The organism is Microcoleus sp. K5-D4 (genome assembly GCF_036704575.1).
Classification (GTDB): domain Bacteria; phylum Cyanobacteriota; class Cyanobacteriia; order Cyanobacteriales; family Microcoleaceae; genus Microcoleus.
This window is the reverse complement of sequence record NZ_JAUBSD010000048.1, coordinates 1-49,750: the sequence shown is the minus strand read 5'-3', so window position 1 is coordinate 49,750 and position 49,750 is coordinate 1. Positions and strand designations below refer to the sequence as shown.

General features: G+C 46.0%; 45 protein-coding genes, 2 pseudogenes and 1 riboswitch. Of the genes and pseudogenes, 25 read left to right on the top strand and 22 right to left on the bottom strand.

Annotation, left to right across the window (positions count from 1 at the left end; translation table 11 throughout):
- Positions 1-276 precede the first annotated feature (276 nt).
- The gene (gene leuB, locus QUA77_RS16480) at positions 277-1,362 is read right to left on the bottom strand and encodes a 3-isopropylmalate dehydrogenase (RefSeq protein WP_333451238.1); all 1,086 of its coding nucleotides are present in this window, start codon (positions 1,360-1,362) and stop codon (positions 277-279) included.
- 119 nt (positions 1,363-1,481) lie between these two features.
- On the opposite strand from leuB, the gene QUA77_RS16475 reads away from it, so the two are divergent.
- Together QUA77_RS16475 and QUA77_RS16470 are read left to right on the top strand one after the other, a co-directional pair.
- Complete coding sequence (locus QUA77_RS16475; RefSeq protein ID WP_333451236.1) at positions 1,482-2,303, top strand: Uma2 family endonuclease; 822 nt, start codon at positions 1,482-1,484, stop codon at positions 2,301-2,303.
- A gap of 717 nt (positions 2,304-3,020) precedes the next feature.
- The gene (locus tag QUA77_RS16470; protein WP_333451234.1) at positions 3,021-4,226 is read left to right on the top strand and encodes a DUF4336 domain-containing protein; all 1,206 of its coding nucleotides are present in this window, start codon (positions 3,021-3,023) and stop codon (positions 4,224-4,226) included.
- Positions 4,227-4,383: 157 nt separating this feature from the next.
- Here the strand turns inward: QUA77_RS16470 and QUA77_RS16465 are convergent, their stop codons facing one another.
- The 3 genes from QUA77_RS16465 to QUA77_RS16455 all read right to left on the bottom strand — a co-directional run bounded on the left by QUA77_RS16465 (position 4,384) and on the right by QUA77_RS16455 (position 8,226).
- Entirely contained in the window at positions 4,384-5,025 is a 642-nt protein-coding gene (locus QUA77_RS16465; protein ID WP_333451233.1) for a HEPN domain-containing protein, read from the bottom strand.
- A 13-nt stretch (positions 5,026-5,038) separates the two neighbouring features.
- On the bottom strand, positions 5,039-6,286 hold the full coding sequence (locus QUA77_RS16460) for a DUF262 domain-containing protein (protein WP_333451230.1): 1,248 nt from the start codon (positions 6,284-6,286) through the stop codon (positions 5,039-5,041).
- A 116-nt stretch (positions 6,287-6,402) separates the two neighbouring features.
- Positions 6,403-8,226: a metallophosphoesterase gene (locus QUA77_RS16455; protein ID WP_333451228.1), complete on the bottom strand. Its 1,824-nt coding sequence runs from the start codon at positions 8,224-8,226 to the stop codon at positions 6,403-6,405.
- A gap of 322 nt (positions 8,227-8,548) precedes the next feature.
- Between QUA77_RS16455 and QUA77_RS16450 the strand changes: the two genes are divergently transcribed.
- Both QUA77_RS16450 and QUA77_RS16445 read left to right on the top strand, forming a co-directional pair.
- Complete coding sequence (locus tag QUA77_RS16450) at positions 8,549-9,526, top strand: acetamidase/formamidase family protein (protein ID WP_333451226.1); 978 nt, start codon at positions 8,549-8,551, stop codon at positions 9,524-9,526.
- 156 nt (positions 9,527-9,682) lie between these two features.
- On the top strand, positions 9,683-9,967 hold the full coding sequence (locus tag QUA77_RS16445) for a hypothetical protein (protein WP_333451225.1): 285 nt from the start codon (positions 9,683-9,685) through the stop codon (positions 9,965-9,967).
- Between the two features lie 254 nt (positions 9,968-10,221).
- Here the strand turns inward: QUA77_RS16445 and galT are convergent, their stop codons facing one another.
- Complete coding sequence (gene galT / locus QUA77_RS16440) at positions 10,222-11,244, bottom strand: galactose-1-phosphate uridylyltransferase (RefSeq protein WP_333451223.1); 1,023 nt, start codon at positions 11,242-11,244, stop codon at positions 10,222-10,224.
- A gap of 243 nt (positions 11,245-11,487) precedes the next feature.
- Positions 11,488-12,147, bottom strand: coding sequence for a restriction endonuclease subunit R (locus QUA77_RS16435; RefSeq protein ID WP_333451221.1), 660 nt, complete (start codon positions 12,145-12,147; stop codon positions 11,488-11,490).
- Positions 12,148-12,432: 285 nt separating this feature from the next.
- Here QUA77_RS16435 and acs point away from each other — a divergent pair, with 285 nt between their 5' ends.
- The 3 genes from acs (at position 12,433) to QUA77_RS16420 (ending at position 16,070) form a co-directional block, all read left to right on the top strand.
- Entirely contained in the window at positions 12,433-14,403 is a 1,971-nt protein-coding gene (gene acs / locus QUA77_RS16430) for an acetate--CoA ligase (RefSeq protein WP_333451219.1), read from the top strand.
- A gap of 50 nt (positions 14,404-14,453) precedes the next feature.
- A complete protein-coding gene (locus QUA77_RS16425; protein WP_333451217.1) occupies positions 14,454-15,083 on the top strand; it encodes an ACP phosphodiesterase in 630 nt (209 codons plus the stop codon).
- A gap of 96 nt (positions 15,084-15,179) precedes the next feature.
- Positions 15,180-16,070: a thermonuclease family protein gene (locus QUA77_RS16420; RefSeq protein WP_333451215.1), complete on the top strand. Its 891-nt coding sequence runs from the start codon at positions 15,180-15,182 to the stop codon at positions 16,068-16,070.
- 147 nt (positions 16,071-16,217) lie between these two features.
- On the opposite strand, the gene QUA77_RS16415 is transcribed toward QUA77_RS16420, so the two are convergent.
- The 3 genes from QUA77_RS16415 to QUA77_RS16405 all read right to left on the bottom strand — a co-directional run bounded on the left by QUA77_RS16415 (position 16,218) and on the right by QUA77_RS16405 (position 19,567).
- On the bottom strand, positions 16,218-16,547 hold the full coding sequence (locus tag QUA77_RS16415) for a hypothetical protein (protein WP_333451213.1): 330 nt from the start codon (positions 16,545-16,547) through the stop codon (positions 16,218-16,220).
- A gap of 391 nt (positions 16,548-16,938) precedes the next feature.
- Positions 16,939-18,858: an iron uptake porin gene (locus QUA77_RS16410; RefSeq protein ID WP_333041370.1), complete on the bottom strand. Its 1,920-nt coding sequence runs from the start codon at positions 18,856-18,858 to the stop codon at positions 16,939-16,941.
- 433 nt (positions 18,859-19,291) lie between these two features.
- Positions 19,292-19,567: a hypothetical protein gene (locus QUA77_RS16405; RefSeq protein ID WP_333041368.1), complete on the bottom strand. Its 276-nt coding sequence runs from the start codon at positions 19,565-19,567 to the stop codon at positions 19,292-19,294.
- A gap of 101 nt (positions 19,568-19,668) precedes the next feature.
- Between QUA77_RS16405 and QUA77_RS16400 the strand changes: the two genes are divergently transcribed.
- Positions 19,669-20,457, top strand: coding sequence for a class II glutamine amidotransferase (locus QUA77_RS16400; protein ID WP_333041367.1), 789 nt, complete (start codon positions 19,669-19,671; stop codon positions 20,455-20,457).
- Between the two features lie 44 nt (positions 20,458-20,501).
- Here QUA77_RS16400 and QUA77_RS29335 read toward each other — a convergent pair.
- The 8 genes and pseudogenes from QUA77_RS29335 to QUA77_RS16365 all read right to left on the bottom strand — a co-directional run.
- Positions 20,502-20,603: pseudogene (locus tag QUA77_RS29335) on the bottom strand (WG repeat-containing protein); the annotation flags it as partial.
- A gap of 366 nt (positions 20,604-20,969) precedes the next feature.
- Positions 20,970-24,587 carry an urea carboxylase gene (gene uca / locus QUA77_RS16395; RefSeq protein ID WP_333451211.1) on the bottom strand — a complete coding sequence of 1,206 codons (3,618 nt, stop codon included), beginning with the start codon at positions 24,585-24,587 and terminating at the stop codon, positions 20,970-20,972.
- A gap of 200 nt (positions 24,588-24,787) precedes the next feature.
- A complete protein-coding gene (locus tag QUA77_RS16390; protein ID WP_333451209.1) occupies positions 24,788-25,429 on the bottom strand; it encodes an urea amidolyase associated protein UAAP2 in 642 nt (213 codons plus the stop codon).
- 193 nt (positions 25,430-25,622) lie between these two features.
- Positions 25,623-26,354, bottom strand: coding sequence for an urea amidolyase associated protein UAAP1 (locus tag QUA77_RS16385; RefSeq protein WP_333451208.1), 732 nt, complete (start codon positions 26,352-26,354; stop codon positions 25,623-25,625).
- Positions 26,355-26,648: 294 nt separating this feature from the next.
- Positions 26,649-27,425 carry an ABC transporter ATP-binding protein gene (locus tag QUA77_RS16380; RefSeq protein ID WP_333451206.1) on the bottom strand — a complete coding sequence of 259 codons (777 nt, stop codon included), beginning with the start codon at positions 27,423-27,425 and terminating at the stop codon, positions 26,649-26,651.
- Positions 27,426-27,464: 39 nt separating this feature from the next.
- Entirely contained in the window at positions 27,465-27,614 is a 150-nt protein-coding gene (locus QUA77_RS16375) for a hypothetical protein (protein ID WP_333451204.1), read from the bottom strand.
- A 4-nt stretch (positions 27,615-27,618) separates the two neighbouring features.
- Positions 27,619-28,470 carry an ABC transporter permease gene (locus QUA77_RS16370; protein WP_333451202.1) on the bottom strand — a complete coding sequence of 284 codons (852 nt, stop codon included), beginning with the start codon at positions 28,468-28,470 and terminating at the stop codon, positions 27,619-27,621.
- A gap of 106 nt (positions 28,471-28,576) precedes the next feature.
- Complete coding sequence (locus QUA77_RS16365) at positions 28,577-29,644, bottom strand: ABC transporter substrate-binding protein (RefSeq protein ID WP_333451200.1); 1,068 nt, start codon at positions 29,642-29,644, stop codon at positions 28,577-28,579.
- A gap of 144 nt (positions 29,645-29,788) precedes the next feature.
- A riboswitch (guanidine-I (ykkC/yxkD leader) is annotated at positions 29,789-29,943 on the bottom strand.
- Between the two features lie 543 nt (positions 29,944-30,486).
- On the opposite strand from QUA77_RS16365, the gene atzF reads away from it, so the two are divergent.
- The 7 genes from atzF to QUA77_RS16330 all read left to right on the top strand — a co-directional run bounded on the left by atzF (position 30,487) and on the right by QUA77_RS16330 (position 37,430).
- Positions 30,487-32,301 (top strand): allophanate hydrolase, encoded by a 1,815-nt coding sequence (gene atzF, locus QUA77_RS16360; RefSeq protein WP_333451198.1) that lies wholly within the window; start codon positions 30,487-30,489, stop codon positions 32,299-32,301.
- Between the two features lie 40 nt (positions 32,302-32,341).
- Positions 32,342-33,088: a calcium-binding protein gene (locus QUA77_RS16355; protein WP_333041359.1), complete on the top strand. Its 747-nt coding sequence runs from the start codon at positions 32,342-32,344 to the stop codon at positions 33,086-33,088.
- 234 nt (positions 33,089-33,322) lie between these two features.
- Positions 33,323-34,264, top strand: a complete 942-nt coding sequence (truB, locus tag QUA77_RS16350) for a tRNA pseudouridine(55) synthase TruB (protein WP_333451196.1) — start codon at positions 33,323-33,325, stop codon at positions 34,262-34,264.
- Positions 34,265-34,279: 15 nt separating this feature from the next.
- The gene (locus QUA77_RS16345; protein ID WP_333041357.1) at positions 34,280-34,408 is read left to right on the top strand and encodes a hypothetical protein; all 129 of its coding nucleotides are present in this window, start codon (positions 34,280-34,282) and stop codon (positions 34,406-34,408) included.
- Positions 34,409-34,413: 5 nt separating this feature from the next.
- Positions 34,414-34,644, top strand: coding sequence for a membrane protein insertion efficiency factor YidD (yidD, locus tag QUA77_RS16340; RefSeq protein ID WP_190655801.1), 231 nt, complete (start codon positions 34,414-34,416; stop codon positions 34,642-34,644).
- A gap of 216 nt (positions 34,645-34,860) precedes the next feature.
- The gene (locus QUA77_RS16335; RefSeq protein WP_333041355.1) at positions 34,861-36,075 is read left to right on the top strand and encodes a response regulator; all 1,215 of its coding nucleotides are present in this window, start codon (positions 34,861-34,863) and stop codon (positions 36,073-36,075) included.
- A 368-nt stretch (positions 36,076-36,443) separates the two neighbouring features.
- A complete protein-coding gene (locus QUA77_RS16330; protein ID WP_333451193.1) occupies positions 36,444-37,430 on the top strand; it encodes a glycosyltransferase in 987 nt (328 codons plus the stop codon).
- A 133-nt stretch (positions 37,431-37,563) separates the two neighbouring features.
- Here the strand turns inward: QUA77_RS16330 and QUA77_RS16325 are convergent, their stop codons facing one another.
- The 4 genes from QUA77_RS16325 to QUA77_RS16310 form a co-directional block, all read right to left on the bottom strand.
- Positions 37,564-38,136, bottom strand: coding sequence for a Uma2 family endonuclease (locus QUA77_RS16325; protein WP_333451240.1), 573 nt, complete (start codon positions 38,134-38,136; stop codon positions 37,564-37,566).
- A gap of 8 nt (positions 38,137-38,144) precedes the next feature.
- A complete protein-coding gene (locus QUA77_RS16320) occupies positions 38,145-38,474 on the bottom strand; it encodes an iron-sulfur cluster assembly accessory protein (protein ID WP_333041353.1) in 330 nt (109 codons plus the stop codon).
- A gap of 139 nt (positions 38,475-38,613) precedes the next feature.
- Positions 38,614-39,033 carry a phosphomannose isomerase type II C-terminal cupin domain gene (locus QUA77_RS16315; RefSeq protein WP_190693399.1) on the bottom strand — a complete coding sequence of 140 codons (420 nt, stop codon included), beginning with the start codon at positions 39,031-39,033 and terminating at the stop codon, positions 38,614-38,616.
- Between the two features lie 324 nt (positions 39,034-39,357).
- Positions 39,358-39,618, bottom strand: a complete 261-nt coding sequence (locus QUA77_RS16310; protein ID WP_333451191.1) for a hypothetical protein — start codon at positions 39,616-39,618, stop codon at positions 39,358-39,360.
- Positions 39,619-40,036: 418 nt separating this feature from the next.
- Here QUA77_RS16310 and gltB point away from each other — a divergent pair, with 418 nt between their 5' ends.
- The 10 genes from gltB to QUA77_RS16265 all read left to right on the top strand — a co-directional run bounded on the left by gltB (position 40,037) and on the right by QUA77_RS16265 (position 49,279).
- Complete coding sequence (gene gltB, locus QUA77_RS16305) at positions 40,037-44,623, top strand: glutamate synthase large subunit (RefSeq protein WP_333451189.1); 4,587 nt, start codon at positions 40,037-40,039, stop codon at positions 44,621-44,623.
- A gap of 95 nt (positions 44,624-44,718) precedes the next feature.
- Complete coding sequence (locus QUA77_RS16300) at positions 44,719-46,104, top strand: GTPase (RefSeq protein WP_333451187.1); 1,386 nt, start codon at positions 44,719-44,721, stop codon at positions 46,102-46,104.
- An 11-nt stretch (positions 46,105-46,115) separates the two neighbouring features.
- Positions 46,116-46,433 carry a DUF433 domain-containing protein gene (locus QUA77_RS16295; protein WP_333451185.1) on the top strand — a complete coding sequence of 106 codons (318 nt, stop codon included), beginning with the start codon at positions 46,116-46,118 and terminating at the stop codon, positions 46,431-46,433.
- 2 nt (positions 46,434-46,435) lie between these two features.
- Positions 46,436-46,768: a DUF6883 domain-containing protein gene (locus QUA77_RS16290; protein WP_333451183.1), complete on the top strand. Its 333-nt coding sequence runs from the start codon at positions 46,436-46,438 to the stop codon at positions 46,766-46,768.
- A gap of 19 nt (positions 46,769-46,787) precedes the next feature.
- Positions 46,788-47,036 carry a DUF4926 domain-containing protein gene (locus QUA77_RS16285; protein ID WP_333451181.1) on the top strand — a complete coding sequence of 83 codons (249 nt, stop codon included), beginning with the start codon at positions 46,788-46,790 and terminating at the stop codon, positions 47,034-47,036.
- A gap of 144 nt (positions 47,037-47,180) precedes the next feature.
- Positions 47,181-47,435 (top strand): hypothetical protein, encoded by a 255-nt coding sequence (locus tag QUA77_RS16280; RefSeq protein WP_333451179.1) that lies wholly within the window; start codon positions 47,181-47,183, stop codon positions 47,433-47,435.
- Complete coding sequence (locus tag QUA77_RS16275) at positions 47,432-47,731, top strand: type II toxin-antitoxin system RelE/ParE family toxin (RefSeq protein WP_333451177.1); 300 nt, start codon at positions 47,432-47,434, stop codon at positions 47,729-47,731. The genes QUA77_RS16280 and QUA77_RS16275 overlap by 4 nt, the downstream gene beginning before the upstream one ends.
- Before the next feature lie 64 nt (positions 47,732-47,795).
- Positions 47,796-47,984 (top strand): type II toxin-antitoxin system RelN family antitoxin, encoded by a 189-nt coding sequence (locus tag QUA77_RS29330; protein ID WP_445302083.1) that lies wholly within the window; start codon positions 47,796-47,798, stop codon positions 47,982-47,984.
- A gap of 28 nt (positions 47,985-48,012) precedes the next feature.
- On the top strand, positions 48,013-48,870 hold the full coding sequence (locus tag QUA77_RS16270) for a hypothetical protein (protein ID WP_333451175.1): 858 nt from the start codon (positions 48,013-48,015) through the stop codon (positions 48,868-48,870).
- Between the two features lie 64 nt (positions 48,871-48,934).
- Positions 48,935-49,279 (top strand): XisI protein, encoded by a 345-nt coding sequence (locus QUA77_RS16265; protein ID WP_333451173.1) that lies wholly within the window; start codon positions 48,935-48,937, stop codon positions 49,277-49,279.
- A gap of 336 nt (positions 49,280-49,615) precedes the next feature.
- Here QUA77_RS16265 and QUA77_RS16260 read toward each other — a convergent pair.
- A pseudogene (locus QUA77_RS16260) lies at positions 49,616-49,750 on the bottom strand (photosystem II q(b) protein); the annotation flags it as partial.

The following is a 49,750-nucleotide window of genomic DNA, read 5'->3' as shown; positions in this document are numbered from 1 at the left end:
CGCCTGCTTGGTGTAACGATCAACTGACTGACGTAGCGATCTATCGCCTGACTCTTTTAAGATACAAGGGGCGGGTTTTACAACCATAATCGCCAAAAATTAATAATCTTATAAACCCGCCCCCTCTCAACTCAACGGTAAGCCTCAATGTACATTTTTTCCCTTGGATCAAAGTCAAGGTTGATATAGGTTATTAGTTGTGTGGGGGCGGGTTTATGAGATTGTACGTGTGCGTCGAATATTATTGGTAAAACCCGCCCCTAGAAGGTCAATAAATCAACCTTGCAAAACTTCAATTAAAGCATCGCCCATTGCCCGACAGCCGACGAGTTTCATGCCTTCTGACATGATATCACCAGTACGATAACCCCGATCCAAAACTTCTACAACTGCTTGCTCGATTTTATTAGCAGCTTCCGGCTGATTTAAGGCGTAGCGCAGCATCATTGCCGCGCTTAAAACTTGAGCGATGGGATTTGCTTTATCTTGTCCGGCGATGTCTGGTGCGGAACCGTGCACGGGTTCAAAAACTCCCGGCCCGCTTGCTCCCAAACTCGCAGAAGGCAGCATCCCAATACTACCAGTTAGCATCGCCGCCGCATCGGAAAGAATGTCGCCGAATAAATTGCCCGTGACAATTGTATCGAACTGTTTCGGCCAGCGAATTAACTGCATTGCTGCGTTGTCAACGTAGAGGTGAGAAAGTTCGACATCAGGGTATTCTGAAGAAAGGACAATAATACGATCGCGCCACAGTTGCGAAACGTCCAAAACATTTGCTTTATCCACGGAACACAGCCTTTTCCCGCGCTTCCTAGCCGTCTCAAAAGCGACTCGCCCGATTCGGTCAATTTCTGACTCGGTGTAAGCCATCGTATTAACACCGCGTTTTTCGCCTGTTTCCGTCTCAAAAATGCCTTTCGGTTTGCCAAAATAAATGCCGCCTGTGAGTTCGCGGATGACCATAATATCCACGCCTTCGACAACTTCCCGTTTCAAACTAGAAGCATCAACCAACTGCGGTAAAATAGTCGCCGGACGCAAATTTGCAAACAATCCCAATCCGGCGCGCAGTCCTAATAATCCCGTTTCCGGGCGCTGTTCGCGAGGCAAATTATCCCACTTGTAACCGCCAATTGCTGCTAACAATACGGCATCGCAGTTGCGGCATTTTTCCAGTGTTTCTTCGGGCAGCGGATTGCCTGTTGCGTCAATAGCAGCACCGCCCATTAAAGCTTCTTGAAATTCAAAGCCGATGTCCAATTGTTGACCGACAAGTTTCAGGACATCTACCGCCACAGCGATAATTTCAGGGCCGATGCCGTCTCCTGGTAAAAGAGTGATGCGGTAGTTTTGAGTCATATCGATTTTGGAGTTTTGATTTGAGATTTGAGATTGAGAGTTAATGGAAATTCTTTGAAAATGCCAGACATTCTCACAAGGTTATAATCATATCAGGATAAGCAACCTCAGAATTCATTATGACATTCCCGACTTACCCGCCTGCTCAAGCTGAACCGCCTCTAGACCCCCGACAGAGTTTGCCAACAATGTATGATTTACCTAGCGAAGACCCAAAGGAGCCCGGTTTGCCAGATACATTTCATTTAGATCAGCCGCAACTCTTGGAATTCACGTTTTTGCCGCCGGGATGGGATGCGGAACAAGTCTTTACAGCCAGTGACCTAAATTTGTATTACGATGCAACACAGCCGCGCTGGCATAAACGCCCGGATTGGTTTGCTGCGGTGGGTGTGCCAAGGCTTTATCAAGGGCGCGATATGCGTTTGAGTTATGTAGTTTGGCAAGAACGGGTAAATCCGTTTGTGGTGGTGGAATTGCTATCGCCGGGAACTGAAGATGAAGATTTAGGGCGGACTGTTCAGCAAGCTGGGGAACCGCCGACTAAGTGGCAAGTTTATGAACAAATTTTGCGGATTCCTTACTATTTTGTGTTCAGTCGCTACACGGATGAATTGCGAGCTTTTCATCTTGTAGGAGGCCACTATGAACCTGCAGAATTAATTGATGGGCGGTTATTTATTCCTGAGTTGCAGTTGAGTTTAGGTTGGTGGCAAGGCACTTATAAGAGTATGAATCGGTTGTGGTTGCGGTGGTTTACGGCCCAAGGAGGGTTGATTTTGAGTCCGGGTGAAAGAGCAACGGCGGCGGAACGGCAACTGATAGAATCTCAACAGCAAGTAATTGAAGCTCAACAGCAACTCATAGAATCTCAACAGCGAGAGGAAAGACTAGCGGCGCGGTTGCGGGAACTAGGCATCGATCCTGAACAGTTGGTGTGAAATACCCAAACTAAACGGAGTACCGTTATAGTTCGGGCTTCGTGTCTCATCTGCCATTGCTCTGTTGGGAATACCCGTTACCGAGTATTCGTCACTGAAGACGATCCGAGTCTTACACAGCATCTCTGGCTTTGCAGCCTTTATCCCTTCGTAGGGAACCCACGCAGAAGCCCTGTTTCCCAAGGCAAAATTTTTCTTCGTGCAACAAACATGGCTTATTTTTTACAGCAGGGCGTTACCTTACCAACCAGCGGTCTGTTCTTTCCCCCTTTCTCTCGCAGTTATCCTTGGTAAGCATATTACTGCTACTGTGACCTATTGTTTGCAGTCGAGTGGGTGGGTCGCAACCACTTATATCTTACACGTTTCTGTTAGAAAATCCGGGAATTGTCGATCTTTTTCACAGACCTTGCTCGGCTTATATCCCCGCGCTAAACGGAGTACCGTTATAGCGTGGGACTTACGCCGATTGAGTTAATAGTTCTCGCACCCAGGCCTGGTGAAACCCGGTTTCTTCCTTCTATTTCTCGTGACTCGTCCCAAAACTCGTAGAAACCGGGTTTCTAGCCCCCATGCGTAATTCTTGCTTGAGTATTCCAAAAGCCCGATAGCCCATAACCCCTTTTCAACTCATCGAATCCGCGCAACACGAGTGAAATAAGATAAAAACAGTTCGATCGCACGCACGTACAAAAAAATCGGCAAGGAGTCGCACCAGTGGCAGAGGGCGAAGGCATACCAACATCAGCACAGATTGATAATCGGGACTATTCTTGGGCCTTTTGGCCGGTCGTCCCCCTCTATCCCTACAGCAAGAGGCGCACCATCCGCAAGGAAATAGTCAAGGACACAATCTGGACTTTTGACCAACTACAAGGCATTTTTTACGTTGTCGTCCCGATTCGGATGACAGTAATTAAATTAGAACCCGAAGGCCTTCTCGTCTACGCCCCCGTTGCACCGACTCCTGAGTGCATCCGCTTGGTAAAAGAGTTAGTAGCAGAGCACGGCGAGGTGAAGTACATCATGCTGACAACGGTTTCGGGCATCGAGCACAAAGTTTTTGTCGGCCCCTTTGCGAGGAGTTTTCCCGAAGCGCAGGTGTTTGTCGCCCCGCAGCAGTGGAGTTTCCCGGTGAATTTGCCCCTGAGTTGGCTGGGTTTGCCGGCGAAACGCACCTCTGTACTGCCCTTTGACAGCAGCAACACGCCGTTAGCCGATCAATTTGATTGGGCAATTCTCGGCCCCCTCGACCTCGGTTTGGGCAGATTTGCGGAAGTTGCGTTATTTCACAGACGATCGCGCACGCTGATGTTAACAGATTCCATAGTTTCGATTCCCGAAAACCCGCCCGCGATCGTCCAACTCGACTCGTACCCGCTGCTGTTTCACGCCAAAGACAGCGCCTCGGACATTGTGACAGACACCCACGAAAATCGGCGCAAAGGGTGGCAGAGAATCGCCTTATTTGCCATGTATTTTAGCCCCAGCGTGCTGGAAGTGCCGCCGTGGTCCCAGGTATTTGCCAGCGCACGCAAAGCGCCAGAACGCTCTAGGAAAGCTTATTTCGGGTTGTATCCGTTCAAGTGGAAAACACATTGGGAGCGATCGTTTGAGGCTTTGCGGGGAGGGGGGCGGTTGTTTGTCGCGCCGATTTTGCAGACATTGATTCTCAACCGCGCGCCGAGGGAAACTCTCGATTGGGTGGATAAAGTGGCGAGTTGGGACTTTCAAAGGATTGTACCTTGTCACTTCGATGGTGCGATCGACTCCCGGCCGCGTGAATTTCGCCAAGCATTCTCATTTCTGGAAAAACACTCGCCTGTTAATTCTTTACCCGAAGATGATTTTAAATTGCTCAGGCAGATTGATGCCGGTTTGAATAAAACAGGTTTGGTTCCCCCTGCGAAAGACAAGGTTTAATCTGAAATTTTGCACCATTCTGAATAAGCTGTTTGAGCACAGGCATCTTGCCTGTGCCACAAAAAAATAAAGTATTGTGGAACGGGCAAGATGCCCGTTCCGGCTAGAAGCCTACCAAAAAGATTAAACTCTTGACAATTGGTGTCGGTTTATTCATTTATCTCATTAAATTATCAATCAGCTCATCCACCCTCAAAAGTTCTTGAATAATTTGCTCTACCCTCCGCAGTTCATTTATAGGATTTAGACTTCTAATAGTTTTCGGGGATGTAGCTGAAGTATGTGCCGCAACACCTCTTTCTTCCCCAAACGTATTCATGGTAGCCAGCCAAGCAGGATCTAAATCATCGGTATCTATTCCTATTGGCAAAAGCAACGCCAGAAGATTAGCTTCTTTGATTCCATGATTCGAGTCAATGCTTCGCTTAAAACTATTAATAGCTAAATCTATTTTTTTGTTGATTTTTATTTTTTCCGGTGGCAAAACTTTACTTCCCTTAGTTGGACTCAGTGTATCTGGTGGTGCTTCCATCATTTGACCAGAAAAGCCAAGCAAGCAGATTAAAGTACGGCAAGTCTTACCCTGACTATCCCAATTCTTTTTAGCATTAAGGGCTACTTCCCAAACTCTGTCCTCAAAATAAGCCTCAATTTCGGCATGAACTAAAACTCTGTAGGCAAGAGTTAAGGCTAGCTGCCGATCGGAATATAAACCTAGAGGATGAATCTTAGGAATAAATTGTTTTTTTAACCTATTTAACTGCTGGGTTAGAGTACGAAATCTAACTGATTTTGGCATACCTCTCAATAACTTACCTCAAACCGTTAAAGATAATATGGTTATCTACGAGTTCAGGTACATTAAACTCTACATCCAAAACCTTTAACAAAGCTTTGCCCCACAGTGAGAGACGAGTATGAGTTTGGCGAATGCTAGTTGTGCTTTTCTCAACAGCTTCTCTGAATTCGCTATTAGATGATGAACATAACTCTTTAAAAGCTTCTTCCACACCCGCCGGATTCTTCTCAGCAGCTTCACTAATAACTGGATCTGAAAAATAAAAAACCATTACATCTAAAATAGCTCGATTAAACTTGCCTCGGTAAGTATTATCACTACTCAACCACACGCGAAATATATTTTCTTCTCCAAATATTGTAGTGGTTGTTTGCACTGCCTTTTCAAATTGGCTAACTGTATATCTGACCTCAGTTTCTTTTTCTTTCCAATGCTTGTTGAGCTTTTTGCAAGTCATATCCAGGAACATTTTAAGATTACCGCGATAATCGGATAAAAAATGATGGAATCCTACATATCGCAGTAATAATTCGACATCGCGCATCCGAGGATCGGGATTTTGGGATTTAAGTATTTTTCTTAAAGCCTGATTTTTAATTGATTCGTCATCTAAAAAATTGATGAAATCACCTGGATGCAATGCTTGCCTGAGTTCTTGGGGAGATAGCGGAGTATTTTCTAAATTCAGACGGAGAAAAATTTTGTAGAGTAAACTTTCTGTATGCCAATTCCGAATCAAGGTAGTACGAAGAGTTTGATTATCCAGTGCATCAAGTACAGAACTATGGAGAAGATCGTTTTTTAGAGCCTCATGCGTACAACCATTGAGTTCAGGTCTAAACTCTAAGTTTTTCAAAGCAAAACTATTGTTGGGAGTTTCGCTCCTTCCATAAAATTGCAGAATCGTAAGCAAGCGTTGCTTGCCGTCAAGAACTACAAATTTTCCGCGTTTTTTATCTTGAGAAGCCAAAACTATATCTGGAATGGGAAATCCTAGAAAAATAGATTCAATAAACCTGCTTTTGCGAGTTATATCCCAAGCATCTCGTCTTTGAAATCTTGGATTAAGCTGAATATTGTCACGAACAAGTTGATCGAGTATGGTGGCTGTAGTCCAGTCATTTCCAGCTACAATTATTTCGGAAATTTCGTCTAAGACTGATTTGGAATTACCATTAGATTCAAGCTCATAATCTAGAGCTTCATCTTCCTCATCGAAGCTTACTTCTTCTTGTTTTTCTAAGAGGTTTAGTTCAGGCATGACCGCGCTCTACTGGGTAAGTTTAATTTGGATACAGATACCTAAGTATAGCAGAAGTCAGAAGCCTTAAGTTATCATAGCAGTAACTAATTTATCGATTATGAAAACGAGCGCTTTTAATTTTTACGTATTTTTAAGCTAGATGGCGAATTTCTTAACTTAAACTCATCAAACTTCACCACTTGCGACTCCGGTTTCCGCGTATCAAAATAGTAGCTACTCACAACACCACTACCCGTATCAAAAATAGTAAAAGCCGTAATATCATTGCTATCAATATAAGGCAGCGGCCGCCCGTCTTCTCCCAACAAAGGCGCCACAGTCGGCACCACAGGTTCCAATCCGTTCGGGTCTCCAATAGCGCTGTAATCTTCCCGATATGCCGGCGGCACAAATCGGCGCTTTTTCCCCACAAAAGCACCGTAACTGTTGCCAACATTAGAACTCTCCAAAAAGTGCATTCCGCTGGAACTTACAAACCGATTCCACAAGTGCGAATGTCCGTAAAATACCAACTGCACCCCCGCTGTTTCTAGTAGTGGCACTACATCCCGAATCAGATAATCTTGCTGTTTCGGATACTCGTAACGCACCATTTTAATCTCGCCATCGAGAGCGCGATCGACTATTTGCACTGGATCAGTATAAGCAGGTACAATATTGTCACCCAGAGAATGTGGCGGGTAGTGAAACATCACAATTTTATATTTTGCCTGCTGAAATTCCGCACTCTTTAACTCTTTTTGCAGCCAAGTATATTGAGCGCTACCCTTGACAATCGGCTCAAAAATATGCTGTCCGTATCCCCATTTTTCGGGATTATTAAAATCTGCGTCCCGTTCCCGATACCTGCCTCTCGCACCCGGATCTAAATTCGGAGTCCGCCAGATATTCGCAACGTATAAAGTCACTAACCGCACGTCCCCAAAAGTCACAGCATAGTAATTTTTCCCTCCCGGTAAATTGAAAATTTCGTCATAGGTATCGCTATTAAAACTATTGTTTTTTAGCCATATTTCCCGCACGGAAGAGTCATTATTAGGATTCAAAGAGGCAGCACGTTGAGCGTATATTTTCTCGGCAGCAGCGCGGGGAAAAGGATCATTAAATTGGGCATCGAGTTTGCTTTTGGTTGCAAAGCGACCCATGATTTCATGATTGCCAATGGCCGGGAATAAAGGCGCGTGTTGGATCAGTTCGCCGCCGCTGTAAACTGTTTTGATGCCGTTTTTGTCCAGTTCGGAAAATGCGCGCCCTTGCATAGCGGGAAAGAAGGCGCGGCCTCGGTAGTCGTCAAACCATTCGGAAGCGCGATCGGGTATATTAATTAAATCCCCAGCCATGAAAACCGCGTCAACTCTCCCAATTGTTTCGGCTACTTTCTGGAGATTTGCTGCTGTCATAGGCATCAATTGATGGTCGGAAGTGAGGAGAATTTTGAGCGCAATTCCTGCTGCTGGTGTCGGAGAAAGAGTGAATATTTTGCTGCTGACAGATGCACCGTCTTTCCTTTCGCTGGTGACTCGATAAGGAATGGGAACACCGGGCATTAAATTGGGGACTTCTGCTTCGTGGCGCCAGATGTCGCGGACAATTGGATTACTGTCAATTATGCTTTGTTTCATTTCATCGGAAATGTGAGAGTCTTTGTCTTCGCGAGTGCGGCTTAGCTTGGTAGTATTTGCAGCCGCAAATTGACTCAAATTTTCGCCATAAGCAACAGTGTTGCGAGTACCTGGAAACTCGGTAAACCAGACAACTCGCACCGAGTTTACTGTTGGAAGTTGCAAAAACGGATCGCTTAAAAGCTGAGGTTTGTTAAGGTAAGATTGCATCATGAAACCTAGCAATAGGACAATCAAAATCAAAACACCAAAAAACCAGGGATTGCGAGAATAACCTTGAGAAATTTCTACTTTATTGGGCAAAGGCGTTAACATAATTCATTAGTCATTAGTTTGTAAGGGCGGGTTGCACCAGCCAAACAGAACTCCCCACCCCAATATATAAACCCGCGCCACCCACTTTAAATTTTAAACTACCCACGTTATCAAAAAGTTAAGAAATTAGTAAAATATTTCCCATCTAACAAACCTCAACGATTTTTTGACCTCTTCTGAACTCTCCATTCTCTTTCTCTGTGCCCTCTGCGCCCTCTGTGGTTAATTAAAAAAAATTCTCAAAAATGCTTGAGACTTGCGATATAACATTCTTAACACCCTTCCTTCAATCTAAAATCTAAAATCTAAAATCTAAAATCCCATGACTCGCCACCTTCTCAAAGCCAACTGCAAAACCGTACACTTAGGCGGTTTTTCTCCGAAGATCGAACCTGCTTTAACTGTCGATTCGGGCGATCGCATCGATATCGAAACCTATTCAGGATATTATGTTGCTGACAAAGCGCCGCCGGAATTTCTCACCCCCGAATTTTTAGATATTTGTCAGAATTTGCCTCCCAACCGCAAAGTTGGGCCGGGGCCACACTTGCTGACAGGCCCGATTTATGTTAACCATGCCGAACCGGGAGACGTTTTAGAAATTCACATTGAGGATGTTTACCCAAGTTTACCAGTAGGATTTAATGCAATTCGCGCCGGATGGGGAGCTTTACCTGACTATTTTCCCGAACCTAAATTGCGGTTTATTCCGCTAGATTTAGAGCAAAAAACTGCTGAATTTCCCCCAGGTAGCCGCCTTGGGATTCCTCTGCATCCTTTTTTTGGAATTATCGGCGTCGCCAATGCCGAAATCAACCGTTCTTCTATTCCTCCAGAGCGCTACGGCGGCAATATGGACAATCAGGAACTGCAAGCAGGAACGCGGTTATTTTTACCTGTTTTTCTGCGCGGCGGTTTACTGTCCATCGGCGACGGACATTCGGCACAAGGAGACGGTGAAGTTGACGGTACTGCTATAGAAACTTCGATGAACGGGACTATTAAAATCATCTTACGCAAGGATTTTATTTTGATGTTTCCGTTTGCAGAAACGCCCACTCATATTGTAATTATGGGATTCGGTAGAACATTAGATGAAGCGTTTGAGGTGGCGGTCAAACAGACGGTTTATTGGTTGCAAAAGTTTGCAGGTTTCAAAGAAGAAGAGGCTTATGTTTTGTGTTCCATCGCGGTAAATTTTCGGATTACGCAGGCTGTCAACAATCCTCAAAAAGGAGTTCACGGAATGATTCCCAAGTGTATTCTGCTCGATGTGAACATTATTGACCACCGAGTTTGAGGTAAAATGATAACACGCGATCGACAAAAAACTTAAGATCGCGATCGCACAAACGACACAAATTTGTCACTGCTGTGGTCGATCGGGATCGCCCTGCTGTTGACAATTAAGCTTAAAATGGGATAAGTTACCAGTTCTACCTAAATCGAACTCAACATGAAAAACCAGACTGACGATGTTGCCAAAAAAGATTTAGTCGATCGAGCTTTTGGCAGTGCAGCAATACCAGATCCGACAGCGTGGGTGCACGAACATTATTTTCTGGCTAATTTCGCCGATACTCTGGCGCACATCCAAGAACATATGTCTGATGAGAATTGCGAAAGCGCCGAGAATGGTGACTCTGGCGAGGGGATATTATCGATCGATGCCAAAATTAGAGATATGTTGAGAGCTACTTTTAGCGACGACGGCTGGCAGTATGTCGAAAGTTTATTGTGACTTTGGTAAAATCCATAAGTATTTGTACGTTCATAACTTTAGAGCGTAAGTTATACCAGTTTAAAAAAAGAATCCAACTTTAGGCCGGTGATCTAAACCCTTAGCTCATCCGTTATTCCCAATTCTTTAACCTCAAATATCAAATCTCAAATAATATCAGTTTCCTCCTCCAACACAGACTCGCGACTCAGAGTAGCTGCGTGCATTTCCACCCCCATTTAAAGTAAATTTGACGTATTGTGATGTAGGATACTTTAGATGGGGGGGAAATTACTGTCGCTAGGAATTTCGATCGATCGCAAAAACGCGGCACTTTCTTCGGGCAAAGCAGTATTGATAAACATCCCGCTGCCCAACTCAAACCCAGCTTGCTTCGTCACTCTGGGAATAATTGCGATATACCAGTGAAAGTATTTTGTTGCCCGTTGGGCGATCGGCACCGATCGAATATTATAATTGTAATCGGGATTGTTCAATCCGTAATAAAACTTAGCCAGTACAGTTTTCAAAGTATAAGCAAGATCGGTAAGTTCCGCATCAGTAATTTCATCAAACGAAGAGGAATGCCGGCGCGGAAAAATCCAAGTGTGAAACGGTGAAAGTGCAGCGTAAGGGATAAAAGCCACAAAATGTTCACTCTCACAAATCACTCTTTCCTTCGCGGCTAATTCGTCTTCCAAAGTGCGGCAAAACAGACATTCTCCCGTGTCGTCAAAATATCTAATAGCTTCGTCGATGCGGCTGCGAAATTGGCTGGGTACTACGGGTGTCGCTGCTATCTGCGAGTGGGGGTGTTCGAGAGAAGTTCCGGCAGTTTCCCCATGATTCTTGAAGATAATAATTGTTTCAATGTAAGGATTTTTTCTAATTTCTACATAGCGCTGGCGGTATACTAAAAGTATGTTTTCAACTTCTTCAACGCTCAACAAAGCTGTCGTCAAATCGTGTCGCGGGTGTTCGACAATTACTTCGTGAACGCCGATTCCCGCCATCGTGCGGTGAATTCCCGATGATATCCTCATCCATTCTGCTGTCGGGGAGAGAGCGGGATATTTGTTATAAATTGCCCTGACTTTCCAGCCAGTGCGATCGCCCAAACGGCAAGTTTCTAAGGTTCCGTCTTCCTCATTTCCCACACAAAACGGGCAATCGGCACGGTGCGGTGGCACTAATATTTCGCACTTGTTTTTGTTAGCGAATTGATCTGGTCTTGTCGCCCGTTCGGTGGCGATGATTACCCAATCTCTGGTAATTAAATTTTGTCTAAGTTCAGACACTTTTTTACCTTCACTTGTAGGGCTTAACCGTTTATTATTGTATAGAAGAATTTGTATTTTGTCATTCCCTATTGCAAATTTTTAACAAATCTTGATTTATAATTTTTCCAGCCGTTTCCCAACAAAAGTTAACAACAGTTGGCATCGAGGAAAGAGGGCGATTAGGGACTACAGTGGTTGCTCGCGATCTTACATAATATCTGTCTAGGCAGTACAGGCAAGCACAGATTTTAATTGCAGAGATTAAGCCAACTGCAACTGCACATTCTGCAACTTGCAAATAGCTTTCAACACTTGCGCCAACAAGAGCGATCGCTCTTTGTCAATCAAGTTCAATTCCGGTAAAATCTGATAAGTGCAAGGATTTCCGCGCGTCACCCGCACAAACCGATAACTTTCGCCATTCGTTGTCAATCCCCAAACAGACGATTGCTGCTGCAAACTTTTATAAGTATAAGTCAGCAATTGCGGCAAACCGGCCCAAGGATCGATCGCACTATTTTGCGCCTCGACTACCAAAATCCCAAACTGTGCCGCCGCGAGTTCTGCATCCGGCTGATTTACGGCTAAGACATCCAACCGCCATTTAATTAAAGTATTCCCATCCTCAACCTCGATGGGGATGCTATCTTCCATTGTCAGCACGATCGGAATATCAAAAAATCCTGCTAATCTCATTAAGGGTGAAAGCACTAAAATTTTAACCAGTTCTTCTGAAACTTTTCCGGCGGATAAGTAGCGTCGAAAGTCAGTTCTAATTTTTAATATTTCCTGCTGTTCTAATTCTGACAGCGGTTCCAGAGAGAAAAAATCTGTGAAGGCGTCTCCTTCTCGCTCTTCCAGTTTGAGAAGGCGGCGAACGTCATTTAGCGAAACTTGGCTTGCTTCTAAACTTTGGGTCATGCTTTCCCCTATCATTCAGGTTGAATAATTCTTTTCAAGCAGCTTCACATCATTATATTATTAAACTAAAATTTTTACAAAATTTTATATAAAACATTGGCCCAAAACCAAGCTTGAGCGAACTTTATTTAGCCTCCAAATTCGAGGCAATTATAATTTTTAAATAAACAGCCCCAGCCCCAAAATTTACACAATAACCAAAATTCTTAACGAAACTAAAGATATTTTTGCGGTCAATTGCGTACAAAATAGTTTAAAGAAGTAGATGCAGTTACAGAAAAAGCAATGTCACAAGATACCATCGAATCAATTCTTCATGAAAAACGCCTATTTCACCCGCCCGCTGAATTCTCAGAAAAAGCACACATCAAAAGCTTAGAAGAGTACCAAGCCCTCTACGATAAAGCCAAAGCTGACCCCCAAGCATTCTGGGCAGAACTTGCCGCCCAAGAATTGCACTGGTTCCAAAACTGGGATACCGTGCTCGACTGGCAGCCGCCTTTTGCTAAATGGTTTGTCAACGGCAAAATTAACATTTCTTACAATTGTCTCGATCGCCACTTAACCACTTGGCGCAAAAATAAAGCCGCCCTGATTTGGGAAGGCGAACCCGGAGACTCTCGCACCCTCACCTACGCGCAACTCCACCGCGAAGTCTGCCAAATGGCGAACGTCATCAAAGAATTGGGAGTCCAAAAGGGCGATCGCGTCGGCATTTATATGCCCATGATTCCCGAAGCTGCGATCGCCATGCTAGCCTGCGCCAGAATCGGTGCAGTACACAGCGTTGTTTTTGGCGGATTTAGTGCAGAAGCTTTGCGCGATCGGCTTAACGACGGCCAAGCAAAACTCGTCATCACCGCAGACGGTGGCTTCCGCAAAGATGCCGCAGTTGGCCTCAAAGAACAAGTAGACAAAGCCCTCGCCAACAACGTCACACCCAGCGTTACCAACGTTCTCGTAGTTCAGCGTACCAAACAGCAAGTGCACATGGAACCCGGCCGCGATCTTTGGTGGCACGACTTGCAAAAAGACGCCTCCGCCGACTGCCCCGCCGAACCGATGGACAGCGAAGATATGCTGTTCGTACTCTACACCAGCGGAAGTACCGGAAAACCAAAAGGAGTCGTCCACACCACAGGTGGCTACAACCTTTACACCCACATGACAACCAAGTGGATCTTCGACATCCAAGATACCGATGTCTACTGGTGTACGGCAGACGTAGGCTGGATTACAGGCCACAGTTACATAGTCTACGGCCCGCTTTCCAACGGCGCTACCACAATCATGTACGAAGGTGCGCCCCGCGCGTCCAACCCTGGCTGTTTTTGGGATGTGATCGAAAAATACGGCGTCACCGTTTTTTACACTGCACCCACTGCGATCAGAACATTCATGAAAATGGGTGAACACTTGCCGAATGCGCGCAATTTGTCATCTTTACGATTGTTAGGAACCGTCGGCGAACCGATCAATCCCGAAGCTTGGATGTGGTATCAACGAGTAATTGGCAACTCGAATTGTCCGATCGTCGATACTTGGTGGCAAACAGAAACCGGGGGAATTATGATTACCGCTTTGCCCGGTGCAATTCCTACAAAACCCGGTTCTGCCACCCTACCGTTCCCCGGAATTGTGGTCGATGTTGTTGACCAAGATGGCGAACCAGTCACTAACGAAAGCGGCGGTTATTTAGTGGTGAAACATCCTTGGCCGGGAATGATGCGTACACTTTACAACGATCCCGATCGCTTCCGCCGCACCTATTGGGAATATTTGCACCCGAAAGATGGCGAATTCGTGTACTTTGCAGGGGACGGCGCGCACAAGGACAAAGACGGTTATTTCTGGGTAATGGGCCGCGTTGACGATGTAATTAATGTCGCCGGACACCGACTCGGCACAATGGAAGTCGAGTCAGCTTTGGTATCGCATCCAGCGGTGGCGGAAGCTGCGGTTGTTGGTAAACCTGATGAGATTAAAGGTGAGGACATTGTGGCTTTTGTCACGCTGGACAACTCGCAGCAACCTAGCGATGAATTGGCTAAGGAATTGAAGCAGCACGTTGTTAAGGAAATTGGGGCGATCGCCCGTCCCGGCGAAATTCGATTTACTGATGCTTTGCCGAAAACGCGAAGCGGCAAAATCATGCGCCGATTGCTGCGTTCTTTAGCTGCGGGAGAAGAGGTTTCTGGGGATACTTCGACTTTGGAAGACCGGACGGTTTTGGATAAGTTGCGCGGCGGTGCGTAGGGGTATTTTTTTCAGGGCAGGTTCTTAATAGCAGTAAGGTGTGCCCGGTCGTGCACCTTACTCTTTTTGCTTATGCTATCTTAGATATTTTTAGTGTAGTAATGAATTATTTGGCTCATCTATTCTTATCAAAAGGCACGCCAGAATCCCTGATCGGCAACCTCTTAGGAGATTTTGTCAAAGGAACGGCACTCAACCTTTATCCCGAGGAAATTAGAAAGGGCATCGATTTGCACCGCAAAGTAGATAGCTACACGGACTCTCACCCAATAGTGCGAGCGAGTAAAAGCCTTGTTTCTTCCCACAGACGAAGGTTTGCTGGAGTTTTGATTGACGTGTTTTACGACCACTTCTTAGCTAAAAATTGGCTGGAATATTCAGAAATTCCGCTCCGGGATTTTTCTCAGGATGTCTATAAAATCCTGCAAGACAACCGCGATATATTACCTGACTCTCTCCAGCGGGTGTTGCCCACAATAATTGCCCGCGACTTGCTTTCATCTTATCAGGAAATTGCCGAAATCGGCATCACTCTTACAAGAATGTCGGCGCGACTCAAACGCACAAATAACTTGGCAAGTGGCATAGAAGATTTGACAGCTAACTATCAGCGATTAGAATCAGATTTTCGAGATTTTTTCCCCGACTTGATAAAATACGCCACACTTGACAAATATTAATACAAACAACAAAAACTCCAGTTGCTAGTGATAACGAACTCGTGTATAATCCAAGCGATACCTGCATGAAATCTCAAATGCAACAGGGTTCAAAATATGGCAACCAGAATTCCGAACCTGCAAATAACTAAAGTAGTTGACGGCGACAGCATCAAAATTTTTCTCAACGGCAAAACCGAGGCTCTGCGCCTGATTTGCGTCGATACAGAAGAAAGTCATTCGGGAGGTTCCAAACCTGTAACTGCGGCGGGGAAAGCAGCTTCGGAAATGGCTAAAAAATACTTCGCCACAACAGATGGCGGACTTGCTCAAATTGACATAGAATTTGATACAGACGATTCGGTTGAAGTGGCTCTACAAAAACACCGCGACAACTACGGGCGTCTCCTCTGTTACGTACATAAAGACGGAGAAAATTACAATCTGAAACTGATTGCAGAAGGCTGGAGTCCCTACTTTGTAAAATACGGGCGATCGAGATTGTATCACCGCCAAATGACTGAGGCAGAATCGGCAGCAAAAGCTTACAATCTGATGATTTGGAATCCGATTATCAATGCCAAAATCCCCTCTCGCAACTATGCTAATTTACTGCCTTGGTGGTCGATGCGAGCCTCAATTGTTGAAGAGTTTCGGTTGTCGGAAGCAACCGCAGGAGCGCTTTCTTTGAGGTTGCACTACCCTAAAATATTAGCAGCTTCTGAGAGAGCTAAATCTATTACTATTTTCTGCGATTTGCAAGCGGGAATTACTAAATGGATCGGCGGCAGCGCTCTAATTTATGCTGGTTCGGTGTATCATAGATTAGATTTGTGGATACCAGATGCGGAAACTGATGAAATGGCTCCATTGAAGCGGCTAATCGAGAAGCGTTATGCGGGTCTGGGACGGGGATATGTGTATGTCAGTGGGAAGGTAAAACAGTACAAAGGGAAGCCTCAAATAGTTTTGAAGGATATCAAACAACTTTCAGACTTTCCCCGATAATATTTAAACTAGAGTTAATTTTATCAATCCTTTTTACTACATATAATTTTCTTAGGAAGTAAGCTCGCGCAAATAGAGGGCGATACTAAAAACCGATCGCCCTCTATTCAGCCATGATATTCTATTTATCAAGAGATGCAGGAACATTTATTGCTGCATAGAAGGAGTAGTGAAAAATCTGCATCCTAAAGGATTTGTGCGTGCAGATTGATTTTGAGGAGTTGTTATAGGAGGACTAGAGTTAGGAGATGTGCTATTCAATTCTGAGACGGTAAAAGATTTAGAAATGTTAGGATTTTTCCCGAGAGGGCTGGCAGAAGTGTTATCAAGATTTGGTGACTCGGTAATTGTAATCTCCTGTGTTGCATTTACATTTGTCTGCGATTTGACAGTGGTTTGTGCCTGAGACGGATAGGCAGTCATAGCAGAAATTACAGCGAAGCTCAGAAACCCAAGATAGCCCGTTGATTTAATCATATTTATCTAAACCTAAACTTAAAGAACTATTAGTAATGCTCCTAATAATAGATTAAGTTAGGAAAACTTATGTTTCAAGCGTGTTTATGCGTATTTTTTTAAACTTAATAATTAGGTATTTGTATGTAGAAAAAAAAGATAAAAACGGGGAAATTACTACTAAATGTAAAGTTGCAGTAAAGATAGCGGGTTTTTACTGAGAAAAAATCTTAGAAAATCCCGCTGGAGTTTTAATCACTGTCTGCAGACCGAAGAACACCTTTGTCGCTTAACACGCAGGATGCCTGTTCCACAAAATAAAATTTTCTTGTGGGCTTTTCCTCGGGGCCGAGTGCACCAAAATTGTTTGCAATTCGCGATCTACTAAACCCGGCCCCACAGGATTAAACCCTTAAAAGGAGAATGAAGTTCTCAACACACCAACTGAGATCGGGTCGCTATCGGGAGTGTGACCGGGTTGAAAAATCAAGATAACTCCAGGGGTGACGCTGATATTATCATTCACCTGCCAACGGTAAAATACCTCTACATGAGTAGTCGTTCCGGGTTGCCCGCCCGATCGCCCTAAACCCGTATCTAAAAAATCAGGAACGTTATTACCTGTAGGTAAATCGCTGCTGACAATTTTAGGCGGTTGCCCGATATAAATTCCTCCTAAATTTCCAGCTTTAAACAAATCGGGGAAATTTACAAAAACCATATAATTTGTAGTGGCTACCGTACCCGATTTACCAGGAATCCGAGAATTAGTATAACCAGCCCAACCTCCCAGAGCAACTCGCGATGAAATGCGCCAATTTAAACTTGCTCCAACTGCATTGGTTTGCAGAGAATCGGACTTATTTGTGTTAGAATTGATAGCTGTTAATTGGCTATCGCCTGCCAAAGTAATCAGATTACCGTCAGGCGAATAATCGTTAACGTAATAGATAGTAAAATCAACGGGGTCGGCTGGTGTCAGAGTTAGTTGTACACCCAAGGTATTGTGTCCTCTAGACCCGTTAGAACTGACAAAAAATCCAGAAATGTTAGTTGAATAAACTGCTTGCAAACTGGCTCTATTCGCAAATTGCCAGTCAATGCCGATGCCGCCTAAACCCAAACCAGTGTTCAAAATTGGGTTTCTTTGGGCGAAGGCAGAAATGGGGCCCGAAGCTGCACTTTCTGCCCGATTCGGCCCCCGAAAAGCGGTAATCATGTTAACTCCTGCTGTTCCTGCAAACACTGCCAATTTGTCGCCGACCAGAAAGCGGTAGTTGAGGTCGCTGACAGTTAATCCAGAAGTTTCGGCTACATTATAAGCAAGGTTTACGTCTTCGGTTAATTGTGGTGAATTGCTTCCGTTCTGGTTGTAAAAACCGATTAATAAGTTACTGCGAGGACTAAATTGAGTGGTTAAGTAGAATTGATTGAGGTTAATGGTGTTGACATTTGTACCGGGGTCTTTGGTATCTCTTTTGCCGTCTCTGGGAACCCGATCTGCACGGTTGGGCGTGCGCCCTTGTATTCCAAAAATGGTGAATCCTGATAGCTTAGTTGTTGTTGAAAATTGATTGGCTTCTAGTTCGGTAGCTCGCGCTTCTAGCACATCCACTCTGCCTCGCATTGTGGCAATTTCGGCTGCAAATTCTTCTTGCAATCTTTGTAGTTTTATTAAGTCGTCTCGCTTAGCTAGACTTTCAGTAGATTTGGCGATGGACTCGCGGATTGTATCTAAACAAGCATTGACTCCGGCTGCAAATTCATAGCGCGTTATAGCGCGGTTTCCGCGATAGGTTCCGTCGGGGTATCCAGCTATGCAGCCGTATCTTTCTACTAAGGATTGCAGTGCTTGAAAAGCCCAGTCTGTGGGCTGTACGTCGCTGAGTTGGGAAACTGATGTAACTTGTTCTAGTGAGTTGTCACCAGGGTAAACTAATGGGGGATTTTCTAATTTATTTTCTTCAACTAATGCGGGTATTGGGGCGGGCTGCGTTTCGCTGGCTTCGGATACGTGAGTTTCTATCTCACTCGCGATAGGTACGGGTGGCTCCGATGTGGGGTTTATCGGTGAAGTTTCATCTACATTGTCAGCTTTTTCGACTAATTTGCGATCGAGATTACGATCAAAATTCTCCGGTAGATTATTTGTCTGTGCGGGTAATTGATACCATTCATTAACTGGATCTTCCGAATTTGGACTATTTGCTGTTGTTTCAGGATCACTCGTTTCTGCTAAGGCTGGAATGCTGAATAATGCCTGCAATCCGAATCCTAGTATTAAGCTGCTAAGGATTTTCCAAATTGGTCGATCGCACTTATGATTTTTCATGTTAGTTATACTTTGTGAGCAAAAAGCTAAAAAAGTGAGAAAAAGCGTGATTTCTTACGGAGTAGCTACGCTTGACGCACTATTCGAGATGAAGGGCGATCGTAAATTGCATTCCTTCTCCCAAAACCGACGAACAAGTCAAACTGCCACCCTCGCTTTCTTCCACTATGTGACGGCTGATTGACAATCCGGTTCCCGTTTTTTTTAACAGATTTTGTAATGAAGGAAAAAACAAAAATCTGAGATATTATTTCCTCCGACATTTCTGTGCCATTGTCTTTAATTTTAATCAAAACATCTCGCTTTCGTTCGGATAGTTAAGTAGTAATATTAACGATGTGGGGGCGGATATAATCGAGACAAAAATACACCATTGCTTAGCTTTTTATACAGTATATCTCGTCTTTTCCAGCACCATTCATAAACACCAGATTCAGTTCCAACAGCATTTAAGCAAACTAATCTTTCCATAATTTTTGATGATGTGAATGGCCTGCTGATTGTTATAGGCCTTCAAACGGTGCTGCCAAACCATCAAAGTCCTATCAATTCCATCCCGGATATCGGCTAACATTTTATACTCGCTGTCTATAGGGGAAAAAGTATACAGCGATTTATCGCTTAACATCGTTCGCAGGGAAACACTAGCGATTTTTTTACCGATCGCCAACTGTTTAACTTCAGTATTATTAAGGTTGATTAAGCCCAATATTAAGTGTATTTAACCCGTTAATACTATAATATTATCACCGCAAATCTGTAGCTGCCAATAGCTGCGCGATCGATCCACACTCCAGAGACTTAAAAGCTATGTGCCAATTACTGGGAATGAACTGTAATGTTCCGACAGATATTTGCTTTTCTTTTGAGGGTTTTTCTGCAAGGGGGGGCAAAACGGACGTTCATCAAGACGGTTGGGGAATTGCTTTCTTTGAAGGTTTGGGATGTCGCCTTTTTATAGACTCTAAACCTGCGATTGCTTCTCCGGTGGCAGAAGTAGTGCGTCGCTATCCCATTCATTCAACTAACGTCATTGCTCACATCCGCAAAGCTACGCAAGGTGAAATTGCTCTGGAAAACTGCCACCCTTTTATTCGGGAACTTTGGGGACGTTATTGGGTATTTGCTCACAACGGAAATCTCGAAAACTTTTATCCAGAATGTGTCGGAGTTTACAAACCTGTTGGCAAAACTGACAGCGAAAAAGCATTCTGTTTGATATTAGAAAAGCTGCGCTCTAGTTTTCCTCAAAGTAAGCCTGCTTTAGCGGAAATTTACCCGGTACTGGAGGAAATTACTAAAAGTTTGGCACAACACGGAATTTTTAATTATTTACTTTCCGATGGAGAACACTTGTTTACCCACTGTTCTACTAATCTGCATTATATTGTGCGACAAGCACCTTTTGCTAGCGCGCACTCGATCGACGAAGATGTAACCGTCGATTTTCGGGAATTGACCAACGAAGACGATCGGGTGGCTGTTATTGCCACTTTTCCGCTGACAGATAACGAAGTTTGGACGCAAATTCAGCCGGGAGAATTACTGGTATTTCAGGATGGTTGGCCGGTCAATTCTGGGCTGCTGGAGTTAAGTTAACGGGACTTAAACAAATTTAAAGCCTAAACAGAGCATCGAAACTGCTAAATGACCAGCTTTCCAGCTTGATTGATAAAGCCAGATTTGCCATTGCGCTTGACAGCGGCTAAGCCTTCTGAAAAACTGGCAGCAGCCGAAAATTGGGGGGCGCTTTTCCACTAGCCTGCTTGATTAATGTATCCCCACCCTTTTGGAGGGGTAACTGCTGCTAAACCTTGATTAAATGAGCGGGAATTACACAATTAGAGGATGATTCTTGTGGCGTGTCCCGCCTTCAGTTAAAAGACATCTGGCACCATTGTCAATAAGCTTTTTATAAACAGGCTTTTCGGCCTGTTCCACAATAAAATTTATCTCTTGTGGAACAGGCAAGATGCCTGTTCTTGACAATGGTGCAACATCTCAGGTGAAAAGACATTAGCCTGACTAGGATATCCCATCCCACAAAACAATCAAAATCATCCCGCAATTATGCAACGGCTTCTACTGTCCCCGAACTGACAACAGAGGGATTAATTCGGTTGAACAGCCGCTAGAATTTGTCCGGCTGTCACCGTTTGCCCCTTTTCACAAAACAACTCGGCAACAGTGCCCGCAACATCAGCAGTAATAGCAATTTCCATTTTCATCGCTTCCAAAATTAACAGGCGATCGCCCTCAGCAACCGCATCTCCAACATTAACCAGCACCTGCCAAACATTAGCCGAAACGTGAGCGACAACTGCCTCACAACCGATCGGCAAAGTAATCTCCGCCACCGTTTCAGAACCCACATCCGCCGAGGATTCTGCTGCTGATTCAGCTTCAAATTCCCCGGATGCGGTCCAGCGATCGCGCTCTGCATTAAATGCGGCCTGCTGCTGGGCTTTAAATTCAGCCGCACTGTTAGCAATAGAATGCAAAAATTCATTGTATTCTCTCAAATTAAAAGTGATTTCCTCAACCTTTAATTTAAACTTCCCTTCGATAAATGCTTCCCGACAGCGGTGCAATTCCTCATGAGAAACCGGATAAAATCGGATTTGGTCAAAAAAGCGCAAAAGCCAAGGTTTACCAGACTGGAAATCCGCCGTTTGTTTGAACCGATTCCACATTTGCACCGTGCGGCCGACAAATTGATAACCTCCCGGCCCTTCCATCCCGTAAACGCACAAATACGCGCCGCCAATGCCAACTGCATTTTCAGGAGTCCAAGTGCGGGCGGGATTGTATTTAGTAGTAACTAAACGGTGGCGCGGATCGAGGGGAGTTGCGACGGGCGCACCTAAATAAACGTCTCCCAAACCCATTACTAAATAGCTAGCATTAAATACAATTTCTCTGACTTGTTCGATGCTGTCAAGCCCGTTTATGCGGCGAATAAACTCAATATTGCTGGGACACCAAGGTGCATCCGATCGCACAGACTGCATATATTTTTCAATGGCCAACAGCGTCGATTCATCTTCCCAAGATAAAGGCAAGTGTACAATTCGCGCCGGCACTTCCAAATCCTCGATCGCCGGAAGTTCCGCCTCAGCAGCAATCAGCGCCTGCATTAGCTGCTGTTGCGAAATCTGGTGGCCCTCAAAATGAATTTGCAGCGATCGCATTCCCGGCACTAATTCGATCACACCAGGCAATGGATTTGCTTTCAAATGTTCCATCAATGCGTGCGCCCGAAAACGCAAATTTAAATCCAGCACCAATGGGCCGTATTCAACTAGAATATATTTATCCCCAGCTTGACGGTAAGTAACAGCAACCTGTCCCAGAGATTCGGGAATTTCGTGCAAAATTGGAGAAGCGGAAACTGCGGGCAATTTCTCCGCATTTTTCCCAAAAACAGGCAAACTAAAAGTAGCAATTTGCCTATTTTGTGCTAATTCCCGCTGCAAAGCTTCAGCAAAACTCAAACAGTGAAAGCGAATGCTGTCCCCCGGTTTTAGTTGCCCGATTTTCCATAATTCTGACTGCACAATAGTAGCAGGACACACAAAACCTCCCAAACTCGGGCCGTCAAGACCGAGAATTACAGGCATATCGCCCGTAAAATCGATCGTGCCGATCGCATAAGCATTATCATGAATGTTAGACGGGTGCAAACCCGCTTCTCCTCCGTCTTGACGCGCCCAAGTGGGCTTCGGGCCGATCAGCCGAATGCCCGTCCGCGTCGAGTTGTAATGCACCTGCCATTCTGTAGAGAAAAACATTTCGATGTCTGACTCAGTAAAGAAATCCGGCGCGCCGTGAGGCCCGTACAAAACGCCGATTTCCCACTTATTACTGTAGGTGGGAATTAGTTCGGGAGGCAAAGATATTTCCGCTTCCAGAGTTGCAGTTTGGTTGACTTTTAACACATCTCCCGGACGCAGCGTGCGGCCCGCGTGCCCGCCAAATTTGCCCAGTACAAAAGTTGATTTGCTGCCCAAATAATCGGGGACATTAAAGCCGTGTTTGACTGCTAAATAAGTGCGGTAGCCGCCGCCTTGAATGGCTTTTAACTTGAGAATGCTGCCAGCTTTTACGGGAATTGCCGTCCAAAACGGCACCGATTCGCCGTTTAGCGTTCCCTTCATAGTTGCCCCAGTCAAACTAATAACTGTATCGGCATTAAAGCGCAGAGTTGGACCTGTAGCTGTGAATTCCAATCCTGCTGTCGATTCGGGATTTCCTACTAAACGATTTGCCGATCGAAATGCCAGATGATCCATCGGCCCGGAAGGCGGCACGCCAACATCCCAATAGCCAATCCGCCCCGGATAATCTTGAATGCTGCTGTAGGTTCCCCCATCCAATACATCGATCGTTAAAGGTGCGTATTCAAAAGAGTTTAAAAAGCGCGTGCTCAGTTCGCCCCGGCTGAATCGGGAATCGTCCAAAATCTGGCGGAGGTAATCTAAATTAGTTTCAATTCCTGCTATTTCACTGGCATCTAAAGCAGCTTTTAGTTTTACGATCGCCTGGGTTCGATTATCCCCGCAAACGATTACTTTGGCTAGCAGCGGATCGTAAAAAGGAGTAACCTCCGTGCCGGTTTCTATCCAACTGTCGCAGCGGACGTTTTCGGGAAACGCAACTTGATTCATCAACCCGGAACTCGGCTGAAAATTCTTGCCGGCATCTTCCGCATAAATTCGCACCTCAATTGAGTGTCCCTGCGGCCGATAGCGGTACTCTTCCAGGGGGAACAAATCTCCAGAAGCCTGTTTTACCATCCACTCAACGAGGTCTATGTTGTTGACAGCTTCAGTAACGCCGTGTTCAACTTGCAAGCGCGTGTTGACTTCTAAAAAATAAAACTGTTTCGCATCGACATCAAAGACAAATTCAACAGTACCGGCTGACTGGTAATTTACCGCTTTTCCCAACCGCACGGCTGCACTGTACAACTGATTTCGCTGTTCGTCGCTAATAGCAGGGGCGGGGGTTTCTTCAATTACTTTTTGATTGCGCCGCTGCACCGAACAATCTCGCTCGCCCAACGCTATGACATTTCCTTTGCCATCTCCAAAAATTTGGACTTCTATGTGCCTGGCTGTTTGAATGTATTTCTCTAAAAAAACGCCGCTTTGTTTAAAATTGCTTTGACTCAAACGCTGTACTTTTTCAAATGCTTCTGCCAAATCTCGATCGCCAAAACAAGCCTGCAAACCGATGCCGCCGCCGCCTGCGGTACTTTTGAGCATCACCGGATAGCCGATCGCCCTAGCCGCTTTTTGGGCATCCTCTAAACTTGCTAAAAGTTCGCTTCCGGGAGTTAGCGGCACTTGATTTGCAGCGGCTATTTCCCGCGCGGTGTGCTTCAATCCAAAGCAGCGCAACTGACTCGGAGTCGGGCCGATAAATGCAATATTTTCGCTTGCACAAGCTTCGGCAAATTCAGCATTTTCGCTCAAAAATCCGTAACCCGGATGGATAGCTTGAGCTTTTGTTTGGCGCGCAACTTCGAGAATGCGATCGAACCGCAAATAACTCTCGGCTGCGGCGGCGGCACCGATACAAACGGCTTCGCTGGCGGCGAAAACGTGTTTGGCGTGGGCATCGGCTTCCGAATATACTGCTACCGAAGCAATTCCGAGGCGATCGAGGGTGCGGATAATTCGGCAGGCAATTTCACCGCGATTTGCAATCAAAACTTTGTTAAACATTTGGGTATTTGTATGAATCTTTTATTGATAAGTCAACCGCAGATGTAAGGGAGATGAACCCAGATAAACGCAGATATTTTCTAGATAGGAAAGCTTGGGAATGCTATGCAAGTCTCTTGGGGCAATAGGGAAGAGCGCTAACAATAGTGCCAGCGTCCTCCTCGCGGCGAATTCTAATAGATGGCGGCGGGTATATTAGATTAGACGGATTCCCAAACAATCAACTGAATCGGGGTAGGATTGTAAGCATTGCAAGGATTGTTCATTTGCGGGCAATTAGAAATAGCAACCAGCGCGTTCATTTCGGCTCGTAAATCAACTGTACTTCCCGGATCGGAGATGCCGTCAACAATTTCAAGTGTGCCATCTTCGCTAACCGGAACATTCATAAAGAAGTTGATATTGCTGACTAAATCTCGCTTGCCCAAACCGTAGGGAAGAATTGCGGCGAGGAAATTTTCAACACAGGCGTGCTGGTATTTTTTATCTAGTCCAAACCGCACCGAATTGCTCTCGCAGCTACAGGCGCCGCCGGAGGTATCGTGCCGGCTGCAGGTGTCAGCAATTATGGTCATCATGGCTCGCCCTTCGTTGGAAATGAGTTGGCTATTTGTAGTGACAAAGATGTTGCCTTGATTGACGATCGTATCGGGGGCGCTGTAGCGTTCGGAAGGGTCATCGGCATTGTAAACTAAAAAATCTACTGCTTGATTTCCGCCTAAATCTACAATGCGGAGAATCTGTCCTTTTTTGATGACGCGAGCCCAGGGATGTCTGGCGGGTAAAACTTCATTATAAATTGCAGTTTTTGGATCGAGGATTTGTTGGGTGGTTGCAGTCATGGTTCACTTGGGTTGATGAATTTACAGCATTTTTTGCCGCAGGTCGGTGCGGATTAGATATAGTTTTCAAATCTGGTTTATTAGGTGTTTTGCCTCAGTTTTTTATGGCTCTTTTAACCGCAGATGTTATGCAGATAAACACTGATAAACGCAGATGATGGCAGGAATTGGAGGCGATTAAATGCAGTGCTTTCTATTGCAGGAACAAAGCATCGGTGTTGATGAACCCGCGCACGGCTTCCGGGTTGGCGGTGCGGCACAAGTCGTCTGGTGCGGGGGCGGGGGTTTTCACAATCTGAATTTGGATGGGTTTTGGATCGTAAATTGAACTCGGATGCAGGATGTGGGGGCAGTTAGAGATAATAGTCAATACGTTCATTTCTGCTCGTAAATCGATAAAACTCCCCGGTTTTTCGCAGCCTTCGCGAAACTCCATCGTGCCGTCTGGTTTGACGGCAATGCGAGTAAATAAGTTGAGGTTGGGCATGATATCTTTTTTGCTCAATCCCCAGCGAGTTAGGGCTTTGAGGAAGTTATCGCGGGAGTTTTTCCAGTCTCCTTCGCCGTATTTTTTGGCATTGCTAACGGCGTTGCTGCATCCTCCTAGCAAATCGTGACAGCCGGAGGTGTCTTGGGTGATGGAAAATAGGATGCGTCCCATGTCTGTGTAGATTACCATGCCTTTTTTGAGAAAGGCGTTGAATTGAATTTTGGCGGTGTCTGCTGCGTTGAAACGTTCGATCGCATTGTCGGCGTTGTAGCACAGCATGGAAACGCCGCGAGATCCTTCTAAATCGGTGATTCGCAGGGTGTTTCCACGCTTGATGACTCCCGACCAGTACGCGCCGCCCGGTACGGTTTCTTGCATTAATACGAGGCTTGAATCGATTTCTGAGTTTGTATCGATCGATGATAGTTGCACCATAAGTTCCTCTTGATGTATTTGGGGGGGGTCAGCGAAACAAAACAATAGTATTTTGTAGTGGCAAAACTCACCCTCTCCCAAAGTAATATTTATCTCCACTGATATCTTGCACCATTCTCAAGAACGGGCAAGATGCCCGTTCCACAATAAAATTGAGTTTTGTGGAACGGGCATCTTGCCCGTTCCTAAATAGGTAATTGACAAGGGTGCAAGATGTTAAGTTTCCACTTACTTAGGTTGGCCGTTGTACTGTTGGCGCGGGTGCAAAAAGTGCAACTACAAACCTATTTCTATTTAAGCAGCCATTGCAACTGATTCTTGTCCGTGTTTCCGCATCAAATCCATGAGTTCGTCGCGGTAATCGTGGAATTTGGCGTGGCGTTTAACGCTGGGAGTGCGCTCGGGCAAATTAATCGACATTTCCTTTCTCACTGTACCGGGACGAGCACCCAAAGCATAAATCCGATTGGAAAGAAACACCGCTTCTTCGACATCGTGGGTAATCATAAAGATTGTAATCTGAGTGCGGCGCCACAAATCGAGCATAAATTCGTGCATCGATTCTTTAGTGTGGATATCCAATGCGCCGAAAGGTTCATCCATTAATAACACTTTAGGTTCAGAAGCCAGGGCGCGGGCGATCGCCACCCGCTGTTTCATCCCGCCCGACAATTCCTTCGGTAGCGACGAAGCAAACTGCGTCAATCCTACCACACTCAAATAATAGCTCGCTTGTTCGCGCCGCTTTTTCTTGGACACGCCTTGAAGTTTGAGGCCAAACTCGGCATTTTCCTGCACGTTCATCCAAGGATAAAGAGTGTAATGCTGAAATACCATACCTCGATCCGGCCCAGGCGAAACAACTTCCTTGCCGTCAATTTTCACTTCCCCTTTTGTCGGCTTGTCCAATCCCGCAATCTGCCTCAACAGAGTAGATTTGCCCGAACCTGATGCGCCTACCGCGCAGATAAATTCGCCTTGCTTGATGCTCATATTGATGTCCTTGAGGACAACTAATTTACCCTTTTTCGTTTCAAAATTTTTGTGCAGGTTGTTGATTTGCAGAAACATGAGTTTATCCTCTGTATTGTAAGTAAAAACTGAATTTGTTTATTCCCAAAGCTTATCAAGCTTAGCAATCAAAACGATAGGTATCGAGTCTTTCAATCTTAGGTTGATAGCGCTGCGTTCTACCATCTTCCTTCCATCCGTTACATCCGTTACATAATCCGTTGCCGAACTTCCTTCTTCCTTCAACATCTGCTTACTGTTTCTGGCTTGACCATTTACAAGAAACCCGCTGCAGATATTGAAAAAGCAAGTCAAAAGTCAGTCCTATCGCCCCAATGACAATCAGCCCCACAAATATTTCATCGGTTCGGAGAAATCGACCGGCGACGCTGATCCGGCGGCCTAAGCCTTCGGTTGCTGCAATCAATTCCGACACGATTACCAATTGCCAAGCCGCAGCCAGGTTGATGCGGCTTGCATCAAGAATTCCCGGCAAAACGTGGGGAAAAATAACTTGAGTTAGGATTTCCCAGCGATTCCCACCCAACATATAAGTAGCTTCTATCAAGTCTTTGGGAACAAACTTGACCGTATCCATCACCATCAGCGAATTGAAGAAAAAGACGCCGATAAATATCAGCGTTATTTTGGGTTCTTCGCCTATTCCCAAGTAGAGAATTAATAGAGGAATGAACGCTGGTGCGGGCATATATCGCATCAAGCCGAACATGGGTTCCAGCAAGGCGCGAATACTGGGAAAACTGCCCATCAGCACGCCAATTGGTATGGAAAAAACCAAGGCGAACAGAAAGCCCACTCCCACCCGCCACAAACTCGCTACCGTGTCTTTTAAAAGTTCGCGAGTGTTCCACAGCCGACCAAATGCCTCTAAAACTTTGCCGGGGGAAGGCAAAAATTTGGGGTCTACGTTGGCGAAGGTTGTTACTAGCCACCACAGCAGCAGCGGCAGTGCGATCGATGTTACCGTTAACCCAATATTGAGGGGTTGTGGTATCTCTTCCGCAATCCGCCAGAAAACGGTGGGATTTAGGCTTTTTTGCTTGAGGTGGGATTGGATGGATCGCGGATCGGGATTTGGTGGCATGATTTAATTGCAGAACAGTTGAACGAGTAATTTTAGTAGCTTTTTGGTATAAATAAATAATAAGATTGAAACTTTGTTGTGTCTGCAAAATCGTAAATTCGGCCTCCTAGCTTTTACCTTCTGCATAAGCTTTGATAAAGCGATCGTCAAATAATGTACTGATATCTGGTTGGGTTTTGGCTAAATTTACATCGACCAGGAATTTAGTCATTTCTGCCGCCGCAAACTGCAATGAAGTCATGTCATTTCCCGGTTGAAAGGCTTTCAAATTTTCCTCAACTGTAAATATTTTAGTGCCATTTTCATATTCTTTGTATTCCTCAACGCTAACTCCGGCGCGGTTGGCGAGAATCTCGTAAGATTTTTCTTTATTTGATTTCATGTATTCCAATGTTGCAAACCATGAATTGACCAGGGCTTGCACTCGATCGGGGTGTTCGCCGATAAACTTTCGGGTGAATACCAAATGGTCGGAAATCGCCCCCGGAAAATCTTTTGAACTAAACAGTTCCTTGCTGTTCGAGCGTTTTAATGCCTGGGTTGTAAACGGCGCAAATACTGCCACCGCATCGACTTGTCCTCCCACGAAAGCCGCCGCAGCTTTGCCAGTTTCCAGCGGTACAAATTGAATATCTTGCACTGATAAACCTGCTTTTCTCAGCCCTAACAGCAATAAAAAGTGATCGACTGTACCTTCCTCTGCTGCCACTTTTTTACCTTTCAAATCGGCAACCGAATTGATCCCTTCAGCGACAATTACTTTGTCATTGCCCGTCGAGTTGTCGTTGACTAAAACAATTACTTGGTCGGCGCCGCCTGATATTGAGTTTACTGTATCGCCGAGGGTTTGGCTGTTAGCATCTATCTGTCCTGCTGTGAGGGTGCTGATCGATTCTAGGTAGCCGTCAAACCATTTTAAGTCTACAGGAACATTGTTGGCTTCAAATATTTTTTGTTCTTTGGCAATTTGCCACGGAAACCAGCCGGGCCACGCGCTGAATCCGAGGCTAACTGCATCAGCACTTACTGAAGAAGCTGCTTCGCTTTCTGTGGTGGTTTTGATATAAATTGCCGGGTTGACGCAGCCGACAGCGAAAAACAAGGTGATAAGAAATAGGGCGCAGTAGGATAAGAGCGATCGCGTTATTTTGGGGGAGCAATATCGGATATTCATAGCATATTCTGGTGGCTGGTTAGAGGTGAATATGTCGATCGAGCTTTTGCACCTTCTTTGGCTTCCTTAGCTTCCGCAAACCCCCCTGATATACAAGGATAAAGCCCGAGAGCTAACGAACCGAGTCTTGCTGACCGATCGCGTTTCTCCCGGGCTTTTATCCCGCCGTGTAACTGGCTAGTGTTTCCCTCAAATTAAGAAAATATTGGGGCAACCAGTCTGCTTCTCTCGGACCAGCACTTGAACTTTCTAAGCTGAGTTAGAAACTAATTCAAATCGGAACCCTAGAAGCGGTTAAATTTTTCGGTTTTTGTCTGTATAAGTCCTGTTTGCAACCCAAGGAGTTATTCAAGACTGTCCGTAACAGCAATGCACTTAGCTTTTTGGAAGGTAAGCATACTGTAGTTTGCAATCTTACTAGATTGCTACGTTTCAAACGGTAACAGCAAACTTGATGCGAAAATGTGTAAGATGTTACAAAAAACAGTTTTTTTGGGAGTTGTTAATTAAACTTTTTGGAAAATTAAACCGGGCGATGAGATTGGGCGATGGGAAATCGGGAAGTTTAGCTGCACACAAAGACGAAACCCGCAAGGTCAGGGTTGAATATTTCTCAAGAAATACTTCGACCCGTAGACTAGATACGAGTACGATTGCCAATACGGTAAACTAACATCCTATTTGTAATAACGATCGCCTTGCACAGCCTTTCAAGTGATTTCTTCAATCTAAAATCTAAAATCTAAAATCTAAAATCGAATGATCCCCCAGCAAAGCCTGTAAACTCAATTGTTCAATCTAAAATCTAAAATCTAAAATCTAAAATCGACTGACGGTGCACTATGGAAAAATTTAACTACAGCAACAGTCTGGACATTCATTCGCTGCTTGATCGCTACCGCACTGGCTCGATCGCGCCTGCTGATGTAATCGCCAGCGTGTACGATCGGATCGAGCGCTATGCAGATCCGGCGGTATGGATTTATTTAGCACCGCTGGCGGAAACCCTCGAACGCGCTAAAGCTTTAGAAAACCTAGATCGCGAACAATTGCCGCTTTACGGGATACCTTTTGCGATCAAAGATAATCTCGATTGGGCGGGCGTTCCCACTACGGCGGGATGTCCGCAGTTTGCTCGCACTCCAGCGCGATCGTCCGCAGTTGTAGAGCGTTTGTGCGCGGCAGGTGCGATCGCAATCGGCAAAACAAACATGGATCAGTTTGCCACAGGATTAGTGGGAACCCGCACGCCTTATGGAGTTTGCCGCAATCCCTTCGATTCGCGCTACATTCCGGGCGGATCGAGTTCCGGTTCCGCAGCAGCAGTCTCGGCCGGATTGGTGAGTTTTGCTCTGGGTACCGATACCGCAGGATCGGGGCGCGTTCCCGCTGCTTTTACCAACATTGTCGGGCTGAAGCCAAGTTGCGGCTCGATCGGCACTCGCGGCCTGCTGCCGGCAGTGCGATCGCTCGATTGCGTTTCTGTGTTCGCTCTCACCTGTGCGGATGCAGCCTCTGTGCTGCAAGCAGCCAGCGGTTTTGACGCTGAGGATGCGTTTTCTCGCCACCCTGAAACGAAAGTTTTGCCGGATTTATCCCGCTTGCGAGTGGGAGTTCCCGGAGACGGCGAACTCGAATTTTTCGGGAATGCAGAAGCCGAACAGCGCTACCGAGATGCGATCGCGCGCTTGCAATCTTTGGGCTGCACGATCGCACCTATTGACTTCAAACCCTTTGCGGATGCTGCCGAACTGCTCTACGGCGGGCCTTGGGTAGCAGAAAGGTTGGCCGCGATCGGCGATTTCCTCGACGCGCACCCAGATGCGATCGATCCGATCGTCTACGAAATTATCAGCGGTGGCAAACGCTACGATGCTGTCTCTGCCTACCGCGCGTCGTACCGGTTGGCCGAACTCCGCCAGCAAGCAGAAATTCAGTGGCAGTCAATGGATGTGTTGGCGGTGCCGACGACAGGCACTATTTATACTGTCGCAGAAGTTGCAGCCGAGCCGATCGCGCTCAACACCAATCTGGGGCGCTACACAAACTTTGCGAATTTGCTCGATTTGTGTGCGATCGCAGTTCCCAGCGGGTTTCAAAGCAGCGGATTGCCAGCAGGATTGACACTGATGGCTCCTGCGTGGCACGATTTATCGCTCTGCAGCCTGGGAGCTGCTTTCCACGATCGCTTGGGGGGAACTATGGGCGCAACCAACCTGCCGCTGCCCACCCTCCCGGAACCCGCCATCGCCGCCAAATCTTCCTCAGAAGAACGAGTCAAAATAGCCGTAGTCGGCGCTCATTTGAGCGGTGAGCCGCTGAATTATCAACTAATCGAGGGGGGAGGCATTTTGGTTCGCGCCTGCCGTACCAGCCCTAGTTACAAGCTCTACGCTTTGACGGGTACTGCTCTGGGCAAGCCGGGATTGGTGCGTCAGGTAGAGGGCGGTAGCGCGATCGAGGTGGAAGTTTGGGAGTTGTCGATCGCGGCTTTCGGCGGATTTGTCGCTAAAATTCCCCCGCCGCTGGGAATTGGTACGCTGGTGTTGGAGGACGGCTCCACGGTGCAGGGCTTTTTGTGCGAACCTTATGCTGTGGCGGATGCGATCGATATTTCTGAGCTGGGCGGTTGGCGAGCTTATAACTTCCGGTTTTAGGCTAAGTTAGAATGGCAAATTTATACCCATCTTCAGAATCATGCCATCATCAGTGCCAATTCGACCAATTCCCGTCACCACCCCAACCCCCACCGGCGGCGGTACCAGTCCCGGAGGGGCACCTGGCGGCACTCGCGGCACCAGCGGCCCCGACTCCCTCAGAGGTACTGCAGGCGGTAACTTGATATTTGGTTTGGGTGGCCCTGACAGCATTTTGGGCTTAGGCGCAGACGATTCCCTCTACGGCGGCGACGGCGATGACTCACTGCTGGGCGACGTTGGCAATGATTTGCTCTTCGGCGGTGCCGGCCGCGACAGCGTTTTGGGCGGCGCCGGCGGCGATACTTTCTACGGCGGCAAAGGTTCTGACTCAATGCTGGGCGACGAGGGTAATGATTTGCTGTTTGGCAACCAAGACACCGATACTTTGTTGGGAGGCGCGGGCGATGACTCGCTTTTTGGGGGTGCCGGCGATGACTCGCTGTTTGGTGGCATCGGCAATGACTGTTTATCGGGCGATCGCGGCCTAGATACTTTAACTGGCGGCGCCGGAAACGATACTTTTGCGATCGGGCGTTTGGCAGACGGGGATGTGATTACAGATTTTACTGATGGTACGGATCAAATTCGCTTGACTGCCGGCCTCACCTTTGGCGAACTCACCATTTCCGCTGGGACCGGAACTTCCCCGAGTACAATTATTCAGCTTACAAACACCAAGGAAACTCTCGCTACTTTATTCGGAGTTGCCCGCGCTTCTATCAGTCAGGCAGACTTTATTCTTTAATGGGTAATAGGGAATTGGGAATTGGGTTGGCGGATACTTTGTAGTTTTAAGTTTTGAATGTTGAACTTTTTAACTCAAAACCGCTTTCCCGTTGCGAATAACGTTAGCTTTCGCGATGCGAAGGGAAGCAATCTCAAAACTTTTCATTTTCTTTTTTCCTGCTTCCTTCTTCCCTCTTCCTGACATCCGTTATATCCGTTACATCCCGTACATTGCTCGTTGCCGAACTTCCTAATGACTACTGACGGTTTTCTCAATCTCAACAAACCTGCGGGCATGACATCTCACGACTGCGTGGGGCGAGTGCGCCGGCTATTGAAACTCAAGCGAGTCGGACACGGAGGAACCCTCGATCCTGCTGTGACTGGTGTTTTGCCGATCGCCCTGGGCAAAGCAACCAGACTGCTACAATATCTCCAACACAATAAAGCTTACCGAGGCACGATTCGATTTGGCTTAACTACTGCTACTGACGATTTAGAAGGAGAAATTATCCATTCTCGACCGGTGCCAGAGTTGAGTTTGGAAAAAGTGCAAGCTGCACTGCCAAAATTTATAGGAAAAATTGAGCAGTTTCCACCGAGTTTTAGTGCGGTTCAGGTGGGAGGAAAACGCCTTTATGAGTTAGCTAGAAAAGGCGAAACTGTGGAAGTTACTGCTAGGAAGGTCGAGGTTTTTCGGCTGGAAATATTGGATTGGCGACCGGGGGATTTTCCTGAATTGGATTTGTCGATCGCCTGCGGGGCGGGTACTTACATTCGGGCGATCGCGCGGGATTTGGGTGCGGTGTTGAATACAGGCGGCACTTTGGCTTGTTTGACTCGCACCGAAAGTAGCGGTTTTTCGATCGAGGAAAGTCTCAGTTTTGAACAATTGGAACTGCAATTGCAGGAGAATAAATTCTGCCCGATTTTGCCATCGGCGGTTTTGGGACATTTAGGGGCGATCGTCCTTTCCCCTGAATATACCAAACGCTGGTTTCAAGGACAGCGCCTCCCGATTCCCGAAACGCCGATCGGGCCAGAGGAGGAAAGTAGCAACCATCCCCCCCACAACCCAATACCCGAACATCCCTATCCCTTGCAGGTTTACGATCGAGACGGTAATTTTTTAGGTATCGGTCAAGTAGCGAACTCAGAGACAAGTACCATATTATCTCCTCAAATTGTGCTTTAAGTATCTAAAATAAAAATGAAAATAGGTATAATTGGTACAGGAAAAGTTGGCGGAACTCTAACCGCTGGGAATGCTCTCGATGCACCTAGCTTACAGCGGTACGGGACGAGATTGGCCTATAAATCTAATCAATCGCTGAGGTAAAAATTGTGAAGATATTGCTGATCGGATTAATCCGAGGCTACAAAATGGGGATTTCTCCTTACCTGCCTAACGCCTGTAGATTTCAGCCAACTTGTTCGCAATACGCGATCGAAGCAATAGAAAGATTTGGGCCGGCCCGTGGCAGCTCGATGGCGGTTAAGCGAATTTTGCGCTGTCATCCTTTTCATCCAGGGGGTTACGATCCAGTACCTCCTAAAGATAGCGAGGGGAATTAGTTATTAGTTAGAAGCCGGATTTTAGTTATTAGTTAATAGTGCAAATAGGCGTTGCATCCTCATGGCTAAAACTACCGAGGGGAATCACTCCCTAAGAGGGTTAAATTCGCACAAGTAGTGGTGTTTCTTAACCCAAATTCAGTAATATTACTGTTATCTTTCAAAACTCAGCAGCTATATAATGGTACAAACAGAGTACAGGGGATGCGAGTTGATATGTCTGCTACCGCAATCGGATACAAAATGTTGTCCCATACTCTGGCTGTACTCAGCCAGAAACAAGCAACAGGGAAACTGGTGTTAGAGCAAGGGGAACAACAGTGGCAACTTTACTTTTTTCAGGGTAGTTTGGTGTATGCCACGGGAGGAGCGCACAGAGCGAGACGCTGGTACAGGGCGATTGGGCAACACTGTCGAAACTTTCAAGTGGATCTCAGAGACCTCGATGCTGGAGAACTGTGGGAATATCAACTGCTTCAGCGAGGGATAGCAGCCAGCGAAATGAGCCTGGAACAAGCTAGGGCGATCGTCCACACCAGCCTTTCCGAAGTGTTATTTGCTGTGATCGGTCAATCGGGTTTGCGCCGGGAGTGGCGTCCGTCCCAGAAATATTTTTCTACAATTACCTCTTCTTTGCTGCTGTCTTTAACAGAAGTAGAGAAAATTCTGTGTTGTACAGAAGAAATTTGGCAGAAGTGGAAAGCAATGGGTTTGTGGCTGGTAGATCCAGAACAAGCACCACTTTTAAAAGCATCAGCCCAGTTGCAGCAAAATCGATTTAGCTCTAATTCTTTGATCGCTTTGGGTAACGTATTCAACGGCGAGAATACTCTTTGGGATATTGCATTTAAGAAAAAGCAGTGCGTGACAGTGGCAACTCGCGCTTTAGTTAATTACATCAAACAGGGTTTAGTAAATTTCCGAACAGTACCAGACTTACCGTCGCCTATAGAACAGTGGCGCCTTGCCGCAGCGATGGCCGGGGCGGGTCGCCCTTTGATTGCCTGTATCGATGACAGTCCGACAGTTTGCGAATTTTTAGAACAAATTTTATTGCCGGAGGGGTATCGAGTCCTAAAAATTCAAGACCCCATGCAGGGAGTGGGCCTCCTCGCCAAACAAAAGCCTGCTTTAATTTTTATGGACGTGGTGATGCCGAAGACAAGTGGCTTTGCTTTGTGCAATTTTTTGCGAAAAACACCTGCTTTTCGCGAAACTCCGATTGTGTTTTTGACCAGTCAAGACAGTATAATTGACCGCACGCGAGCGAAATTGACAGGTGCTTCCGATTTTTTGAGGAAGCCAGCCAATCCCGAACAGGTTTTGCAAATAGTTGACAAGTATTTGAAGGTAAAAGGCGATGGCCACCCTTCAGCAATTCGCCCCCAAGATATACTCCATTCACGACAACTTACCCTGGCAAATTCTTGAACCCAAATTATGCTGATCAAGCGTCACTTATCGGGCGCGTGAGCCTCCGGGGCACCCGATAAGTATTGTAAAATAAAGACGCCACCGAATTTTACCAATAAATTTTGTAGGGGCGGTTGCATGGTTTTTCTTGATTTCAAAGCCAAGATTTCCCTAAACCTGCTCAGCGGGTATTGATTCTAATATCTGTTCCAACCTGTTAACAAAAAGAATGCAACTGTAGGCAAGTTTCCAGCCAGAGGCTCATCAGTCCTTTCCAGTTTTTTAATCTAAAATCTAAAATCTAAAATCTAAAATCTAAAATCTAAAATCTAAAATCTAAAATCTAAAATCTAAAATGGTATAATCCATAAAACTTGATATTAATTATGAGCGATCGCACCCCGCAGGTGAGCGTAGTAATTCCGGCTTACAACTGTGCTGCTTACGTCGGCCAAGCCGTAGATAGCGTTCTGCACCAAACCTATACTAACTGGGAAATTATTGTCGTAGACGACGGCTCCCGAGACGATACCAAGTTAGTTTTAGAGAAATATGGCGATCGAATTCGCTACATTTACCAACAAAATCAAGGAGTTTCGATTGCCCGAAATCACGGCATCGAGCTATCGCGAGGAGAATTCATCGCCTTTCTCGATGCTGACGACTACTTTTTACCCGACAAATTAGCAGCACAAATGGCTGTATTTGCAGCGAAACCACATCTAGGAATAGTCCACAGCGGCTGGCGTCTAGTTAATAGTATAGGCGAACCGTTAAAAGATGTCAAACTCTGGCAAAATGTCCCTAAATTAGACTTAGAAATGTGGCTGCGGTGGAAACCAGTATTACCCAGCGCGATGGTATTTCGCCGTCAGTGGTTAGAGCGCGCCGGCGGATTTGATCCTCGATTTCCCCCGGCGGAAGATACAGATTTAGTGCTGCGTTTAGCCTTAATGGGATGCGAAGCAGAGTGGTTGCAGCAAGTAACTGTTTGCTACCGCCAGCACGAACAAAGCGCCATGTACAAAGGTTTACCCCAGGCTAAATCCCTCGCCGCAGTCATGGACAATTTTTTTGCCCGCCCCGAGTTGCCGGATAAAATACGTTTGTTGGAAAAGCAAATCAAGTACAGTACCTTAGTTTGGATTGCTTGGTATTTGTACCGCACCGGTCATTCTGTTGAGATGGTAGAGTTTTTGCAGCGTTCTTGGAATTATACGCCTTATTTGCCTGTAGAAACAGTAATTAATTGGGCGGAAGCTTTCGCCGAGTTTTCGCAGGATGCGGGAAATGAATTCGATGCCGATTTATTAGCTCAATCTCCCGAGTGGCAGCAGTTAATGCAGTGGACTATTCTCGGTACGCCAGCTTGATTAAAAGCTTTTCGATTGCACTCATATCGTTTACGGTTGCATAGGAATGATTTAACCGCAGAGAACGCAGAGAACGCAGAGGAAGAGAAGAGAGGCTTTTCGCATTTCTTGCCATGTAAAACCTGCATAAACTTTAGGCTTCAGTTTGAGTTTCTGCTTCAGTAAAAATTGGCGGCCACAGTTCATTAATTGGCAATTCCCAACCTGGAAAAAGTTCTGGTACTGTCAAAATCTCCTGATTTCCTAACACTACAGGTTCACCTTCCTGACGATAAACTGTTACAGTTTCTTCATCTGGATCGATCAAAATTCCTACTTGCGCTCCGAGTTCTAGGAAATTATGAATCTTTTTTTCTAGCGGTTTAATGCGATCGCTCTGTGATTTAATTTCTACTACCAAGTCTGGGACTAATTCTCCAAAATAACGGGGACTTTGCCTGAGACGTGCGGCTCGGACAAAAGAAACATCAGGTGCTGTAAGGTTAGCATCAGGTAAAATAAAGCCGCCTGCGGAGTCAAAAACTCGACCCAAACGGCGGGGATTCACCCAAACGAAGAGAAAGGCACTCAAGCGAATGCCAATTTCACTAGATACAATGTCTGACGGGCCCACAATGATAATCTTCCCGCTTTCTAGTTCAACTTGGTAGTCTTGACCGGCTTCTTTGAAGGTTTTTTGGACTTTTTCTAAGTCTTTGAGTGTCATCATATTGATTATTCCTTAGCCGAAAAGGAGTTGCCGCAGCTACAGCTTTGGGCGGCATTGGGATTGTGAAATCGGAAACCTCCGCCCATCAAGTCTTCTGAATAATCCAAGGTGAGCTCATTGAGATATTTTAAGTGCTGGGGGTCGATCGCCACTTGAACTCCCTCCGACTCGCATACAGCGTCTTCTGGGGCTGGCGCATCGTCAAATGCCATTGTATAAGACAAACCGGAGCAGCCGCTCGATTCCACGCCCAGACGAAATAAAGCATGGGGGTTCGGATGCTTCGACTTGAGGCGCGTTACTTCTGTTGCTGCTGTTTTGCTCAGATGAATCATTATGAGTAATTGGTAATTGGTAATTGGGAAGTAATGTTGAGTTTTGAAAATGTAGAATGTTCCTAGGCGTGTAACTTATCCGGAGAATGTAAAGTGCGCCGAACCGCGCACCTTACCGCTATATTTTTAGCAACTTGAGTTACTTAGCCTTTTCATTACGAGCATAATCGTCTTGAAAGCGGATAATATCATCTTCTCCGAGATATTCGCCATTCTGCACCTCAATTAAAACCAGGGGGATAACTCCCGGATTTTCCAGCCGATGAGAAGTGCACTGAGGAACGTAGGTAGACTGATTTGTAAACAGAACTTGTTCAGTTTCGCCACAAGTAACTTTTGCAGTACCAGAAACCACAATCCAGTGTTCGCTGCGGTGGTGGTGCATTTGCAGGCTGAGGCGGTGTCCCGACTTAACTTCGATCCGCTTAATTTTATATCCTGGGCCTTCTTCTAAAGTCGTAAAGGAGCCCCAAGGCCGCAATTCTGTAGCGGCTATTCCGTTGGGTGCTGCAGGTGCGTGCAGGGTAGATACTTGAGAAATTTCTTGAATCTGAACCATGATTTTCACTCCTTGAGGATTGCTTGCGGAATCCTTTGGTAAACGACGTTGTTTTTTGAGATTAACTAATCTATAGTTAAAACCGAAGCCCACCTGCGGGGACTGGTTAGCCGACTGTAGAGTTTTGCAAGAGTTGTGCTCAGCCCGATCGACTTGCCTTAACAACCATAGCAAAACCAACATAGCTGTTGTCACCTGTTATTAGCTCGATCGCCCCAATCTACATCAAATCTTCATAGAAAGGGCGCTGGTTCTTGAATATTGATTAAAGGTGAATCCTAATCCAGCTCTTGAGACTGCTGTTGCAAAACTTCTAGCATCTGGTTAGAGACCCTCTGGGATGAAACCTGGTTGAATAGTTAGACTTGAATAAGTTTGGCTAAGTTCTGTGAAGCAGTGATAAGTGAAGCGAATGTCGTAGAGTTTTTTCAATTCTGCAATCAGGGTGGGAGAAAGCAGCCGAAAGCTATCCAACCAGGCTTTGAGTTGATCGACTTTTTGCAATTTTTCAGAAATACTCATTAATGTTGAGAAGGCCAAATGCTGCTGGAGAATGTCACCCAGACGCTGAGGATACAGTCGCATTAACAATGCTATAAACTCATTTCTCAAGAACAGGCTTTCCGGCCTGTTCCACAGAGAGTAAATTTTGTGCGCTGGGCCGGAAAGCCCGCCCTTGAAAAGCTTATTAACAAGGGTGCAAGATGTGAGTTAGTATCGGAATTACTCATCTCTCTTCTCTTCTTCTGCGCTCTCTGCGGCCTCTGCGGTTTAATAATTCACATAATCGAAGAGTCTTTAAGCATAAATCTTTAACCTCCGGGTTCCCTAGTTAAGTTATCGGCTTTAACTATTTTTTTTACTCGGATCGAATAAGCTTTGATTTTTGGGTACATCTACCCAATTGAGTAGATCCACATATAATACATGATACTAGAGCGATCGGCATCCCATCCTCTACTCTAGATCAACATCTTTTCGCCACTTTGACAGGAGCATCAAAATGAACAGCAACGGACTGCCACAAAAGCAAGGTCTGTACGATCCGCAGTTCGAGCACGACGCTTGCGGAGTCGGATTCATCGTACACATGAAGGGTAACAAATCCCACGAAATTGTCGAGCAGGCACTGACAATCCTATTGAACCTCGACCACCGGGGCGCGTGCGGCTGCGAACCCAACACCGGAGACGGGGCGGGGATTTTGATGCAGGTGCCCCACAAGTTTCTCAAGAAAGTAACGGCGGCCCTAAACATCGAACTTCCCGAAGCCGGCGAGTACGGCGTTGGCGCGATTTACTCGTCGCCCAATCAAACTGAACGCGAAAACGGCAAACGCATTTTTGAGGAAATCGCCGCAGAAGAAGGCCAGGAAGTGCTGGGCTGGCGCGATGTGCCCACCGACAACTCGTCCCTCGGCGACACCGCCAAATCTAGCGAACCCTTCATGCAGCAAGTGTTCCTCCGGCGCGCCGCAGGTATCGATGAGGCGGCTTTCGAGCGGAAACTGTACGTCATCCGCAAGCGTGCTCACAATGCCATCCGCAGGACTAACACAGACCCATACTGGTATAATTCCACACTCTCCTGCCGGACGATCGTCTACAAGGGTATGTTAATGCCGGTGCAAGTGGGAGATTACTATCCCGAACTGCACGACCCCGACATGGAAAGCGCTCTAGCCCTGGTTCACTCGCGCTTCAGCACGAATACTTTTCCGAGCTGGGAACGATCGCACCCTTACCGCTACATCGCTCACAACGGCGAAATTAACACGATGCGCGGCAACATTAACTGGATGCACGCGCGGCAATCGCTGTTCGAGTCGGAACTATTCGGCGATGACTTAAAGAAAATCCCCAATTTAATCAATATCGAAGGCAGCGACTCGACGATTTTTGACAATGCTTTGGAATTGCTGAATTTGGCCGGGCGTTCTTTGCCGCACGCTGTAATGATGATGATTCCCGAACCTTGGACAGCCCACGAGTCCATGAGTGACGAGAAAAAAGCTTTCTACGAATACCATTCTTGCTTGATGGAACCTTGGGACGGCCCGGCTTCGATCGCCTTTACCGATGGTACTTCGATCGGGGCCGTGCTCGATCGCAACGGTTTGCGCCCTTCCCGCTACTGCGTTACCAAAGACGACTTGGTAATTATGGCATCGGAAGCAGGAGTTTTGCCCATCGCCCCAGAACGAATTGCATCCAACGGCCGCTTGCAACCGGGGCGGATGTTCCTGGTAAATACCGAGGAAGGCCGCATCGTCTCTGACGAGGAAATTAAAACCAAAATCGCCACAGAACACCCGTACCGCCAGTGGATCGACCAGCACATGGTCGAAATCGCCAAACTCAAAGATGCGCCGGCATTGCCAGAATCCCACCCGGAAACATTATTGCAGCGGCAAATGGCTTTTGGCTACACCTTTGAAGAACTGCGGTTGCTGTTAGCGCCGATGGCGAAAGATGGCGTGGAAGCTGTCGGCGCGATGGGTGCGGATACGCCGCTGGCGGTGCTTTCCAATCGGCCAAAACTGCTTTACGAATACTTCCAGCAGTTGTTTGCTCAAGTTACCAATCCGCCGATCGATTCTATCCGCGAAGAAATTGTAACTTCTGCCGAAACTACGATCGGCGCTGAACGCAATTTGCTCAAACCGGAACCGGAAAGCTGTCATTTAATTGAACTGAAAACGCCAATTCTCAGCAATGAAGAATTAGCTAAGCTCCAACACGTAAATGAGGGTAATTTCAAGTCCATCACCGTGCCGATTTTGTTTGATCCCAAAAGCGGTGTGAAAGGTTTAGAACAGGCTTTAGAAGAGGTTTTTGCAGCAGCAGACAGCGCGATCGCATCCGGGGTGAATATCCTCATTTTGAGCGATCGGGGTATCAGTCCAGACAAAGCCCCAATTCCGGCGCTGCTGGCAGTTGCGGGCCTGCACCACCACTTGATCCGAAAAGGTACGCGCACGCGGGCGGGACTCGTTCTCGAATCCGGCGAACCGCGCGAAGTGCATCACTTTGCGACACTTATTGGATATGGTTGCGGCGCGATTAATCCGTATTTGGCCTTTGAGACGATCGCCGATTCGATCCGCGAAGGATTGCTGCTAAATGTCGAGTACAAAACAGCTTGCAAAAACTACATCAAAGCCGCAACTAAAGGTGTGACGAAAGTTGCCTCGAAAATTGGGATTTCGACAATTCAAAGTTATCGCGGCGCGCAGATTTTTGAGGCGATCGGCTTAAACAAATCTGTAGTCGATAAATACTTTGCTTGGACAGCCTCGCGGATTGAAGGTGTAGACCTCGAAGTCATCGCCCAAGAAGCAATTTTGCGCCACAATCACGCATTCCCAGATCGCCCATCCAGCGGACATACTCTCGATGTTGGTGGCGAATATCAGTGGCGGAAAGAAGGCGAGGCGCATTTGTTTAGTCCGCAGACAATTCACGCGCTGCAAAAGTCGGTGCGCGAGGGCAGTTATACGCTTTTCAAACAGTATTCTGGACTGGTAAACGAACAAAACCAACAGCATTTTACCTTGCGCGGTTTGTTGCAATTCAAACAGCGGGAATCGATACCCATTGAGGAAGTTGAGCCGATCGAATCAATTCTCAAACGCTTTAAAACTGGGGCGATGAGTTACGGTTCGATTTCTAAAGAAGCCCACGAATCTTTAGCAGTAGCGATGAACCGCATTGGTGGCAAATCGAACACCGGTGAAGGCGGCGAAGATCCGGAACGCTACACTTGGACGAACGATCGCGGCGACTCGAAAAACAGCGCGATCAAACAAGTTGCTTCCGGGCGTTTCGGCGTTACCAGCTTGTACCTTTCCCAAGCGCGGGAACTGCAAATCAAGATGGCGCAAGGCGCGAAACCCGGTGAAGGCGGACAATTGCCCGGTAAAAAAGTATACCCGTGGATTGCCAAGGTGCGGAACTCGACTCCGGGTGTGGGATTAATTTCGCCTCCTCCTCACCACGACATTTATTCGATCGAAGATTTGGCAGAATTGATTCACGACTTGAAAAATGCCAACCGGGAAGCGCGGATTAGCGTGAAACTCGTGTCGGAAGTTGGAGTCGGGACGATCGCGGCGGGTGTTGCTAAGGCCCACGCCGATGTCGTGTTGATTTCCGGCTACGACGGCGGAACCGGCGCTTCGCCGCAAACTTCGATCAAACACGCGGGATTACCTTGGGAATTGGGACTGGCTGAAACTCACCAAACTTTGGTACTCAACAATCTCCGCAGCCGGATTGTCGTAGAAACTGACGGTCAAATGAAAACCGGCCGCGATGTAGTAATTGCTGCCTTGCTTGGCGCTGAGGAATTCGGTTTTGCGACCGCGCCGCTGGTGACATTGGGCTGCATTATGATGCGCGTTTGCCACCTGAACACTTGCCCGGTGGGTGTGGCAACGCAAGACCCGCTACTGCGGAAAAACTTTACCGGCGACCCAGAGCACACGGTAAACTTTATGACCTTCGTCGCGCAGGAAGTCCGGGAAATTATGGCGCAGTTGGGCTTCCGCACGCTGAATGAAATGGTGGGGCGGACTGATGTTTTGGAAGCGAAACAAGCGGTGGAACACTGGAAGGCTAAGGGTTTGGATTTCTCGAAAATCCTTTATCAGCCGGAGGTTGGGGCGGATGTCGGCCGCTATTGTCAGATGGCGCAGGAGCACGGTTTAGAAAAGTCGATCGACATGACGGTGTTGTTGGATTTGTGCAAAGGTGCGATCGAAAATGGCGAAAAAGTACACGCCAAACTGCCGATTACCAATGTCAACCGCGTTGTCGGCACAATTCTCGGCAACGAAATCACCAAACGCAACTGGGAAGGTTTGCCGGATGACACGGTACACCTGCACTTCCAAGGCAGCGCTGGGCAAAGCTTTGGCGCATTCGTGCCCAAGGGTGTCACCCTGGAGCTCGAAGGCGAAGCTAACGACTATTTGGGCAAAGGGCTCAGTGGCGGCAAGATTATCTTGTATCCGTCGCCAGATTCTACCTTTGTCGCGGAGGAAAACGTGATTGTCGGTAACGTAGTGCTTTACGGCGCGACATCCGGCGAGGTTTTCATCCGAGGGATGGCGGGCGAACGTTTTGGGGTGCGTAACTCCGGCGTTAACGCGGTAGTTGAAGGTGTGGGCGATCACGGTTGCGAGTACATGACTGGCGGCAAAGTTGTAGTTTTGGGCGAAACCGGGCGCAATTTTGCAGCGGGAATGAGTGGCGGTGTTGCTTACATTTTGGATGAAGCGGGCGATTTTGCTACTCGCTGCAATATGTCGATGGTGGATTTGGAAAAATTGGAGGATGTTGAGGAAATTAGCGATTTGCGGCAGTTAATTCAGACTCATTTTGATTTGACTGGAAGTGCGAAGGCATCGAAGGTTCTGGCAAATTGGGACTCGATGGTGCCGGTGTTTGTGAAGGTGATGCCGAGGGATTATAAGCGGGTGTTGCAGGCTATTGAAAGGGCGATCGCATCGGGTTTGAGCGGTGATGATGCGCTGACGGCTGCGTTTGAAGAAAACGCTCGCGATGTCGCTCGAATTGGCGGCAGCTAGGGTTGAACATGAGGAATGGGTAATGGCTGTTACTAACAACCAATTACCTATTCCTCACTAGCGATCGATTACCAACTATCAACTATAAGTTACCCATGCCAGCACAAAGAAATGTCACGTCACAAAACATCAGTATTGCTGTTGTTGGTCATAACAACACCGGAAAAACTACTCTCATTAGAACTTTGATGAAAAGTAAGATTGGAGAAGTTGGAGATTCAGCCAACGTTACAAAAAAAGGCCAACCCTACTTTTTTAAGGGTCTGCAAGCAACATTTATAGATACTCCGGGATTTCAGTATGCCTCTAATTTAATGATGTACCTAGACTCAGTGAAGGAAAATCCTGAGTTCAAGATGCCACAGAGTTGGCAAGAAAAAATTGTCTACGATCTGGAGGTCCTAGCTTCGATTGAATCCAGCGATAGAGTTTTATATGTAGCTAGTCTAAGTGTTGTGCCTGATGATAGTTACAAAGATGAAATTGCGATTGTAAAGAAAAAATGTCCCAAGGTTGTAGCTGTTATTAATCAATATAAAAAGCAACTTGCAGCAAGCGATAGGGTATCTATTGACAATCGAGTCGCTCAATGGAAAAATCTGTTTATAGAACATTCAATTAATGATGTGATTGTGTTTGATGCTCATTGGGATAATCCTGTCAAAGTCAAGGGAATTTATGACAGTATTTTAAATATACTTGATGCCGAGGAAAAATTGCGTTTTACTGAAGGTTTAAAACGGTTTAAGGAGAGACAATCAGAAATCAGGAAAGAAGCTTGTAATTTGTTGTCTGTTTTTATTATTGAACCGTATCAGGTAAAACCCATTTTGAGTATTCCAAAGGCAGAATGCAATAATGAGCATAAACGGGAAATAGCCAAGGAAGAAATAGTAGAAAAAATTGACCAATCTTTTGCTAGATTCATTTATATTATTACTTATCTATATAAGGTAGCAGCAGAAAACCCAACTACTCCAAAAGAGCAGTTGTGTCTAGACTTCAAGACAGATCATAACTTGATGAATCGGGTAAGCTTTGGTTCTGGAATGGCAGCAGTTGGAGCAGGCTTTGGTTCTTTTTTGATGGCTATTGTTGGAGCAGGAGTTGTGGGTGTATTGACGGGCGGTACAGGTATTGTAGCTGGAGCAATGACAGGGGCGCAGATAGGAGCATCTGTGAGGGCAGTTATAGGTAGCTTTGCTATTTTTTATGAGGCTCAGGATACTGTGAATATCAACATTGAAGCAGAGCAAATGAGAACTCTTTTAGTTAAAGGAGTTGCTCTTATATGGGGATTATCAAATAATAGTTATGGACGAGGTAGAGATCTTACAGCTAGTGAGGGTGAGCAGATTGAAAAGCAAGTTTCTCAAATACAAAATTTAGGTTCTCAAATAAACTTAGCTAGGGCTAATAAAAACACTATCATAAAACATTGTGAGAAAATCCTTGACCAGCTTGAAAATGAAATTGAATAATCGCGCAAACTATGAGCACGGTAGCTATAACAACAAAACAGTACATTGAAGAACGGGAAGGTTGCTACCGAATTGTCGGAAAGCGAGTTTCTCTGGATTCAATTATTTATGCTTTCCTTGCGGGACGATCGCCTGAAAGCATCGTCCAGTCATTTCCTGCACTGACGCTAGAAGAAGTGTATGGAGCAATTACCTTTTACCTTGCTAACCGTACAGCCATTGATGCTTATTTAGTCGAGGGAGAACAACTTTTTGAAACATTGAGGCAGCAAGCAAGGGAAAGTAACTCATTACTTTCTCAAAAACTATACAGTGATCGCACCAGCTAGCTATGAAAATTCCCAATAGCGATCGCGCAATTATTGAGCCATCAAAGTTGACTGACTATCTACTTAATATAGAACACAAGCGAGGAGGTACTAAAGCAAAACTGTTAATTCAATGCGGATATTCTCAAGAAACTTGGCAGCAATTAGAAACGGATATTCGTGATGCTCACCTGTCCACAGATGTTGATGTCGTTAAGGACACAGGGTACGGAACGCGATATGAAATTAGCGCCTATCTTTCGACACCAGTTGGCAGACAACTTCTTGTCAGGACGGTTTGGCAAATAGATAAAGGGACTGATTTTCCCCGTTTGATTACCTTGATTCCCGATTAACAAGTTAACAGAGGACAATATGAACTATCAACTTTATTCAGATGTCATCTTGCTATGCAACCTTCCTGAAGAAGGACTTTATGCCGGCGATATCGGTACGGTTGTAGAACAGCATCACGTTGAAGGACTAGAAACAGGTTATAGCATTGAGTTTTTCGATCTGTTGGGAAACACTGTAGCAGTTGCGACGCTACCTGGAAGTTATTTGCGATCGCCAACCCGTGCAGATAGACCTACAGTTAGACTGGTTAATAGTTTGGCTGCATAAGTAGAGGAAATAGTACAATGGATAAACTAACTGAGTATCCCAAGCTAATTTAATTGAAGTCACCCCTGAATTGCTGTCAAGCCACCCGTTTGATATAATGTTGTTACTAGATTGTAAAATAGCAATCAAAAAAAAGGGATAATTATGACCGTCGAACAAGCCATTTTGGAAAATGTGAAGGTCTTATCGCCAGACCAGCAACAAGAAGTCTTAGCCTTCATCAAATTCTTGCAGTCCGATAAATGGGAACATATCTATAAAGGACGCTTCAAAGAACTGCAACAAGAAATTCGTCTGGGAATGGAGGCGGCCGGACGGGGTGAAGTAATTGATGCTGAAGATATGTTTCGGAGTTTGCGCTTAAAGCTGCAACAACGTCGCACCCAAGCAGATATATGAATCGGATTTGTAGATTTACAGTTCCGGCAAGCCGGGACATAGAAAGCATTATGGACTATATTGCCGATCGCAGCGGTTTCGATGCAGCAGAAAGCTTTCTGGACAGAATTAACGATAAGTGTCAAACTCTCTCGCAGTTTCCGAGTATGGGACGCAATCGGGATGAGTTAATGGAAAATGTACGGAGTTTCCCGATCGATGATTACCTCATTTTCTACAGTCCGATTGAAGCAGGAATTGAAGTTCTGCGGGTTGTTAGCGGCTACAGAGATTTAGAAGATTTATTCTCTGAGTGAACTGTATCGAGTTTCTGATATTATGAAAGCGATCGAAACCACCAGAACAATTGACGGTTGAGGGATACTTTGTATCGATCGACCCCTTGCTATTGTAAGCCACAGCCACGTTCGGATTATTGTTTTAGTACCGGAAGACACTGACATCGATCCGGATGATGACCCCACTGAAACTGTCCTCGAAGGGCTTCAGCAAGGCTTCCATGAGGCAATTACCGGACAAACTCTCCCCTTGTCCCAACTGTGGAATTGATAGAGAATTAGGGCAATCAACAAGCAAAATGATTCAACCCCTACCGAAAATATCCATCAAACCTGGATACCGTCCCCAGTCGGATGATAAAACTCCTGAAGCTGATGCAATTGATTTTTACCTACTGCGGCAACTCACCAATTCCCAACGGTGGCAAATGGGGGCAAAATTAAATCGTTGGGCAAAAACTGTTAGCTTGCGCGGGATGAAAAAAGCTTCTCCCTCAACCTACAAAGAGCGATTTGCTCGATCGATATTAGGTAGCAAGTGGTTGCCAATTTTAACCCCCACCAGTGAGCCCTCTATGTGGACGCAAGACCCCAGCGAAATTGCTAGACTGTTGCACCCAATTTTTGAAACATTAGGTGTCTCTTATTATATTACAGGAGGCGTTGCCGCTTCTGTCTATGGCGACCCGAGAACAACACGCGATTTAGATTTAGTAATTGAATTGCTCCGGGACAATATTTTTCAATTAGTTGAAGCACTAGAAACCGCTGGTTTTTACTGCCCTCCGGGTTCGGTAGAAGATATTCAAGAGGGTAGAGGGATGGTGTTGAGCGTCACTCACATGACTTTAGTATTGAACGCTGATCTTGTGCTGAATTCTAATACTGAATTCGATCGCTCAAAAATGGCAAGACGACGATTAGAAGCGCTTGACGAAGCTGGTGTAGAACAATTTTGGGTTGCTTCTCCTGAAGATATTGTGTTGGCAAAACTGCTCTGGCGGCAACAGTCTCAGTCTCAAAAACAATGGAATGATGTTTTGGGAATTCTGAAAGTCCAATCTGAGAATTTGGAGCGGGGTTACTTAACAGAGTGGGCCCAACAATTGGGGTTGATTGATGATTTGAACCTAGCTTTTACTGAATCAGGGATTTGATGCGATCGCAATTCGCGCAGTGCGATGGGAAAAAAGGTCGAGCGATAGTAGAGAAAATAGTGCAATGGATAAACTAACTGAGTATCCCAAACTAATTAAGCGTATCTTGACCGAGTATATAGAATTGTGTGATCGGGATTCTCAACAAGACATCGAGACATTCTTGATTGCAGACGAACACAACGGTCATTATATCTGGATGAATCTTGGCTGGCAAAAGGGCGATCGCATTATCGGTATCACTGTTTACGTTCGGATTGGCGATCACAAATTCTGGATTGAGGAAGACTGGACAGAAGATGGGATTGCAACGGGTTTGGTGCGCGCTGGAGTTCCCAAGGAAGATATTGTTTTGGCATTTCACGAGCCTGGGATGCGGCAGTACACAGATTTTGCAGTAGCTTCGTAGCACTTCAGGGATGGGAAAATTAAAAAGGTCGATCGCACAGCTATTGATGGTTATTTAGTGAACAAAATTTTTTTTGAAACATTAGTGTACTTACCACCATATTCTCATCTACCTAAACAAGATTGAGCCAATAAAAGTCTTGATTAAAGAATCGAACCCGCCAACAACTGGAACAGTTTGATTGTTTACGTTCTGGTAATTGAAGATGTCTTAGGTCAAGCGTCCTAACTGCCTTAGCGGCTGCGATACTTCCCATCCCCGCAGTAAAAATCTTTTTTCCCCAAACAAAAAGCGCCCCTATTTCTAGGAGCGCTTTTTGTAATCTCAGACTAAAACTTAGCCATTGATAGAAGGAGCAACCAAAGCTACAGGAGTTGTTTCACCAGCAGCCAAATCAAGCGGGAAGTTGTGAGCATTGCGCTCGTGCATTACTTCCATACCCAAGTTAGCGCGGTTGATCACATCAGCCCA

Bases quoted from the DNA above. Each gene is read 5' to 3' on its own strand.
- QUA77_RS16375 (WP_333451204.1), bottom strand. From the start codon at position 27,614: ATGTTGAAGGAAGAAGGAAGTTCGGCAACGGATTATGTAACGGATGTA.
- QUA77_RS16450 (WP_333451226.1), top strand. From the start codon at position 8,549: ATGACTCGCCACCTTCTCAAAGCCAACTGCAAAACCGTACACTTAGGC.
- QUA77_RS16285 (WP_333451181.1), top strand. From the start codon at position 46,788: ATGAACTATCAACTTTATTCAGATGTCATCTTGCTATGCAACCTTCCT.
- QUA77_RS16270 (WP_333451175.1), top strand. From the start codon at position 48,013: ATGATTCAACCCCTACCGAAAATATCCATCAAACCTGGATACCGTCCC.
- QUA77_RS16420 (WP_333451215.1), top strand. From the start codon at position 15,180: ATGGCAACCAGAATTCCGAACCTGCAAATAACTAAAGTAGTTGACGGC.
- QUA77_RS16455 (WP_333451228.1), bottom strand. From the start codon at position 8,226: ATGTTAACGCCTTTGCCCAATAAAGTAGAAATTTCTCAAGGTTATTCT.
- QUA77_RS16475 (WP_333451236.1), top strand. From the start codon at position 1,482: ATGACATTCCCGACTTACCCGCCTGCTCAAGCTGAACCGCCTCTAGAC.
- QUA77_RS16335 (WP_333041355.1), top strand. From the start codon at position 34,861: ATGTCTGCTACCGCAATCGGATACAAAATGTTGTCCCATACTCTGGCT.
- QUA77_RS16265 (WP_333451173.1), top strand. From the start codon at position 48,935: ATGGATAAACTAACTGAGTATCCCAAACTAATTAAGCGTATCTTGACC.
- QUA77_RS16400 (WP_333041367.1), top strand. From the start codon at position 19,669: ATGTGCCAATTACTGGGAATGAACTGTAATGTTCCGACAGATATTTGC.
- QUA77_RS16325 (WP_333451240.1), bottom strand. From the start codon at position 38,136: ATGACACTCAAAGACTTAGAAAAAGTCCAAAAAACCTTCAAAGAAGCC.
- QUA77_RS16295 (WP_333451185.1), top strand. From the start codon at position 46,116: ATGAGCACGGTAGCTATAACAACAAAACAGTACATTGAAGAACGGGAA.
- QUA77_RS16355 (WP_333041359.1), top strand. From the start codon at position 32,342: ATGCCATCATCAGTGCCAATTCGACCAATTCCCGTCACCACCCCAACC.
- QUA77_RS16345 (WP_333041357.1), top strand. From the start codon at position 34,280: ATGAAAATAGGTATAATTGGTACAGGAAAAGTTGGCGGAACTCTAACC.
- gltB (WP_333451189.1), top strand. From the start codon at position 40,037: ATGAACAGCAACGGACTGCCACAAAAGCAAGGTCTGTACGATCCGCAG.
- QUA77_RS16370 (WP_333451202.1), bottom strand. From the start codon at position 28,470: ATGCCACCAAATCCCGATCCGCGATCCATCCAATCCCACCTCAAGCAA.
- uca (WP_333451211.1), bottom strand. From the start codon at position 24,587: ATGTTTAACAAAGTTTTGATTGCAAATCGCGGTGAAATTGCCTGCCGA.
- QUA77_RS16300 (WP_333451187.1), top strand. From the start codon at position 44,719: ATGCCAGCACAAAGAAATGTCACGTCACAAAACATCAGTATTGCTGTT.
- QUA77_RS16315 (WP_190693399.1), bottom strand. From the start codon at position 39,033: ATGGTTCAGATTCAAGAAATTTCTCAAGTATCTACCCTGCACGCACCT.
- QUA77_RS16385 (WP_333451208.1), bottom strand. From the start codon at position 26,354: ATGGTGCAACTATCATCGATCGATACAAACTCAGAAATCGATTCAAGC.
- truB (WP_333451196.1), top strand. From the start codon at position 33,323: ATGACTACTGACGGTTTTCTCAATCTCAACAAACCTGCGGGCATGACA.
- acs (WP_333451219.1), top strand. From the start codon at position 12,433: ATGTCACAAGATACCATCGAATCAATTCTTCATGAAAAACGCCTATTT.
- QUA77_RS16390 (WP_333451209.1), bottom strand. From the start codon at position 25,429: ATGACTGCAACCACCCAACAAATCCTCGATCCAAAAACTGCAATTTAT.
- leuB (WP_333451238.1), bottom strand. From the start codon at position 1,362: ATGACTCAAAACTACCGCATCACTCTTTTACCAGGAGACGGCATCGGC.
- QUA77_RS16415 (WP_333451213.1), bottom strand. From the start codon at position 16,547: ATGATTAAATCAACGGGCTATCTTGGGTTTCTGAGCTTCGCTGTAATT.
- QUA77_RS16290 (WP_333451183.1), top strand. From the start codon at position 46,436: ATGAAAATTCCCAATAGCGATCGCGCAATTATTGAGCCATCAAAGTTG.
- QUA77_RS16410 (WP_333041370.1), bottom strand. From the start codon at position 18,858: ATGAAAAATCATAAGTGCGATCGACCAATTTGGAAAATCCTTAGCAGC.
- atzF (WP_333451198.1), top strand. From the start codon at position 30,487: ATGGAAAAATTTAACTACAGCAACAGTCTGGACATTCATTCGCTGCTT.
- QUA77_RS16310 (WP_333451191.1), bottom strand. From the start codon at position 39,618: ATGCGACTGTATCCTCAGCGTCTGGGTGACATTCTCCAGCAGCATTTG.
- QUA77_RS16380 (WP_333451206.1), bottom strand. From the start codon at position 27,425: ATGTTTCTGCAAATCAACAACCTGCACAAAAATTTTGAAACGAAAAAG.
- QUA77_RS16445 (WP_333451225.1), top strand. From the start codon at position 9,683: ATGAAAAACCAGACTGACGATGTTGCCAAAAAAGATTTAGTCGATCGA.
- QUA77_RS16460 (WP_333451230.1), bottom strand. From the start codon at position 6,286: ATGCCTGAACTAAACCTCTTAGAAAAACAAGAAGAAGTAAGCTTCGAT.
- QUA77_RS16465 (WP_333451233.1), bottom strand. From the start codon at position 5,025: ATGCCAAAATCAGTTAGATTTCGTACTCTAACCCAGCAGTTAAATAGG.
- QUA77_RS16365 (WP_333451200.1), bottom strand. From the start codon at position 29,644: ATGAATATCCGATATTGCTCCCCCAAAATAACGCGATCGCTCTTATCC.
- QUA77_RS16435 (WP_333451221.1), bottom strand. From the start codon at position 12,147: ATGACCCAAAGTTTAGAAGCAAGCCAAGTTTCGCTAAATGACGTTCGC.
- QUA77_RS16320 (WP_333041353.1), bottom strand. From the start codon at position 38,474: ATGATTCATCTGAGCAAAACAGCAGCAACAGAAGTAACGCGCCTCAAG.
- QUA77_RS16330 (WP_333451193.1), top strand. From the start codon at position 36,444: ATGAGCGATCGCACCCCGCAGGTGAGCGTAGTAATTCCGGCTTACAAC.
- QUA77_RS16280 (WP_333451179.1), top strand. From the start codon at position 47,181: ATGACCGTCGAACAAGCCATTTTGGAAAATGTGAAGGTCTTATCGCCA.
- QUA77_RS16275 (WP_333451177.1), top strand. From the start codon at position 47,432: ATGAATCGGATTTGTAGATTTACAGTTCCGGCAAGCCGGGACATAGAA.